Here is a 57671-nt window from a genome sequence, read left to right on the forward strand (position 1 = left end):
GTGTCGGCATTTTGAATTGCTTTGGCTGCCTTTACTGTAAGCAACTCTGGATCTCCAGGACCTACTCCTATTCCAATTAATTCAGGCATAAAAATTCTAGTTTTATCCCCAATTAAAAATCTAGATTAAATTTTAGTTGCAGAAATTATTGTAACTGGATTTCTAGCAAGCATCATTGTACCTGTTGAGGTCTTTCTACTCTTAGAAATGGTTATTTGAGTCAAATCTACCGAATTAAATTTTAATTTCTCAATAATTTGCAAGACTGAATACAATGTCTCTATTAATATTACTCCAATTACTATTCTTCCACCAGATTTTAGTTTGTCTTGACATATCTTTACGATATCTTCTGTATCTCCACCAGTTCCTCCTATGAATATTACATCAGCTTGTTCTAATTCAGAGATCTTTTCCTTTGCATTACCAAGAATTACAGAAATATTTGTTAATCCAAACTTTTCCACATTTCTTTTTGTTAATTCAATTGCATTAGGATCATAATCTATTGCAATTACTTTTCCTGATTCAACTTGAATAGCTGCTTCAATTGATATAGAACCACTCCCACATCCAATATCATATACAGTATATCCAGGGCAAAGTCTTGCTTTACTAATTTGTACAACTCTTACCTCTTCTTTTGTAATAGGTACATTTTCTGTACGCTCAAAAAACTCATCTGGAATTCCAGGTGTTTTATAATTCCACATAAACCAAGCCCAGCATTTTTTATGAAATTGGAATTATGCCTGTTGTAACACTGCCAGCGTGTACAATAGTATATGTTAGAATCCAAACAAATAGGTACAAGAAAATATAACTCCCTATTCCCTGTGTTACAATTTTCTTTCTATCAGATGATGGTAATTGCATGTTCATTGACTTTGCAATAAATATAGTTACAATAAATACGATGATCATAAATGCAATTGATGCCCATCTTCTCTCCTCTCCTTGAATATCTTCAAAGATAAAAGTTGCAATAGTACCAGCAATTACTGCACAAGCGACTCTTAACCAAAATAATCTGTTTAATTTCTTGTCTTTTTCACTTTTTTCTTCGTGATTTATGGTAGGTTCTGATGCTGAAGTATCATTTGATTCTGTCTCTGGAATCTTGCTATTTTCCTCATTAGTTGACTCTTTTTTAGAGTCTTTAGGATCAGGTGTTGGTGCAGATTTCTTTTTTTTAAATTTTGCCAAGTAAATTTCTAGGTTGACTTCATTAAGCCTTGTTTAAAATCTTTGGTCATAAAATGAGCATAAAAGAGAGTAAGAGTATAATTTCAGATACTGAATAGATTATTGTGACTCTTGCAGGAATAGAACTTCGGTATTTAGTAAATCAAATTTCAGAGGCAACACAGGACTACTATGTCAGTAACATCTATGGTGTAACAAAAGATAGTATATTGTTCAAACTTCATCATACTGAAAAATCAGATCTTTTTATGATGTTATCTACGTCCGGTGTTTGGTTAACATCTGTTAAAATTGATCAGATGGAACCAAATAGATTACTAAAACGATTGCGAAGTGATCTTTTACGATTAAAGATAAAAAAAATAGAACAAATAGCATCAGAACGAATTGCCTATTTTACATTTGCAGGATTTGATAAGGAATACGTAATTGTAGCAGAATTTTTTGGCGAAGGAAATATCTTACTATGCAACAATGAAATGAAAATACTTGCATTACAACATTCAATTGATGTAAGACATAGAAAGCTTGGTGTTGGTTTGGTGTATGCCCCGCCACCTCTAAATGGTATAGATGTAATTAAAGTAACAGAGACTAACTTTGAAGAATTAAAGACATCTGATTTAGCTGCTGCAAAATGGCTTGGACGTACATTGGGATTACCAAAAAAATACGTTGAAGGAATATTCGAAATGTCTCATGTTGATTCCAAATGTGTTGGAGCTAATTTAACATCTGAGCAAATAAAAAAATTATATGATACAACAAAAAATATTGTTACAAACGTTGTTACTGGTAAACATGAACCAGTAATTATTAGAGATGAAAAAACTGAAATCATTCCAGTTAGATTAGGAAACTTGGATAACAAATGTACTGTTGTTAACAGCTTTATTGAAGGGTTAGATACTGTTTTTACAGAAAATATTGTAGAGATTGGTAAATCAATTCAAACTGGTGGTTCTGATAAAAAAATAAAAGAACTTGAAACTCAGCTTTCTGAACAAGAAAAAGCAATTGATACAGTAAAAGAAAAATCAAGTCACATAACTAATACTGCTAATTCGCTTTTTGAAATGATTTCAAAAGGTATTACATCAATTGAAGATATACAAGCTCAGGAAATTTTATCATCTCACAACTCAAAATTGATTAAAGAAAAAGGTATAACTCTTATCTTAATTGATGATGAAAAAATAAAGATAAACACACAGTCTTCATTGCAATCAATTGCATCTATATTATTTAATGAAGCAAAACGTAAATCTGCTGCAATAAAATCAATTGAACAGATTAAAATCAATACACAAAAGAAATTATCAAAGTTACAAAATAAAGCTGAAACTGAAAAAGATTCAGTTTCGTTTACAGAGATTAGAAAGAAAAACTGGTATGAAAGATACAGATGGTTCTTTACGTCTGATGGAATTCTTGCCATAGGTGGTAGAGATGCACCTTCAAACTCTGCTGTAGTAAGAAAACATTTAGAAAAAAATGATAAAATATTTCATGGTGACATCTTTGGTTCGCCTTTTTTCATTCTAAAGAATGCTGATAATCCACCTACAGCTAGCTTAAATGAAGTTGCTCATGCAACTGTTTGTTTTAGCAGAGCATGGAGAGAAGGTATGTATGGTGTTAGTGCATTTTGGGTAAATCCAGAACAAGTAAAAAATCAGCACCTAGTGGACAATTTCTGCCAAAAGGATCTTTTACAATAGAAGGACAACGAAATTTTGTAAAGATATCTACTCTCAAATTAGCTGTTGGAATAATTCCACAAGGAGATGATTATATTCTAACTAGCGGACCACCTGATACAATTAAAAAAAATTCTATTTGTTATGTAATAATTGAACCACATGGATTGGAAATGGTAGACGCTGCAAAAAAAATTAGATTAGAGTTTTTAAAATTAGAAGAAGAGATTACAAAGAAAATAAACATTGATGATTTTGTTCGTGTACTTCCAGCAGGAGCAAGTCAGATTACAGAAATAGGATTAGGAGATGCTGCTTAACACAGAAAATAATCCTTTGTTTTTTGTAGATGCAATGTTGGGAAATATTGCTAGAAAATTAAGACTATTAGGCTATGACTCTAAATATTTTCCAGATATTAACGATACAAAATTAATTGATACAGCAATTAAAGAAAAAAGAATAATCATTTCAAAAGATAATGAACTAATTTTACGAGCACAAAAATATAATCTACAAGTAATTCATATCACTAAACAAAAACAGATTGAGCAATTTTTTGAAATAATAAATAAAGTACATTTGAAAAATTTTAAAATAAATGGAAATGTAGCACGATGTACAAACTGTAATTCACTAACAGAACCAATTGATAAGAATAATTACAAAGAAAAAATACTTCTAGGAGTTTTTAATTTAAATGAAAACTATTGTAGATGTAAAAGTTGTGAGAAGATCTATTGGGAAGGTACACATATTAAAAATTTGCAAATGTTTGTAGGTAAGATCAATGAAAGATTACAATAACCTATCAAAAGAAGATGGTAAACTCCTTGTCAGTACAGCAAGAAAAATTGTTACTGAATATATTAAAAATAATACGAAACTAAAACTTGAAAATGAATTTAAAAATAATTTTTCATTTAAATCTGGGGTATTTGTAACTTTAAATGATAAACAAGGATTACGTGGTTGCATAGGTTATCCATTACCAAATAAATTATTGTATGATGCATTATATGATGCAGCAATTTCTGCTGCAACAAAAGATCCGAGGTTTCCTCCTGTTGAAGATAAAGATCTAAATTCAATAATATTTGAAGTAACTGTATTAACTTCACCAAAAAAATTATTGTAAATAATCCTGAAGAATATTTATCAAAGATCAAAGTAGGAAGAGACGGTTTAATTGTCAGGAATGGATATCATTCTGGATTACTTTTGCCACAAGTTCCAGTTGATTACAATTGGAATGCAAAAGAATTTCTTGAACACACTTGCGAAAAAGCTGGACTATCAAAAGATTCATGGAAAGATCCAACAACTATCATTGAATCATTTGAAGGAATTATTTTCAAAGAATATCATGATTAATTACACAATAATAAAAAATATTTAACTTATTTAATTACGTTTTAAAATTTAACTAACGTTATTTTAAATAATAATTTTTAAATTATGATAACCTTAAAAATTAAACACATAAAATTTATTCTTAAATAATTTTATCATGAATTATTTTAAAAAATTAAGATCTTAAATTTCATATGAATTATTTTATGTTTTATTTCTGATAAAACTTGGATAAAATACATGATCCAAAAAGGAACTAGAAATTAACCCAATTTCCATACTGGAATCGTTTCTAGTATCACACTTCCAGCCTCTTTATTGTTTTTCCTAAAGTAATTTTGTTTGGTGTAGAAGAAGATGAGGTGGATACATTAGACTATCCTATAGATAGTACTATTGATTTTTTCAATCCCCTAGACAACAGTCTACACCAAATTTTTGCAAATCAATTTCTACACCAAGATATTTTTGCAACTTTTTGTGTTGGGGGATTTTTTAATTGAAGTCAATTTTATCTCTCTTCATAATTGCATTTTTGATCACTTCAAGCATTCCATTTGGATTTGCCGATCATCATATTGACATCACAGTTCCACAGAATTTAGAATCTTCATCAACACAATCTAAAATTATTTCAGTTTCTTTGGATGAGAACATTGGTCTTGAATCTAACAAACCAGCTGATGATAAACCAATTGAATCTGTAAATGTTGTTGATGGACAAGATTCTTTTACAAAATTTGTATTTTTTTCTGAAAGCTTGGATATTAAATCATCTTTAGTAGAAAATCAAATTTATTTGAAACCATTTGTAGTACAACCACAAACAAGCATTGATAGAATTTCTCAAATTGACAAACTAAAGGATAGAAAAAAGAATTCAATGTTGGAATTATTTTTAGATGATGACTTTAATTCACAACCATTTGACATACAATTGCACTTATTTAATTTAGAAAATCTTTTTAATATATTTAATTTTGAGTCATTTTTAGAATTACATGATCAAAATAACTTACTTGATAAATTTTCTACATTAAATAACCCTCTATCTGTTGAATATGAAAATAATTTTTCTTTTAACTTTGAAAATCTTTTTAACTTAACATTTTCTGAAACTGAATCTCAATTTGTTTTAATTCTTTTTGTTCCTTTTGTTATATTTTTATTTTTATATTTTGAAGATTTTGAATTTAAAATTAGAAAACTTCGTCAACCACTATCTTTTGTTTTTGCATTACTTATCTTATCAACACTTGTAATTACTCCGTATACAATTTCATCATCTTATTGGCCAATGGCTTATGCAGAGATTGATGATAATACAACTGCCTCAGCAGACACTTCATCTTCTTCTACACCAGCTGAAGATAATGTTGCTGAGGCTACAACTTCTGATAACACAATTTCTGATAATACAACTGCCTCAGCAGACACTTCATCTTCTTCTACACCAGCTGAAGATAATGTTGCTGAGGCTACAACTTCTGATAACACAATTTCTGATAATACAACTGCCTCAGCAGACACTTCATCTTCTTCTACACCAGCTGAAGATAATGTTGCTGAGGCTACAACCTCATCTAACGTTACAAATTACGCTAATACAACTGCCTCAGCAGACACTTCATCTTCTTCTACACCAGCTGAAGATAATGTTGCTGAGGCTACAACTTCTGATACTAATTCTACATCAAACAATAGTTTAATCACAAACAGCACAGGCATACTCAACAGCACAGGCATACTCAACAGCACAGGCATACTCAACAGCACAGGCATACTCAACAGCACAGGCATACTCAACAGCACAGGCATACTCAACAGCACAGGCATACTCAACAGCACAGGCATACTCAACAGCACAGGCATACTCAACAGCACAGGCATACTCAACAGCACAGGCATACTCAACAGCACAGGCATACTCAACAGCACAGGCATACTCAACAGCACAGGCATACTCAACAGCACAGGCATACTCAACAGCACAGGCATACTCAACAGCACAGGCATACTCAACAGCACAGGCATACTCAACAGCACAGGCATACTCAACAGCACAGGCATACTCAACAGCACAGGCATACTCAACAGCACAGTTCCAGTAGTTATTCCTAACGCCACTGAATCCTGGAAATTTGACAAAGTCATAAATGGCTCCAGATTCATAGGTGATGTCCACATTCAGGAAGCCTCTTCTAGCCTCATTTTAGATGGGGAAGGCTACCTCTCAAATAGCGGAAATTCTACAAATAACATCCAAAACCTCTCTATTACTGCCTGGGTAAACCCTGACTATGTAGGCGGATCTGCCGAATTTACGGTAATTTCCAAAGAAAAGTCATTTGCCTTGACCATTAACAACAATTTGGCACCTACACATATAGCCAAATTTGCAGTATTTGATGGTATAAAATGGCACTCAGTAGAATCTACCTCCCAAATTGGCGATGACTGGTCTCATATTGCTGCCACCTTTAATGGAACAACCCTTTCAATTTACACAAACGGTACGCTGTCTAATGTTTCAACTGTACAAACCATCTCAATGAATCTAAAAGGCCAACTAGAAATAAAAACAATTGAGACTGCAAACTCTACTTCTGATGTAATTGTTGGTGCATCACTTGAGAATCACAGATCAGTAGATGAAGTAACAAAACAATTCCATGGACAGATAAAAGAAATCAACATCTTTGGTGTATATCTTAGTGCAGCACAAATTGCAGAAATTTATTTGCAGACATTGCCAATGATACAATCATTACATAATAATACAATAGTAGAAATAATTGAGGAAGATGTAACTGCAATTGATGTACTTGCACCAAAAATAATTACAAACTCTACGAACATTAACATTGATACAACAAATATTAACATTAATGCAACAAACATCGATATCAATGCAACAAGTGTAGACAATACTAATGCAACTTCAATGTTTACATTCAATACTACAGAAAGTTATATTCCAATAGTAGAAGAAAAACTAAACCAAGATCTTAACAGACTAACAATCTCTACATGGATTAATCCAGATTATTCATCTGGTTCTGCAGAATTTGCAGTTGTATCAAAGGAAAGTTCATTTGTTCTTGGAATAAACAATGTTTATTTACCACAAAAAGTTGCAACATTTGCAGTATTTGATGGTGTTGAATGGACAAAGATTACTGGAACAACACAAATTACTGATTGGACTAATCTTGTTGCAGTGATTAATGCAACAAACATTTCACTTTATGTAAATGGTAATCTAGATGCACAATCAACACTTGAGGATTCATTTTCAATCTCTGAAGGTGATGTCATTCCAATCCCAGCTGAAATTGCAGTAAATGAATCTGACTTGATAATTGGTGCATATCTTAATACACTTAGAAGCAGAATCACTTTGTCAAATCATTTCTCAGGTGTTATTGACGATGTCTTAATCTACAAAAAGGCCTTATCTCAGGTACAAATTAACGATATTTACACAGGATATCTTACACCTTCAACTAATAATGAAATCCCATTCAAGTCTGATTTATTGTCATTTACAGATGAAGTTGCAGTATTCTTAAACAATTCAACTGAATCAATCTATATCCTTCCACTTGATATTGATTCTACTGTTCCATTAGATGTTCAATCTATTTCATTTGCAGATTATGTAACATACAAAGTAAATGGTCCAGCAGGCGATTCAAACAATTCAACAATTGAAATCATGACGTTTTCAGATGTTGTCATTGCTATAATAATTCCAGCAAATTCAATTATTAATAACAATTCAACAGTTGAAATTTCTGATTTATTATCACTTACCGATATAATCTCAACAACACTAAATGGTGATAATATAATTGAACTTTCAGAAATTTTACCAATTAATGCTATAATTGTAAATCAAGACAATAAAACTGAAATAAATTTGGAAATTATTCCAAAACTAACATCTGTCAAGGAAAGCTATCTGATTACAGAAGAAGTTGAATTTGAATTTGAGTTCTATAATTCTGATGTAATGCTTGTAGATGAAAAACAAAAAATAGAAAACGCTACAGATCTAATTTCAAATGAACTTGAGCAAAGTCTTAAAGACATTGAAAATGAAATTGATGTAACAACCCCTGAAACCAATAATAACTCAACAATAACTGACATTATTTCACACATTGAAAATCTGTTTTCAATACAAACAGCTGAAGCTGCAAAATTAGGCGATGATGATATTACTAAATTAGATATTAATGAAGTAAAAATACAAGTTAAAGAATTAAAAAATAAAGTAAAAGAACTATCTGACAACGATGATCTTAATAAAGAACAACTCAAAGAAATTAAAGAACAATTAAAGATTGTAACAAAACAAATCAAATCAGTAGTAAAGAATCTTGAAAAGAACAATCTAGATGACAGTGCTCAAAGATTAGATGAAATCATAGATACAATAGAAGAAACTGCCGGAATTGAACCTATTCAGACAGGTGAATGGAAGGACTCTAGAAATACAATTGTTACGGAAATTTACGATCCTCAAGGTAACCTAGTCAATACTGTAACAAAATACGAGAAAGTAATGGAAGGAAAATTCAACCTCAAGCTCTCAATTGATAGCAACAACAAACCAGGAATATACAAGATCAAAACTATCTTCACTGTAGATGGTCAGAGACATGAGACAGAAAACGAATTTGCATGGGGTCTGGTTTCACTTAACACCAAAAAGAGCATCTACAAACCTGGTGATACTGCAGACTTTGTAATTGTTGTATTGGATTCTGAAGGTCATCCTGTTTGTAACGCAAATCTCTCAATGAATGTAACATCACCATCTGGAATAATTGATTACTTGGATAGTAATGGTATAGTACCAAATGCAGAATGTGGTCTTTATGATGCTCAGTATATTACATCTGTAAATGGCACATACAAAGTAGATATTCATGCAACTACATCTGGAATCAATACTAACTTTAGTACAACATTTGTAGCTCAAGAATACTATGAATTTGATATTATTCGAACAGCGCAAAGCAAGATAGATCCAACAATCAATCCTAACTCATTTGATGTCAGAATCGATATTGAATCATTTACTGATGCTGATACATTAGAACTCAAAGAGAAAATACCTACAGTATTTGATGTTATTACTGATGCTGATATACAAACAATAGGAGATACAAAGATCCTGACATGGACAAGAAATCTGATAGAAAACAAGACATATGTGGAATATTCCTATTCCATTCCGTTAGTATTTCCACAACTTTACTCACTTGGACCACTTGAGATTAATTCAGGTGAGTTTGTTGAAGCAAGACCATGGTTTGTAGCTGCAGATCCATATATCCCACAAAATGTAGGTGGCTTACTTGTTTATGCTGATGGAACAGCAGGAACTCCAAAGTATAGAACATTTGATGGAAATACTAACGTATTTGGTACTGAGGCAAGTGCAAGTTCTGTTGGTTCAGTAGCAATAGAATGGATACGTGTTGCTGCAAGTCCTACAAGAGATCAATGGATTATAGTTACTAGAGATGCAGATGATGATATAGATGCTCAAGTATGTACAGGAAACAATACTGGAATATCTTGTGGCACTCCAACATCCATTACTACAACAGCTGGATCAACAACAAATCCTATGCAAAACTTTGACATAGCATATGAAGCAATTTCTGGCCAAGCAGTTTTGGTATATGGTACAGCCACATCTGATGAATTACGATCTATAGAATTTAACGGAACACATTGGATTAATGATTCAGCTATAACAACTACAAACACAGCTGGAGCAATTGAATGGGTTGAGATGGAGTCTGATATAGATAGTGATAAGATTGGTCTTGCATGGAGTGATAGTGCTGATGATATTGATGCAAAAATTTGGAGTGGTTCTGCATGGGGTAATGCTCCAGTAGTTGCATTAACTACAAGCGCAGGAACCGGAGATATAAGAAAGTTTGATGTATCATGGGAAGGAAGTGCAGAAGTAGGATCTGGCGGGGCTTTCATTGTAACATGGGGTGGTAGTACTACAACAAGCTACAAAGAATATACACCATCTAATACCACATGGCAAACTACTGATACTATTACTCAATCTGAAGCAACACAATTTCAAGATCTAGCATCACCAGTTGCAGGGCAAGATAGAATTGCAAGGGGTGGAACTGAAGTACTTACAAACAATAACAGCAACGACGTTGAAGGTGGCTCATGGTCAGGCTCTGTTGGAACAGATGGATTTACTGCTGATACAACTGCTGAAGAATGGGCTGCAAGTAAATACATGGCAGGAGTTTCATATGTAAGTCCTACAGTGCAAGGGCTTTTTGTTTATCCAGATCCAGGTGTAGATGACATCAACTGGCAAACTATGAACAGTGCAGGTACTTGGACTGCACAATCTGATCAATCTAGAACTAGAAATGCTGTTTCCTATGAAATTATTATGTTGTATGATTATCCATCTGTTAACAAAGTACTTGTTTTGCAGGAAGATGAATCAAATGACCTCTGGGCAGATACTTATGATGGTTCTTCATGGACAAATATCTCAAGTGGTGGTGCACTAGAAAACAATCTTGTTTCTCAAACAACGCAGGTATTTGACTTTGCGTTTAGACTATTTATAAATACCAATTCACAAACAGAATCATTATCATTACAAGACAACATCACTGTTTCTAACAGCAAGAACGTCTCTCTAAATGAATCTCTATCACTTAATGATGGAACAATTTTTTCTGACAAATCCAAAACAAATCTAATCTTCCTCAGTGGAGCAAGTGGAGATGTTGACAACACTTCTGATGTAGAAATCATTTGGAGCACACAAAATAAAACTGGTTCATTTGAACATACAGTTGGAACTAAAGATATCATCGTTCCAGCTGACGGTGTTTACAGAGTATCTTATGGTCTTTCAATAACTACGACAGGTACCAACAGATATGAACCAATTTCACACGTAAACGTTAATGATAGTAATTCGGGTTCATGTTATGATTCTGGATATGCTAGAGGTGTAGATAGCTCATTTGATGTAGTACTCAAAGCAGAATGTCTACTGGATCTTTCTGAGGGTGATACTGTAAGCATTGCTGCAAGAAGAGAATCTACAGTAACTGGTATGAATCCACAACTAAATGCAGCATCAAGCTGGTTCCAAATACAGCAAATAACAAATCCAAACGTAATAATCTTACACGAAGCAACAGGTGGAGATACGCTTTCTACTGACGGTGGAACACTTGACCTTACATGGGACACTGAGGACAGAAAAGATACGCCATTTGAACACCAGTCTGGCTCATCAGATGTCAAAGTTCTCTTTGATGGACTGTACAGAGTTTCATACAGTGTAAAGCATAGCGCTTCTGGTAGTATTAGAACAGGCACTGGCGGTGCAATCCAAATACAGCCAGAAGGTGGTTCATTTACAAACGCTACTAGCGGATGGAGTTCTGCATATCTTCGAATGAATGGCGGAATAAATGAAGCAGCACTTGCAGCATCCACTATCTTGAATCTAAATTCACAAGATACCATCAAACTTGTCTTAATTGACACTGATCAATCTATTGGATCTACTAGAACTGCTGATGGCGGTGCTATGCACTTTGACATAGAATTTTTGGGCACTAGTGATGTTAAAGCATTAATTGTACATGACGCAGAAGGCGGAGATGATCTTGATGTTGGTGCTGAATTTTCCAATGTCAATCAATTCTGGGATACTGCTGATCTAGTAGATAGCGACTTTGCATTTACGCCAGTAAGTGATACCATCACTATCAACACTGATGGTCTTTATCACGTTGCATATACCACATTTGTAGAAAGGGCAGCAGTTGCCAATAGATTTGAATTTACATCCGAAATTCTAGTCAATGATATTCCAAAAACAGTCTGTATTGGTTCTGGCTTTGCAAGAGGTGCTCAAGGTGGAGATGACGTCCTAGAAAGCGCTGCAGAATCCAGCTGTTATGTTGATCTCAAGTCAGGTGATACTTTAAAGCTCAGAATTACAAAGACCACTGATACAAATAACAATGTTGCATTAACAATTAGCAACAGAACATCATTTGTTGCACAAAATATGGACTTTAGAACAGACAAAGCAGCATACAAAGTTACACTAAAAGAGACTTTGCCAATTAACGATGTAACAGTAGCTGCAAGTAGAGTCACATTTGCATTACTAGCAGAATCACTGTCATTTAACGATATGATTAGTATATCGGTTATCGGAGCTGCTGGTGAATTTGTTGTATTTTTGGATGAACCACTTTCACTTAGCGATGATATTTTTGCAAAGAATTTAGTTAGTAAAGCATTCCTAGAAGAATCATTATCAATTGATGATGGAACAATTAGTTATGATAAGTATGCTACAAAGCTTGTTTTCCTTAGCGGTGCAGATACAGCTGAGGTAGGTGTGGACATTGACAGCACTTCTGATGTTGATATTTTATGGAACATACAAAACAGGACCAACGGATTTGAACATACAGTTGGAACTAAAGATATCATCGTTCCAGCTGACGGTGTTTACAGAGTATCTTATGGTCTTTCAATAACTACGACAGGTACAGACAGATACACTGCAATTTCACACGTAAACATTAATGATAGTAATTCAGGTTCATGTTATGATTCTGGCTTTAATCGAGGTGCATCAAGCTCCTTTGATTCAACAGTAAAAGCAGAATGTCTACTGGATCTTTCTCAAGGTGATACTGTAAGTATTGCTGCAAGAAGAACATCAACAGAAGCTGGCACGAATCCACAACTAAATGCAGCATCAAGCTGGTTCCAAATACAGCAAATAACAAATCCAAACGTAATAATCTTACACGAAGCAACAGGTGGAGATACGCTTTCTACTGACGGTGGAACACTTGACCTTACATGGGACACTGAGGACAGAAAAGATACGCCATTTGAACACCAGTCTGGCTCATCAGATGTCAAAGTTCTCTTTGATGGACTGTACAGAGTTTCATACAGTGTAGAGCATACCACCAGTACTAATCAAAGAACAGGCACTGGCGGTGCAATCCAAATACAGCCAGAAGGTGGTTCATTTACAAACGCTACTAGCGGATGGAGTTCTGCATATCTTAGAACCAACACAGGTGGTAATTTTGCAGCAGTTGCAGCATCAACTATCTTAAATCTAAATGCACAAGATACAGTCAAACTTGTCTTAATCGATACTGATCAAAATCCAACATCTGACAGAACTATTAATGGTGGTGCTATGCACTTTGACATAGAATTTTTGGGCACTAGTGATGTTCAAGCATTAATTATACATGACGCAGAAGGCGGAGATGATCTTGATGTTGGTGCTGAATTTTCCAATGTCAATCAATTCTGGGATACTGCTGATCTAGTAGATAGCGACTTTGCATTTACGCCAGTAAGTGATACCATCACTATCAACACTGATGGTCTTTATCACGTTGCATATACCACGTTTGTAGAAAGGGCAGCAGTTGATAATAGATTTGAATTTACATCCGAAATTCTAGTCAATGATATTCCAAAAACAGTCTGTATTGGAGGCGGATATGCAAGAGGTGCTCAAGGTGGAAATGACGTCCTAGAAAGCGCTGCAGAATCCAGCTGTTATGTTGATCTCAAGTCAGGTGATACTTTAAAGCTCAGAATTACAAAGACCAGTGACACTGCTAATGATGTTGCATTAACAATTAGTAACAGAACATCATTTGTCGCACAAAACATGGACTTTAGAACAGACAAAGCAGCATACAAAGTTACACTAAAAGAACCATTAGCACTTGATGACGGAACAGCATTTACTAATGTATTTGCAGGAATCTCTTTAAGTGAATCTCTATCTCTTGTTGATTCCGTAAATGCTTTGCCTAGTGTGATCTCTTTAAGTGAATCTTTATCATTTGATGATGGAACAGTAGATGCAGGTTTTGCTTCTCAATATATTACTGCATATGCATTTCCTTCATCAACTACTGGTAGTACATGCGGAAATCCTACTAGTGTAACAGCTGATGATGGATCAAATGCTGATTGTACAAATAATGAAATACTTGTACTAAAGAATTTTGGATTTACAACTGGTACTGGTGGTGGTTTACAAATTCCATCTGATGCTTTCATTGAAGGAATTGAATTTAAAATTGAAGGATTCTTGAATGAAGGTGCTCCCGAAGGTAGCATTATAGATGTAACAATGTACAATAATCTTGGAAACTTACATTCCAGTGGAAATTCTACCACTCATGTAACTTTTGTTGGTACATCACCAACTGCTTATGTCTTTGGTGGTCCAACGTCGCTTCATGGTTTTGATGGGTTAACAGTATCAACTGTCACTGATTCTGACTTTGGTGCTCGACTTACATTTGCATGTACAGGTTGTTCTGGTAATGATGATGTCGCAGTAGACTATGTACAGATGAGAATTCATTTTAGAGTGCCTATACTATTTTTCTCATCACTCACAGAAAACCTTTCACTACAAGACAACATTAATAGAAAAACTACAGTATCTCTAGCAGAATCACTATCACTTGATGATACAGTAAACACTATCCAAGATGCTACAGTATCACTCACAGAAAATCTGTCTATTGATGACACAGTAACCAAGACAGCTACAGTATCTCTAGCAGAGTCACTATCTCTCTCTGATAATACACAGTTCTTCCCAATGACATCTGGCACATTATTTGGTGAGAACTTTATCTGTGGAACCTGGGAGTTTACTGGACATCAAACATTTGAGTTTAACACTGAACAGACAACATGTGATAATACAGCCAAGACAGTACTATCTCCAACTGATTCAAATGCATACCCACTAGTTACATTCTATTTGCAAAACACTGGATTTACAAATGACATACTAGTGACTGGTAAATCTCTTGGAAATGATATCAATGCAACATTTACAGGATTTACTGGAAATCTCAACTTTACACTAGTAGAAGTAACCCCAACAACAGGTGTAGAAATATCTGAGATTGACACAGTTTCATTTAATGGAATCCAAAATCTTGTAGGTAACGTTGATCTATCTGATCTAAGTGGTACAATTCCATCAGGTAGCTCATTTGGTATCAAAGTATCAATGAAATCATCTAATGTAGGCGGTGACACATTTGAAATAATTTGGGGCAAAGATGGTCATGCAAATCAAAGATTTATGGTTGATTTGATTATCAACAACAAAATTCAGGTAGAACTATTGGAAAATCTTAATCTTGCTGATAAGATAAACAAAAACACTCCAGTCACACTAACAGAGAATCTATCCATTGATGATGGACTAGTTGATTATGCTAGATTTGTTGCTCTATTTCTCACAGAATCATTAACCATCAATGACACCATTACAAAGACAGCTTCAGTCTCCCTTGCAGAATCACTATCACTACAAGACACCATTACAAAGACAGCTTCAGTCTCACTAGCAGAATCATTAACCATCAATGACACCATTACAAAGACAGCTTCAGTCTCCCTTGCAGAATCATTAACCATCAATGACACCATTACAAAGACAGCTTCAGTCTCACTTGCAGAATCATTAACCATCAATGACACCATTACAAAGACAGCTTCAGTCTCACTTGCAGAATCATTAACCATCAATGACACCATTACAAAGACAGCTTCAGTCTCCCTTGCAGAATCATTAACCATCAATGACACCATTACAAAGACAGCTTCAGTCTCCCTTGCAGAATCACTATCCCTTGATGACACAGTAAACACAACCCGATCTGTATCAGTCTCCCTAGCAGAATCATTAACCATCAATGACACCATTACAAAGACAGCTTCAGTCTCACTAGCAGAATCACTATCCCTTGATGACACAGTAAACACAACCCGATCTGTATCAGTATCCCTCAACGAGTCACTATCACTACAAGACACCATTACAAAGACAGCTTCAGTCTCCCTTGCAGAATCATTAACCATCAATGACACCATTACAAAGACAGCTTCAGTCTCCCTAGCAGAATCACTATCCCTTGATGACACAGTAAACACAACCCGATCTGTATCAGTATCCCTCAACGAGTCACTATCACTACAAGACACCATTACAAAGACAGCTTCAGTCTCACTAGCAGAATCATTAACCATCAATGACACCATTACAAAGACAGCTTCAGTCTCCCTTGCAGAATCACTATCCCTTGATGACACAGTAAACACAACCCGATCTGTATCAGTCTCCCTAGCAGAATCATTAACCATCAATGACACCATTACAAAGACAGCTTCTGTCTCCCTAGCAGAATCATTAACCATCAATGACACCATTACAAAGACAGCTTCAGTCTCCCTAGCAGAATCATTAACCATCAATGACACCATTACAAAGACAGCTTCAGTCTCCCTAGCAGAATCATTAACCATCAATGACACCATTACAAAGACAGCTTCTGTCTCACTAGCAGAATCACTATCCCTTGATGACACAGTAAACACAACCCGATCTGTATCAGTATCCCTCAACGAGTCACTATCACTACAAGACACCATTACAAAGACAGCTTCAGTCTCCCTAGCAGAATCATTAACCATCAATGACACCATTACAAAGACAGCTTCAGTCTCCCTTGCAGAATCACTATCCCTTGATGACACAGTAAACACAACCCGATCTGTATCAGTCTCCCTAGCAGAATCATTAACCATCAATGACACCATTACAAAGACAGCTTCTGTCTCCCTAGCAGAATCATTAACCATCAATGACACCATTACAAAGACAGCTTCTGTCTCACTAGCAGAATCACTATCCCTTGATGACACAGTAAACACAACCCGATCTGTATCAGTATCCCTCAACGAGTCACTATCACTACAAGACACCATTACAAAGACAGCTTCTGTCTCCCTAGCAGAATCATTAACCATCAATGACACCATTACAAAGACAGCTTCAGTATCCCTTGCAGAATCACTATCCCTTGATGACACAGTAAACACAACCCGATCTGTATCAGTCTCCCTAGCAGAATCATTAACCATCAATGACACCATTACAAAGACAGCTTCAGTCTCCCTAGCAGAATCATTAACCATCAATGACACCATTACAAAGACAGCTTCAGTCTCACTAGCAGAATCATTAACCATCAATGACACCATTACAAAGACAGCTTCAGTCTCCCTAGCAGAATCATTAACCATCAATGACACCATTACAAAGACAGCTTCAGTCTCCCTTGCAGAATCACTATCCCTTGATGACACAGTAAACACAACCCGATCTGTATCAGTCTCCCTAGCAGAATCATTAACCATCAATGACACCATTACAAAGACAGCTTCAGTCTCACTAGCAGAATCATTAACCATCAATGACACCATTACAAAGACAGCTTCAGTCTCCCTTGCAGAATCACTATCCCTTGATGACACAGTAAACACAACCCGATCTGTATCAGTATCCCTCAACGAGTCACTATCACTACAAGACACCATTACAAAGACAGCTTCAGTCTCCCTTGCAGAATCATTAACCATCAATGACACCATTACAAAGACAGCTTCAGTCTCCCTAGCAGAATCACTATCCCTTGATGACACAGTAAACACAACCCGATCTGTATCAGTCTCCCTAGCAGAATCATTAACCATCAATGACACCATTACAAAGACAGCTTCAGTCTCCCTAGCAGAATCATTAACCATCAATGACACCATTACAAAGACAGCTTCAGTCTCACTAGCAGAATCATTAACCATCAATGACACCATTACAAAGACAGCTTCAGTCTCCCTAGCAGAATCATTAACCATCAATGACACCATTACAAAGACAGCTTCTGTCTCACTAGCAGAATCACTATCCCTTGATGACACAGTAAACACAACCCGATCTGTATCAGTATCCCTCAACGAGTCACTATCACTACAAGACACCATTACAAAGACAGCTTCAGTCTCACTAGCAGAATCATTAACCATCAATGACACCATTACAAAGACAGCTTCAGTCTCCCTTGCAGAATCACTATCCCTTGATGACACAGTAAACACAACCCGATCTGTATCAGTCTCCCTAGCAGAATCATTAACCATCAATGACACCATTACAAAGACAGCTTCAGTCTCCCTAGCAGAATCATTAACCATCAATGACACCATTACAAAGACAGCTTCAGTCTCCCTAGCAGAATCATTAACCATCAATGACACCATTACAAAGACAGCTTCAGTCTCACTAGCAGAATCACTATCCCTTGATGACACAGTAAACACAACCCGATCTGTATCAGTATCCCTCAACGAGTCACTATCACTACAAGACACCATTACAAAGACAGCTTCAGTCTCACTAGCAGAATCATTAACCATCAATGACACCATTACAAAGACAGCTTCAGTCTCCCTTGCAGAATCACTATCCCTTGATGACACAGTAAACACAACCCGATCTGTATCAGTCTCCCTAGCAGAATCATTAACCATCAATGACACCATTACAAAGACAGCTTCTGTCTCCCTAGCAGAATCATTAACCATCAATGACACCATTACAAAGACAGCTTCTGTCTCCCTAGCAGAATCATTAACCATCAATGACACCATTACAAAGACAGCTTCAGTATCCCTTGCAGAATCACTATCCCTTGATGACACAGTAAACACAACCCGATCTGTATCAGTATCCCTCAACGAGTCACTATCACTACAAGACACCATTACAAAGACAGCTTCAGTCTCCCTAGCAGAATCATTAACCATCAATGACACCATTACAAAGACAGCTTCAGTCTCCCTTGCAGAATCATTAACCATCAATGACACCATTACAAAGACAGCTTCAGTCTCCCTAGCAGAATCACTATCCCTTGATGACACAGTAAACACAACCCGATCTGTATCAGTATCCCTCAACGAGTCACTATCACTACAAGACACCATTACAAAGACAGCTTCAGTCTCACTAGCAGAATCATTAACCATCAATGACACCATTACAAAGACAGCTTCAGTATCCCTTGCAGAATCACTATCCCTTGATGACACAGTAAACACAACCCGATCTGTATCAGTCTCCCTAGCAGAATCATTAACCATCAATGACACCATTACAAAGACAGCTTCAGTCTCACTAGCAGAATCATTAACCATCAATGACACCATTACAAAGACAGCTTCAGTCTCACTAGCAGAATCATTAACCATCAATGACACCATTACAAAGACAGCTTCAGTATCCCTTGCAGAATCACTATCCCTTGATGACACAGTAAACACAACCCGATCTGTATCAGTATCCCTCAACGAGTCACTATCACTACAAGACACCATTACAAAGACAGCTTCAGTCTCCCTAGCAGAATCATTAACCATCAATGACACCATTACAAAGACAGCTTCAGTCTCCCTTGCAGAATCACTATCCCTTGATGACACAGTAAACACAACCCGATCTGTATCAGTCTCCCTAGCAGAATCATTAACCATCAATGACACCATTACAAAGACAGCTTCTGTCTCCCTAGCAGAATCATTAACCATCAATGACACCATTACAAAGACAGCTTCTGTCTCCCTAGCAGAATCATTAACCATCAATGACACCATTACAAAGACAGCTTCAGTATCCCTTGCAGAATCACTATCCCTTGATGACACAGTAAACACAACCCGATCTGTATCAGTATCCCTCAACGAGTCACTATCACTACAAGACACCATTACAAAGACAGCTTCAGTCTCACTAGCAGAATCATTAACCATCAATGACACCATTACAAAGACAGCTTCAGTATCCCTTGCAGAATCACTATCCCTTGATGACACAGTAAACACAACCCGATCTGTATCAGTCTCCCTAGCAGAATCATTAACCATCAATGACACCATTACAAAGACAGCTTCTGTCTCCCTAGCAGAATCATTAACCATCAATGACACCATTACAAAGACAGCTTCTGTCTCCCTAGCAGAATCATTAACCATCAATGACACCATTACAAAGACAGCTTCAGTATCCCTTGCAGAATCACTATCCCTTGATGACACAGTAAACACAACCCGATCTGTATCAGTATCCCTCAACGAGTCACTATCACTACAAGACACCATTACAAAGACAGCTTCAGTCTCACTAGCAGAATCATTAACCATCAATGACACCATTACAAAGACAGCTTCAGTATCCCTTGCAGAATCACTATCCCTTGATGACACAGTAAACACAACCCGATCTGTATCAGTCTCCCTAGCAGAATCATTAACCATCAATGACACCATTACAAAGACAGCTTCTGTCTCCCTAGCAGAATCATTAACCATCAATGACACCATTACAAAGACAGCTTCAGTCTCACTAGCAGAATCATTAACCATCAATGACACCATTACAAAGACAGCTTCAGTATCCCTTGCAGAATCACTATCCCTTGATGACACAGTAAACACAACCCGATCTGTATCAGTCTCCCTAGCAGAATCATTAACCATCAATGACACCATTACAAAGACAGCTTCAGTCTCACTAGCAGAATCATTAACCATCAATGACACCATTACAAAGACAGCTTCAGTATCCCTTGCAGAATCACTATCCCTTGATGACACAGTAAACACAACCCGATCTGTATCAGTCTCCCTAGCAGAATCATTAACCATCAATGACACCATTACAAAGACAGCTTCAGTCTCACTAGCAGAATCATTAACCATCAATGACACCATTACAAAGACAGCTTCAGTCTCACTAGCAGAATCATTAACCATCAATGACACCATTACAAAGACAGCTTCAGTATCCCTTGCAGAATCACTATCCCTTGATGACACAGTAAACACAACCCGATCTGTATCAGTCTCCCTAGCAGAATCATTAACCATCAATGACACCATTACAAAGACAGCTTCAGTCTCCCTAGCAGAATCATTAACCATCAATGACACCATTACAAAGACAGCTTCTGTCTCCCTAGCAGAATCATTAACCATCAATGACACCATTACAAAGACAGCTTCAGTCTCACTAGCAGAATCACTATCCCTTGATGACACAGTAAACACAACCCGATCTGTATCAGTATCCCTCAACGAGTCACTATCACTACAAGACACCATTACAAAGACAGCTTCAGTCTCACTAGCAGAATCATTAACCATCAATGACACCATTACAAAGACAGCTTCAGTATCCCTTGCAGAATCACTATCCCTTGATGACACAGTAAACACAACCCGATCTGTATCAGTCTCCCTAGCAGAATCATTAACCATCAATGACACCATTACAAAGACAGCTTCTGTCTCCCTAGCAGAATCATTAACCATCAATGACACCATTACAAAGACAGCTTCTGTCTCCCTAGCAGAATCATTAACCATCAATGACACCATTACAAAGACAGCTTCAGTATCCCTTGCAGAATCACTATCCCTTGATGACACAGTAAACACAACCCGATCTGTATCAGTCTCCCTAGCAGAATCATTAACCATCAATGACACCATTACAAAGACAGCTTCAGTCTCACTAGCAGAATCACTATCACTACAAGATACAGTAGATGACGAACAAGCCATATCTGTATCCTTATCTGAATCACTGTTACTACAAGATAAAATTAACAAAAAAATTCCACGTTCATTCACTGAATCATTAAAGTTATCTAGCAGTGGAACTTCGTTGAAAAACAAACAACCTAATCAAATTCTAATTGAACAACAGCAGCCTACTATTACTCTTAACACCAGCAATTCTGAGCTAGTCATATTATCTACTGATGCTATGCTACACTCTGTTTCTATAGAAAGAAATGTTGAAAATACAAAAATGAATTACACTGCAATTAAAACAGGAAATACCGTTCTTGTGTCTAACAGCTGGACAGCTCAGATTGATCTAGATGATGGTGTATCTGGATCTGATGTGCAAGTAACACTTGCCAACTCTACTACAATTACAGGACCTGCTGGATGGAATGGCTTGTTCTCATTGCCAACGATCACTACAATCACAATACCTGATACCAGTACTGATACATTTGATGATATCACTTCATTTGAAATTGGATTGCCTTCTGATAGTGTTACATTTGATGAACCTGTTAGAATGAAGTTTTCAAATTCTGGTGGTCAGGGATTTGTAACTTACTTTAAGAAACCTGGTGACAGCAGTGTTACATTTATCAATACTGTTTGCAACTCTGATAATCTTGCTTCAGTAAAGGCACAACTTGGTGGAGCAGGAGAATGTGCTATTGATAATGGAACTGATATTATAGTCTGGACGACTCATTTTACATCATTTGGTGATGCTCATAAATCAGCAAAATCTAGTTCCTCTGGTGATACTGGCAGTACTGGCGGAACATCCAGCGGTTCCTCTGGTGGTGGTAGAAGCAGTGGTACAAGTGGAGCTGCATCTGGATTTGGTGGAATACTTGGTACTTCATTGACGATCAATGAGGTAACTTATGATAAATGCGGTCAACACATTGCAAGAATACTTGTATCGAGCGATGCTGATACTGCACCATCTGTGAGAGTACAAACTGCAAAATCAGGATCCATTGATGCAAAATTATCTGATAATCAACCATATGCAGAATCAAACAAGATAACAAAAGTAGACAAGTACCTCTACGAAATCACAATTGATTCAGATGAATCATTTTTGATGATAGTAGTCACCGAACAAAAAGGAGAACTCAAAAACACTGTTCAGACAGTAGTACGTTTGCTATCATGTGAAGGATCTATTGTGATTGCAAAGGTACCACAAGATGAGATTGAAGAGACATCCTCTATTGCACCTAGAATATTTGATACCAAATTCCAAATTGATGACGGAAAGCAATATCGTGCAGATACTGAATCAGAATTCTACTATCTTGATAACCAAGATTTGACTGTAACTGCAATCATAGATAGTAAGATTTCATTACAGAGAGCTGAACTTAGGATAATTCCAATGACTCAATCTGATAATGAATACGTTGCAGTTAAAATGAATATCAAGTCTATACCTGTATCAAACTCTACATATCTTGTTAGTGCAACAATTCCATCCCAATTCATAGCAGAACCAGCAATGAAATACTGGATACATGTATTAGATGAAGATCAAAACACAAATGAATCAAAACAATACAGCATTGGTGTTAAACCAACAACCATTCCTGATGTGGTAGTTGAGATGGATACGCCAACAATTAGACCAACAGGATCTGTTGCAAAACCAGAAATATACATTAAAAATGAAAATTCTCCAGCATTTGGCATTGTTTCTCTAGTGGTAGACGGCAAGATAGTCTCAAAGAAATCCCAACTAATTGAAACAGGACAAACTAAAGTCTCATTTGACTGGACTGTACCATCATCTGAAGGTTATTCAAGTAATGAATTACAAGGAAGAGTTGATTTGTATGATAAGACAATTATCACAAGTCAAGCACTAATTCACAGCTATCCAAAGACAATTACAATGTCCGTATATGATATGAAGCCATTAGAAATATTGGTAAAAGATGACAAAGTTTTGGCAGATCCTGCATTGATTTATGCCTCAGATTCAGATGAAAATCTTAGATTTAGAGTAATAGATCCTCAAGGACAATGTATTATTGGTGGAACTGATGAATGTCTTGTTAAAGAAAACACCAAACAGAATCGTGGTGGATTACAAAGTATTCCATATGGAGATCAAATACTTAGAGTAAAGTATAGTGGATCTGATAATGCACTTGAGAGATTCTCAATTACATCAATTGATCCAATTACTGATCAATGGACTATAACATTGGAAACTGATGATGAATTTGTACCGCAAGTTCATGCATTACAAGATACATCAATTAAGATAAAATATAGATATCACTCTGAAACAATAACTGTAAAATCAAATTAAGTTATTAATTTGATCCTATTATTTTTAATTTAATATTAAATAATTTAATGTATTTTAAAAATTAAGGATATGCAATTGATTCTGCAATTATTGATTGCAAGTCTGAAATTTTTATTCTACTTTGTTCCATGGAATCTCTTTTACGTATGGTGACAGTTTGATCTTCTAGAGTTTGATAATCTACAGTTATAGCAAATGGAGAACCAATTTCATCTAATCTTCTATATCTTCTTCCGATTGCTCCTGAATGATCCAAAAATGCATCATATTTTCTTTTAATTTGTAGATAAATCTCATCAGTCTTTTCTTTTAGTCCATCTTTTTTTATCAAGGACAAAACTCCAACATGAATAGGTGACAAATATGGTTTTAGAGCTAAAACTATTCTCTCATTTTCTTTATCATCTTTCAAACTATGCTCTAAAATTGTGTAAAGACTTCTGTCAATTCCCATTGAAATCTCAAAGATATGTGGTAATACTTTTTCATCATTGTCCATGACCTCAAATTTCTCATTGCTTTTCTTTGCGTGGCTTGAAAGATCATAATCTGATCTATAATTACATGCAACTAATTCAAGCCATCCTATTGTTGTTTCAACTTCAAAGTCAAATGCAACCTCAGCATAGAATGCTTTTTCTTTATCTCCAAGTTTTCTAAATCTACTTTTTGTTACATCAATGCCAGTTTTCTCATAAAATTCAGTCAATATCCCAAGATAATATGCCACAAACTTGTTAGGTATTACTTTAGATTCTACAGCTTCTCTGCATGTCATTGATACTGGTTCAGCATCTGTTTGAATTCTAATTATTGTATTTTGAATCTCAGAAAATTTATCCATCTCATCTAATTTTGTTGGATTACAAAATACTTCGATTTCTGCCTGATAGAATTCTCTTAAACGAAGTAGACTTTGTCTTGGTGCTATTTCATTTCTAAAACTTTTTCCTACCTGAGCTATTCCTAATGGCAATTTTCCCCTCATTGTCTTAAAGAGTCTTGGAAAATCAACAAAGATTGATTGACATGTTTCTGGTCTAAGATACGCTTCCTCTTCTTCAGGTCCAATTCCTACTTTAAACATCATATTGAATTTTCTTGTTTTTTCAAAATCCCCCTTACATTTTGGACATTTGATGTTGTTTTGTGAAACTGCATTATCAAATTCTATCAAATCCGCACTTTCAGGAATTTCGATCTTTGATATTTCAGAAATAGTTCTGTCTGCTCTAAAAGTTGATTTACATTTTATGCATTTTATTATCGGATCTGCAAAGTTTCCCAAATGACCTGACGCCTCAAAAACAGATTTTGACATTATCTGTGAGCCATCAATTTCCATCATTCCATCTCTTCTTATCAATTCTCTTCGCCATAATTCAAGAAATTTGTTTTTCAGACTTACGCCAGAAGGACCATATTCCCAAAACCCTGCCTGTGCATCTGCATAAATCTCACAACTTGGAAAGTAAAATCCACGCTCAAGTGCTAATTTCATGACATCTTCGTAATTCATTGTATCATATCACCAATAACTGAATAAATTTCTACGCCAACTCCTTGACCTTTCTTATATTTTCAAAATCATCTCTTATATCATCAATAGGAGTTTCCAAAATTATTGGAATTTTTTTCTTGTTGGCAGTTTTTATTACTTCGGCTAATCCTTTCTCTCCAATATTTCCCAATCCTATGTGATAATGTCTATCGAGGTTACAGCCAATCTCACCCTTGGCGTCATTAAGGTGTAGAATCTTCAAATTCTCAAATCCTACTATGTCATCAAATTTCTTTAACGTTTCTTTGACTGATTTTTCTGTTCTTAGATCATATCCTGAAACAAATGCATGACATGTATCCAAACAAACACCAAACTTTTTTGATGGCTTTAATTGATTAAATATCTCTGCTAATTGTTCAAAGTTTGCACCAACAGAATTTTTTTGCCCTGCGGTGTTCTCAAGTAAAATCATCACATCGTTTTTTGTTTGTCCTGCCTTGTTTAGACCCTTAACAAGTTGCTTTATTCCAGCTTCTTCTCCTGTTCCTAGATGACTACCTAGATGTGTAACTAAATATGGAATGCCAAGTTTTCCACATCTCTCAATTTCATTAACTAGTGTATTTACAGATTTTTCAAAACCGTCTACTTTTGGCGTAGATAAATTTGGTAAATATGGCATATGAGCACATGTTGCAAGTCTATCTATCTTACTTGATTTTAATTTCTCTTTGAAATTAGTAATGTCATCATTTGAAAGATCTTTTGCATGCCATCCTCTAGGATTTCTAGTAAATATCTGAAAAGCGGAACATTCTCTCTCTACTGCATTATCTACTGCTTTGTCAATTGATCCAGATATTGAAACATGACATCCGATCTGCATAATTGACATTTTTCTTAAAACATAATTTAAACCACCGTTCAAATTCAAAAATCAGATTTTTAAGTAAACTCGGTAAATTACTTTTATGCTTGAACTTGGGGCTGATGAATATGCAAAGTATCCCTTTATGGCCGATGCCGGTCAATATCTAAAGGACAAAGGTTTTCCTCTAGTTAAATTTGGAACAGATCCTGATCTAAAACCATCTGTTGAAAAAGCATTTCATAGGCTTAAAGTTTCTACTGAAGGTGGAATTTACAAATCTGAACTTATTGATGGTCAAGCATCAAAATCATATGTTCTTGAGATTGAAGTTTTTTCATTTCTTTTAGCAATAGTTTTGATTAAATTAACTGGTATGCATACTCTAACCAAAAGATTTGCATTAGCAGAAGCCAGGCGAGCAGAACAACATCTTGAAAGAGATCTAGGAAAAGCCTCTGAAAAATCTAAAATTGATTTAGCAATAAAAATAATTCATGATTTATTTGGTATTGAAGTAATAAAACGAGATGATTTCTTTGAAATACCAGTAGCTGATTATCTAAAACACTCTATAAGTTTCCATGAGCGAGAATGGAAATTAATCAATAGATATGTCAAGGATGGCAAAGTGTTACTTACTCCAGAAAAAACAGTTAGATTAATTCGAAAAGAACTAGGAACCTATATTGGCTCTAAAATTAACAATGCTCCAACACCTCCCATGATTCCTGGATTTGAAAATATGGTAAATGAATTAATTTCAATTTGTAAAAAACTTACTCCTTCTTACACTACAACTACTGGAGAATATCCACCATGCATAAAACATGCAATTGAAGTTCTTGAAAAAGGAGAAAATTTACCTCACTCTGGTAGATTTATGCTTGCTACGTTTCTCTTATCAAAAGGACAATCAGTTGAAGAAATTGCACCATTATTCAAAAATGCACCGGATTATAATCAAAGAGTAACTCTTTATCAATTAAATCATCTTGCTGGAACTTCAGGAAGTGGAACTCATTATTCTTGTCCTTCATGTGAAAAACTTAAAACACAAAATTTATGCTTTGCAATACCAGAATGTGATAATATCATAAACCCAATCCAATTTGGAAAAAAGAGAATCTAATGCAAGAAAATGACATAAAATTTCTAGAGGATACTTTTAAAAAATATTATTTTGATCATTTTGATCTTATTCGTGTTCCAAACAGAACCTCAGAGAGGGAATTTGGATTCCAAAAATTTAATTCTGGTATGACTAGACATATCTCAATCAAAGATGATAAAGAATTACATCTACTGTTGATGAAAAACACTCCGTCTGATGTATATTGTTCTAATGCATGTTATTCATTTCCAAATTTACCTATGAATGAAAAAGACTGGAAAGAAGCCGATCTAATTTTTGATATTGATGCTAAAGATCTTAATCTAGAATGCAGAAAAAATCATACAATTTCTAAATGTAATGAGTGCAATGAAATATCTACTAATATGAATAGTTGTAGTAAATGTAATTCTATAAAACTAGAGAAAAAATCTCTTCCTTGTAAAAATTGTATAAATGCTTCAAAAAATGAAGTATCAAAACTATCAAGTATTCTTATTGAAGATTTTAGTATTCCTCAAAATAATATTCATGTGTATTTTTCTGGTAATGAAGGATTTCATGTGTATGTATATAATTCACAATTTCAACAATTAGGTTCTAAAGAAAGATCAGAATTAACAGATTACATAATGTTTCATGGGGCAATTCCAGAAACATTTGGAATGAAAAAAATTAAGCCAAATCGTTCAACATTTCCAGATTTTGATGAAAAGGGATGGAGAGGAAGATTTTCTAAAGAAGTGTATGGTACAAAATCAAAGCGTTCAAAAATAATCACCGAATTAATTGTAAATGGATATTCTTCTTTTCAAAAAACTTTGGATGATCTTTCTGATAAAATTGGTGCAAAAATAGATCCTAATGTTACAATGGATATTCATAGAATTTTCAGACTTCCTGGTTCATTAAATAGTAAAAGTGGTCTAACCAAAGTTTTCTGTACTGATCTTACAAAGTTTGATCCATATCTTGAAGCCTCGTTTCTCAATGAAAAATTAGTTGAAGTAATAGCTAACTGTCCGATTAGATTTAATCTAAAAAACACAAAGTTTGGTCCATATTTTAATGAAAAAGTATCTGTTCCGACATTTGCTGCAGTATATATGATTTGCAAAAAACTAGCAACAATCTCTTAACTTAAACCTCTTAACCGAGAAATTCCTGATTAAATTCTGAAATTTACTGGTAAGACATTAATTTACCAAGCCGCAAGTAACGTTGATTTTGTATAGCGCCTCCACTGATAAGCAAGTTCCGCCTCCTGATGCAGGTAAACTTGTCCGATTAATTATAGTTGCAATAATTGCAATTGTAATAATTGCAGTTGCTGGAAATCAGGCAGTAATTTTGTCAATGAATTTTACTGAATTTGGGGATCAGTTTTCCAAACCATTGTATTATTCCCTTGTCTCAACCATTATTCTTTCAGCTATTGCTCTGGTACGAGTAAACATCATTGGTAGATCATCTATCTTTTGGTATGGGCTTCACACAGCAATTGGCTTTATAGGAAGAGGCACTCAGCAACCACTCTCAAATAATATTACAAGCTTTAAAGCCTACAAGCTTAGCCCATTACAATTTATAATTTGGCAGATTACCAAGATTTTGCTTTTCGGAGCATTTTTTGTCAATATTATGTTTGGATTTGCAGCTATATCTTTTATTGATGGGAATAATCTTGGTATTGAAAATATAACTAATATCTTCTCTTTACCATTCGTTACACCAACTGACGGTAGTTATTCAGTTGAGCAAGTTGTTCCAATGATTCCATCTCTTGTACTTCTTTTACCTCCAATTCTTGCAGCAATTGGTCTTCGATTGGTTTTGTATGTTGGTGTTCATAAAATTATTAATGTCATTACATCGTATCTTCAAGATTCACAAAGCGGAAAACCAAGATATCTCAATTATGTTTCAACAGTAGAAACTATAATTGGCGTGGGAATAGTTTGGTTAGGATTCAATCTCTTTTTCACTGATCAAATTGATTACAATACTAGATATGTGATTGGTGGAACACTTGTAATTGGTTTTGCTCTTTTAGCATTTGCACTTGTAGATAGAATTCGGGCTCGTGTTCTTACTCATATGTTTAAGAGAGATGTTTATATTAGAATTTTAACAATTCTTGCAATTGCAGTAATTGTTGGGGGACTAGTCTCTGTTAACAATAGTATTGCTGATGCAAAAAAAATTGAATATTTGGGACCATACACTGCTCAACAAATTAGTCTCAATAGACACATTGGCCAACTAGATGACATCAAAGAAAACACTCACGATGTAAAATTACAATCTGTATCACCAAATAATATCAAAAATTATGTTAATCAAAATAAAGATGTGCTTAATGTTGTTAGAGTATGGGACTGGGAAGCAGCTTTTGCTAAACTAAAACCAGAAATTGGATTAATCCCTTACGTGGATTTTGAGGATAATGATATTCTTCGCTTTAATGGTACATTATACTGGACTGCTTCTATGAAACCAGTCTTGCCATCTTCAGTAAGTCTTGCAAACACATGGTATAACGAGCATCTTGTATACACTCACGTTCCAAATGGATTCCTAACGCTTGAGGCTACAACTGGTCAAATTATAGACAGTAGTAAATTTTTCAAACAACGAGAAATCTATTACGGCGAAGGTGGTCTCTTTTCTACAACATGGTCTGCATATCCAAACTCTAGAACTACTAGTGCAGAACTTGGAGGTGTATCTTATAATGGTGCAGGAGGATTAGATGTATCTCCACCACTTAGCTGGACTTTTGAGCCAAACTTTTTGCTTTCATTTCCTGCCGAATCTGTACATGTAATGCGATACAAAGATGTTCATGATAGAATGAAAACTTTGTATCCGTATTTTCTGTATGATCTTTTTGGTAAAGAACTAGATTCTATTCCAGTAACTGATGGCACAAATTCCTATTGGCTGATTCCTTTGATAGTTGGATTTGATACTCACGATGTGCCATGGTCTGTTGGAAATCCATATTTGAGATTAGTAGGATTTGCTCTAGTAGACACTTACGACGGTGATATTCAATTAATGAAAACAGGCGATGATTTCTTTACCGATATGTTTGTTAGTCAATACTCTGACAAGTTCACACCAATACCTGCTTGGCTTGAGGAACAAATACGATATCCAGTTGAACTCTTTAATTGGAAAGCAGAGATGTATAACATTTATCATGTAAATGATGTTGAAACATTTATTCAAGCAAATGAATTTTATGAAATTCCTCAAGGACTAGAGGCATATTATGTTGAAGCAAAACCTCCAGGTTTTGATACAACAGAATTCGTTGGTTTACTTTCATTAGAACTTAGAGGTTCTCAAGGAAGAAATCTTGCAGGATACATGATAGTTGAAAACGATCTTAATCATTTAGGAGATTTACAATTCTATGAAGTTCCATTAAATTCTACTACTAAATTGATTGGTCCTACTGCAGTTAGAGAAGCATTAGATAAAGATCCTACATTTGCAGAACTAAAGACTCTTTTAAGAAATCCTAGAATTGGAGATAATATCCTGTATAGAGTTGGTCAACATGATGTTTACTTTATACCTGTATACACTGCAGGTTCTGGTGGAGTTGTTGCACAACTTGGTACTATTGCAGCAGTAGGTGCAGCCTTTACTGGTGAATATTATGTTGGTTTGGGAGATACTCAAGAACAAGCCTTTGAAGCATATTTGAAAAAGGTATCTGGCGTAGCTGGTTCTTCAACTTCAGTTAATGTAGATTACATTGAATTAGGAAAAACAGATAGAATCAATATTATAAAATCGTCATTTACAGATAATAAAATTGAGATTTCTGAACCAACATCAATTCAGATTCCATTATCGTTTAAAGAGGGAGAAATATTCTTCTTTACTGAAAATGATCGTCTTGATACACAAGATTTCTTGAAAAAATTCATAGATAATTTTGTAAAACCAAGAACCGATAGAGTATTCATGTGGCAAGAAAACAGTAATCTCAATATTGGAACAATAATAGTAAAAGACAATATTCCTGAAATGCATTACATTTCAATTGAAATTGGAAATTAACTTCTAAATTATGCTTAAAATATTTTAGAACGTTAAATTACCTGCATCTTTTCTATCAACTAATGCTACTAATAATTGATAATGGGTCTGTTTACACAAAAACTTTGATTGATTTTTTAACTGAAAAAAATATTTTATTTAAAATTGAAACACCTGAAATGTTAGATTTAAAATCTTTAGATAATTATAATTCATTTATTCTATCTGGAAGAAGAAAAAATGAAAAAATAACAAACCAAATTAATTCTAAAATTATTAATTATGCAATTCAAAATGATAAAAAATTATTAGGAATCTGTTATGGTGCAGAAATGTTAGCTTTGACTTTGGGTGGAACAATTAGAAAACTCGCAATATCTCAAAAAGGTAAGGAAAAAATTAGTATTAGCAAAGAAAATCCACTAGTTACAAATGATTTAGAAGCATTTGAAAGCCATGGGTTTGAAATTTCTAAACTACCTCAGATTTTACATGTTATAGGTTCATCTAAAAACTGTAAATTTGAAATTATTCAATATGAAAATAAACCTATTTTTGGAACTCAATTTCATCCTGAAATGAGTAATGATGGTCAAAATTTGATTCAAAAATTCTGTTCTCTTTGATTGCTTTTAATAACTCAAATCTTTTTTGATTGTATGGACACTAATGACCATCAACTTTTACTTCCTTTAGTAGATGAAGAAAATATTTGCTTGCCTTTGCCAATAAATGTAGTTTCAAAATATTGGAATATTACACTTCCAATGTCAGAAGCTATTGAATCTGCTAAACAATATCCGAATTATAATGGAAGTATCTTAATTGAAGGAATTGAATCTGCAGAAAGACATGGACTAAAGTGTAAAATTATTAATTCATCTTTATCTGAATTAAAGACAATTATTGCATCAGGAATACCACCAATAGTTATTCTGCCAGGAATTCCAGAAATTACACAACATGCATCAGTAATATCTGGATACGATGATGATGAAAAAACCATCCTTCATTACGTTCAAAAAGGAAATTATGAAGGTGAACAACAAGTGGGAGCTATTCCACAAGAACTTTTTGATAAAGAGTGGTCTGAAGATGGACGATTGTTAATTATTTTAGCACCATCCGATGTCTTTTCTTCTATAAAACTAAATGATACCAACGAAATCTCAAATCGATTATGTCTTATTTCTGAAAGATTAATCATACAAAAAAATACATCTGAAGCTTTGGTATCTTTAAAAAAAGCAATTGAATTAGATGAAAATAACTTAACTGCATCATATTTGATAGCTAGTTTACTTAATGAACAAAATTCTAATGATTGTGTAAAGTATTATGAGAAATGTATTGCTCTCAACAAGCGGTTTTATCTTGCATATGTAGGACTCGGCAACTATTATCTTAAAAACAATCAATTTGAAAAAGCTGAAATTCAGTATAGTAAAGCAATTGAAATCAATCCTAAAAGATCAGCAAAAATTTACAAAAACAGAGCTTATCTCAAAGAAAAACAAAAAAAGAATTCTGATGCAAAAAATGATCTAAAAAATTATTTGAAACTTTTTCCAAAGGCTAAAGATCGTGGGATTATCGAGCAAGCTATAAGAGAATTATGATATGCGGAGTGCGGGATTTGAACCCGCGACCTTCAGCTTGGGAAGCTGACGTCATACCGAGCTAGACTAACTCCGCTTACTAAAATTAATTAATTATGATTAAATATCTTGATTGTAAAACAATATCATGGATGCACGTTGCCCAGAATGTGAGAAAGTAGCAATTTTAAATGATGAAATTACTATAGTAAAATGCCCACATTGTAATTTTGAAGCAGATTATGATACGTATCTTGAGATAATGAAAGATCAAGCAATTAACATGTCATATGATTACATACCAAAAAGACCTGGGCTTTAACTACCAAAAATTTCCTTTATCTGAACAATCCAAATGTGCTCCACACTTTGGACAAAACATATGGCATGCTTGCAAATCTACCATCTTGTTATCACATCTAGGACACCTAATTTCTTCATCCATGCGTATGCTAAGTAATCTTGATTTAAAAATAATGTCCAAAGGTTAATTAGTCGTTCAACTTTTTTTTGGAATAATTGACAAACTTCAAGCTTACAGTATCTGATGTAAAAGGAAAATCCATTACTAAAGAGTTGAAAGACAGTGATGCAAACAAATTACTTGGTTTGCAACTAGGTAATGAAACAGATGCATCCATTGTAGGATTGCAAGGGAAACTAAAACTTACTGGAGGCAGTGATAAATCTGGAGTACCAATGAGAAATGATATTCATGGTTCCGCAAGAAAATACATTTTACTTTCAAAGGGAGTTGGATTACAAGCAGCAGAAATAGGTCAAAGAGTAAGAAAACTTATGCGTGGTAATACTGTTTCAGAAGAGATATATCAAATAAATTGTAAATTTGATGGAGAACTACCAGTAGAAACTCCTGCTGAAGTAGCAACAGAACCCCAAGAAAATAAATAAAAAGAATAGCTTAACATATGCCGGATCTACATTTTCATTGATGCACTGGCGAGAAACACTTCCTGATTGGTACATAAAAAAATATGGTCATCAACCATGTGTAAATATTGGAACTGCAGGTCACGTTGATCATGGAAAAACTACACTTATTCAAGCATTAACAGGTTCATGGACAAGTGTTCACAGTCAAGAACTAAAAAGGGGAATTACTATACGTGTAGGTTACTCGGATGCAGCATTTTACAAATGTAAAAGTTGTGAAGAACCATTAGGATACTCTACAACTCCAAAATGTAAAAACTGTGGAAAAGAAAGTGAATTATCCCGAGTTGTTAGTTTTGTAGATAGTCCAGGACACGAAAGTCTTATGGCAAACATGCTTTCAGGTTCAGCTTTAATGGATGGCGCATTATTGCTAGTGGCTTCTAATGAACCAGTACCTAAACCACAAACCAAAGAACATCTTTTGGCACTTCAAACACTTGGAATACAACAAATTGTAATTGTGCAAAATAAAGTAGATTTAATTTCATATGAAGAAGCCATTGCTAATCAACAAGATATTACAAAATTTGTTAAAGGAACAAATGCTGCAAAAGCACCAATCATTCCAATATCTGCTCAATCAGGACTTAACATAGATGCGTTAATTGGTGCAATTGAATCAACCATTAAAACTCCAGAAAGAGATGAATCTAAAGAACCGATAATGCATGTATTGAGATCTTTTGATGTCAACAAACCTGGAATTAAATTAAAAAATATCAAAGGTGGTGTTATTGGTGGTAGTTTAACACAGGGAACTTTGAATGTAGGTGATGAAATTGAAATTAAGCCAGGGATAATGGATGAAAAAAAGAAATCATATGAGCCACTACTTACAGAGATTACTTCATTAGGTACAGCAGCTGGCATAGTAGATTCTGTAAAACCAGGAGGTTTGGTCGCAATTGGTACAAAACTAGATCCTGCAATGACTAGAAGTGATTCTTTTATAGGTTCAGTAATTGGAAAACCTGGAACCCTACCAGAAAATTCAACTCAAATAAAACTTGAAGTAAATTTATTTGATTCTGCAGTTGGAGCAGCTGAAGATACTAAAGTACTTCCAATTCAAGTTGGAGAGTTATTACGATTAAACATAGGCACTGCTCCAATTCTCGGTAAAGTTTCTAAAATCAAATCAAATAGTATAGAAGTTGAACTTCGAAGACCAGCTTGCATATTTGAAGGTGGTAATGTAGCCATTAGTAGAAGAATTACTGACCGATGGAGATTAATTGGTGCAGGAATACTTGGTTGAAGTTATTTGTGATACCAATTTCTTAATTCATATAGCAACTAGAAGAATCAAAAATATTGATAATCTTGATGTTGAAATAGGACAAATTATTTTTGTTGTCCCACAAGTTGTTCAAAATGAACTTTCTGGATTAATTAAAAATCCTAAAAAACAACAAGATATTAGTCAAACACTAAATTTCATAAAAAATTTCAAAGTACTTCCTTTAAATGGAAATTTTGCAGATAAAGAACTAATTGATTATGTAAAAAAAAATGGTTCCATTATTGGCACCATGGACAAAGAATTGAAAAAACAAATCAAAAAACATGGCGGAACTATAATGTCTTTATCAAATGATAAAATTATTCTAGAATCATAGCAAAATTTAACTTGAAGAATTTATTTATCATTGATGTGACTAGTTTAATTTTGGAAAGTACTGCTTTTAAAAATGGAGAACAAATTCCAAAAAAATATGGCTATAAAAATACCAACATAAATCCACCATTAACAATCAAGGGAATCCCAAAAGATACCAAGTCGCTAGTTCTAATAATGGATGATCCTGACGCAATGGGCGCAGTAGGAAAAATTTGGGTACATTGGGTAGTGTGGAATATTGCACCTACTGTAGAAATAAAAGAAAATTCAATTCCTGTTGGTGCAATTGAAGGTAAAACTGATTTTGGAGAAATAGGTTACGGTGGACCAGCTCCACCTGACAAAGAACACACCTATATTTTCAAATTATATGCGTTAGATACAAACTTGAATCTCAAGGAAGGTACATCAAAAAAAGATGTAGAAAACTCAATGAGAGATCATATTCTTGCAGAAGCTAAACTGACAGGTAGATACTCTCCTTAAACCCTCTTCTTGATTTTATATATCTGATCTCAAATCCATGAATAATTTTAATTACTTTTTATACAAAGAGTAATAAGCAAAGTTTAGAGAGAAAAGCTAATTGATTTCAAACGTAACTTTGGTTTCATTAGGAAAATTTGATCTGAAATTACATCATCTCTTGATTATAGGAATTCTATCGTTGTCTTTTTCTATTTCTTTTTTAGTTAGATCACAAGCAGCTGATTATGGTTGGGAATTAAATGAATTTGATCCTTTTTTCAATTATAGAGCTACACAATATATTGTTGATAATGGAATAAATGCATATTTTGAATGGAACGATGAACTTAGTTGGTATCCTCACGGAAGAGATGTTTCACAAACTTCCCAAGTAGTCCTTCACGTTACTGCTGCTGTCACGTATTGGATTTTTGGTGGAGGTATGGATCTTTATGATTTTACAATTCTTTTTCCTGTTGTTTTTGGATCTCTTAGTACTATTGTAATTTTTGCGCTAGTCAGAGTGATTGGTGGAACAACTGCTGGATTGCTTTCTGCATTATTATTTTCCATATCGTTACCTCTGATAGTAAGAGGTACAATTGGTTGGTTCAAATCTGAACCTCTTGGCTTATTTTTAGGCATTTTGGCACTTTATTTTTTGCTTAGCGGTCTTAATTCTAAAAATACAAAGATAGCAATTGTAAAATTAATAGCTGCAGGAATTATTGTACCATTATCTATCTCTGCATGGGGTGGTAGCCAGTTTTTTATAATTCCTATAGGCGTTTTCTTTCTTACGTTACCTTTTGTAAGATCTGATCATAAATTTATCATGTGGGCAATTCCTCTTTTCACTACAACTGTATTTTTAGTTTCTCTAAGTTTTGAAAGATTGAGTTCGAGTTTTACTTTTGGATTGGGAGGAGCTTCATTATTAATTCCAACAATCTTCATTGTTGCTTGTATTTTTATTCAAAGTAAAAGCAATGAAAACAAAAAAACTAGAAATGGCTTATTGTTTTTAGCTGCTATTCTGATAATTGGTGCAAGTTTTTTAATCATTAATGCAGAATCAGAATTTTTATCTCTTCCAAGTTATAGATATCTAAACGCAATTAATCCTTTTTTGACCACTTCAATTCCCCTAGTAGATTCAGTTGCAGAGCATGCTAGTACAACAATTTCACAGTCATTTTTCTTTCATTCAATTCTAATGATATTTGCAGGATTAGGAATATGGTTTATAATAAAAAATCAAAAAGAAAAAAATTCTAATTTTATTAAAAATGATGCAATTTTATTTTCATTAATCTTTGGATTAATTGGGATTTACGTTAGTTCTGCATTTGTAAGATTGGAAGTATTTGCGTCTATGTCTTTGATAATATTATCTTCAGTGGGATTGTCAATACTTGTAAGAAATGTTTTAAACAACACAGAGAGGAAAAAATCTAAGAATCTAATTATAAAATCTTCATTTCTTGTAGGAATTATAATTCTCCTAGTTATCCCAATTTCTTTTCCTGAGAATGGTAGTTGGGTTACGGCAGCAAAATCCCCACCTACGATTCTTAATGGTGGTACTGCTTATCCAGTCAGCACAAATGATTGGACAGAATCTATGGAGTGGATAAAAAACAACACTCCTAAAGATGCTGTAATTGCATCTTGGTGGGATTATGGATACTGGATATCTACACTGGGTGAACGAGCCTCAATAGCTGACAATTCTACATTAAATTCCCAAATTATAGAAAATCTTGCAAAAATGTTAATGAGTTCTCCAGATCAAGCATGGAAAATGTTAACAGAGATGCAAGCTGATTATGTGGTAGTTTTTGTTTCAGGTCAGAGATTAGCAGTTGACAATGATGATCAGGCTCTTTATGTATTACAAGGTGGTGGAGATGAATCAAAAAAGCAATGGTTCATACGAATTGCTGAGGAGCCTCTACCAAAATATTTAGAATCTGATGGCATGAGTGGCACTAATTATTTTTGGAATGAAACTTTATTGGGCAAAATGTTTCCATTTACCCCACTAGCTTATGTCAACTTCCAAACAAATCAACAATCTGCAACATACCAACCAGGATTTACACCAGTGTATGTAAAAGACATCAAATATCCTTCTGACAGTGACGGTCCATTGAGACTAGTTCATACATCCCCAAGCTTTGATGCAGAAAAAGGTCAACATATGATTGGTGTGTTCATTTATCAAGTAAACAAAGATTATGTCCCAACTAACTAATTTTTTAATTGTATCTTTCAGCTAGTCTATATCTCATGTATTTGTCATCTGGTGAAAATTTAGCTGGATGTGCTGAGATAGTTTCTTCATTACATAAGGGACATTTTTCCTTAAGTGAATAATGATTACATTTTAAACATTTTCTTAATTGAAATCTCATTTTAGTTCTCTCTTGTTTTTTTCGATTCTTCTCTAGTGAATTTGAATGAGCCTTTCTTTTTTTCTATACTGTCCTGAATCTCTACAAGTATAGGTTTTAGTGTTTTTTCAGCGGATTTAAAATCTTCGGCAGTAATAGATAATCTATATTTTGGTGCACCCAAATATGTAATATCTATTGTAGGATCTTTTTTTGTTGCATCCAAAAGCGCTTTTTTAATGATTTCAACTCCATCTGATTTATTATTAGTAATTTCCATAATTCCCCTAATCTCGACTGAGGGTAGTTTAATTTTGGAGCATATTTCTTCAATTACTGCAGCTGTTTTTTTAGGAAGCTTTAACTCTTTTATTGATTCTATTCCATTTCTTGCAATTTCAATAAATGCATCGTAAACAGAATCAAATTTTGAATAAATAATATCTTCTAATTTCTCAATATCTTTATCTGAGAGATCTCCTTTTTCCTTAACATTTTGTAATAATGTTTTTCCCTTTTCAAATTTCTTAACTTCTTTTAACTTCTGTTTTTTTTGATCCTTTGATACTTGCTTTAATGACAAGTCTATGTCACCTCTGTCTGAATTTACTTTTTTTACTAGTAGTACTTTTTTCTCACCATCTTTTACAAACTTACTAACTGATCTAATCCAACCAGGTGCAATTTCCGAGATATGTAAAAACCCTTGAATTTCATTATATTCATCTAATGTAACATATGCCCCATGATCCATAACTTTGGTTATTGTAGCAAGAACAATTTCTCCCTGTTCTGGCATCTCTTGAACTTCAGTAGACATTTCTTCTAAATTTCTCTGCTGTATAATTTAATGTTGCTAGTTAGAAATCAATTCCTTTCTTTGCTTTTATTCCATGTTGAAATGGATGTTTTATCTCCCTCATTTCTGTGACTAGGTCAGCTAATTTGATAATTTCATCTTTGGCATAATTTCCAGTTAACACAAGATCTAGATTCTTTGGTTTTGTTTTAATCAAATTAATTACATCTTCAAGTTTTACTAAACCTAAATTTATGGCGTAGTTTACCTCGTCTAAAATTACAATATCATACTTTCCTGACTGGATTTTTTCAGTACTGATTTTAATTGCCTCATTTGCAATTCTTTTATGATCTTCTTTGGGGCTCTTATCGTCTATAATCCCAACAAATCCTTTTCCGATAGCTACCATTTCAAATTCTGGTTCGAGTCTTTTTGATGAATACATTTCACCATAATGCCATGATCCTTTGATAAATTGTATCATACATGTTCTTTTTGCATAACCTGTAGCTCTTAATACAATTCCCAAAGCGGCAGTGGTTTTTCCTTTGCCCTTTCCAGTGTATACTATTATTAACCCGCTTTCATTCATGATTATTTCATAAATTATCCAACTAAAAACATTAAGTATTGTTTGATGTCAATGTATCAATTTAAATAAAAACTGATTCTAATGATACGAATTGAAAATTCCAAGAATTACTTTAGCTGGAGTTACCAGTGGTGTTGGAAAAACATCAATAACATGTGCCATTATCTATGCTTTACAAAAAAAAGGATTTTCTGTACAACCATTTAAAGTAGGTCCTGATTACATTGATCCAAGTTATCTATCAAGTATATCTAAACACGAAGTCTTCAATCTAGACGTTTGGTTGATGGGAAAAAATCATCTTCTTGAAAGCTTTGTATCAAATTCCAAATCTGATATTTCTATAATCGAGGGGGTGATGGGATATTATGATGGATTTGGTGGAGATTCAAATTATGCTAGCACTCATCATGTTGCCACCATAACAAAATCTCCTGTCATATTGATATTGGATGCAAGTAAAACTTCTAGATCAATTGCAGCAACAGCGCTTGGATTTCAGAAATTTCACAAAAATTCTAGAATCTCCGGTCTTATTCTAAATAAAATTGGTAGTAAAAAACATGAAATTTTATGTAGGCAAGCACTTGAAAAGACAAACATTCCAATCTTGGGAGTAATTTATAAAAATTCAGAATTAAATTTTGAATCAAGACATCTGGGGTTGATTCCTGCTAAAGAAAAAAATTTAAAATCAAAAATTGAAAAAACATCTAAAATAATTTCAGATTCACTTGAAATTGATAAAATTATTCAAATCATAAAAAACTCTATACCACTTCACAATAAATCAAAAATCATATTTAAAAAACCAAAAACTACAATTTCTATTGCACTTGATAGTTCTTTTAACTTCTATTATCGTGATAATTTAGAGGCGCTAAGACGTGAAGGTGCAGCTCTAAAATTTTTTAGTCCTATACATGATAAAAAACTTCCAAAATCTGATGGCATCTACATAGGAGGTGGATTTCCTGAAATTCTTGGTAATTCACTTGAAAAAAATCATTCTATGAAAAAAATAATAAAAAAATCATCCGAAGAAAATATTCCAATTTATGCTGAATGTGGAGGATTGATGTATCTTACAAAATCCATTGATTATGGAAATAAAAAATATAAAATGATTGGATTGTTTGATGCAGAAACAAAAATGACTAAAAAAATGAAATTAAATTATACTAAAGGTAAAATTGTTTCAAAAAATATAATCTCAGATAAGCTACACGGTTTACAAGGACATGAATTTCATTACTCTGAATTAAATTCTATATCCTCTGATTCAAAATTTGCGTATGAATTAGATATTGGAGAAGGAATTAAAAATCATAAGGATGGAATGATTCAATATAATACATTAGCATCATATGGACATCTGTATTTTGATAGTTCCAATTATGCCAAAATTTTTGTTAAGAATTGCATTGATAATTCAAGAAGATGATTCTGCCCTCACATGCTTGTATAATGCATTAATTATTGCAGATGCTGAAGAACTTCCCCCTTTTCTTCCCTTGTTAGTAATAAATGGTGTATCTTCTAATTTGCTTAATTCTTCTTTTGATTCTGCAGCGCAAATGAATCCCACTGGAATTCCAATTATCAGTGCTGGTTTTACAATACCTTCCTTTACCATATTAATTACCTCCATAAGAGCAGTTGGCGCATTACCAATTGCAACTATGCCACCTTCAATATCTGATAGTGCTTCTCTCATTGATATTTGAGATCTAGTTTTATTTTCTTTTTTTGCAATCTCCATTATTTCTGGATTTGAAATATTACAAATTATCTTATTTTGAAAGTCCTTTGGATTTTGCTTATTCAAACCACCAATAACACCATTTACATCAACTACTATGCTACATCCGTTCTTTAATGCTGTCATGCCGCTTTGAATAGCGTCTTTATGAAATATTACTTTATTTTCTCTAGCAAAATCAAAGTCAGCAGTTGAATGAATTATTCTTCTGACTATAGGCCATTCCTTATCATTATATTGATGAGTGCCAATTTCATTATCGATCATCTGCATACTTGCATCTTCTATTGCTTGACCTTTTTTAGTTTGCATTCTCTACCTCTTTTGCTCTTTCTAATATCAAATCTATCATTTTTTCATCAGTTCCTAAATGTTTTGTAATGTATGTGTTTTTGATACTGGAGTTGTTTAGTGCCGGTAAAAGATCATTATTGATATCAGTTTTGACATGAGCACCTTCATGTAAGAAATAAAATACAATTATGAGAATCTCTGGATTATTTTTTTCACAATTCTTAATACCTTTTACAATATCTGGCTGTTCTATCTCTAACCAACATCTGCTTACATTTCTATAATTTCCTTTTAACCCTTCTACAACATAGTCCATTGACATTTGTGCATTAGGATCTTTACTACCATGTCCAATAATTAATACATCAACATTCTTTTTTGGAATTGTAATATTATTTTCTTGTATGGTTGAAGATATTCTATTTTCAACCAAATCAATCAAAATTTTATGCATGCTCATTGGTTTTGTGACCACAAATTTTACTTTAGTATCTTTTTGAAATTTCATCACATCTGTAACTGCATTTTTTACTTTCTTACCAGGGTATAGAAAATATGGAACTATTGTTAAATGATCAATATCCTGTTTTAGACATTTTGCAATACCGTCTTCAATATACGGTGGTTCTACTTCAAGAAAACAGTACTCTGTTAAGACATAATTTCCTTTTGCTTTAACGGCATTACAAATTACTTCTAATTCTTCAGATGCCTCTCTTTCTCTACTGCCCCTATCAATTAGTAAAAATCCACGTTTCAATCTGCTATCCTCGCTATGGCTATAGTCAAATCTGGTGGAAATTTCTGTTTTTCAACAATTAATTTACCTCCAGAAACTTTGATTGCTGCAGCCTCTGATACACTAGCTGTCCCTTCAAACGCTTTGACTGTATCTGAAGGATTAGGTGTAGATACCTCTGCCAAATCTTCTCTATTCACATATTCCACAATAATTCCCATTTCTTTTCCAATATCAACTAGTCCCTTAACATCTTCAGGTTTTTTAATTGAGACTAATTTTGAAATAGATTTTTCACTCAGTTTGAATTTTTGTAAACAAAAGTCCAAACTCTCCTTGATGTTTTCCTTAGACGTATCCCAATGCAATCCAATTCCTACCACAAGACTTGGAGGTCTGTAAACTACAGAATTTTTGAGAAAATCTCCTTCTAAGACTTTATCAGAAATTATAAGATATCCTTTAGAGTCAGATTTTTCCATTTCTTCTAAACTCTGATAAATTTTTACATTTTTTGGAAATTCTTTCATCCAATTTCTTTTGCCTGCATCTTGAAAAATTCCAATCTTTTCTTCATTTACCATAAACGCACTAATTTTTGTTACTGTGGAATCATCTTCTATCTTCCAGCCAAATTCTCTTCCCACCAGATCAACTGCAATTGTTTTATTGACATCGGCTGCAGTAGTGATTACTGGTATAGCATTAAGCTTTTGAGCAATTATCTGAGTTAATTCATTTGCTCCTCCCAAATGTCCTGATAATACGCTAATTACAAAACTTGTTTTATCATCAATTACAATTACAGCTGGATCTGTTTTTTTATCTTTCAAATATGGCGCAATTAATCTAATTACTGCACCTAAAGAAAATAAACAAATGATTGCATTATTATGTTTAAATAACTCGACAATTTTTTCTGTTGTCAAATCTGAATACCAAATTACTTCTTTATTACTATCCGAAAATTTAGATGGTGCAAAAATTTCCCAATTTGGAAAATGTTTTTTTAACTCTATCCCTGTTTTTATCCCGTTTTTGGTAATGGCAAGAACTGAAACTTTATCCACAGTTAAAACCTCTCAAATTAAATAAAATACCTTGCTACTAGAACTTTCTAGCCAAAATATTTCCATCAAAATCAAATAATATCACATCTAATGGGACCTTTTCTTCAGAGTGCTTTCTCATATGTTGAAATGTCTCATTACATATTTCATCAAAAAAACCTTTTACATTATTTTCTATGACAATTTCAGATACATGCCTGGCTGTATTTGCCTTCTTAATCTCCTCAATAATCTTTTCGTTAGCATTACATTTTCTCGCTAATTCTGCCAAGAAATTCATATCAACTTTGGACCCTTTAACATGTGTCTGTTTTACACCTGCCGCCATTTTAGCTAATTTTCCAATAAATCCTACAATGTATGCCTTTTTGATATTTTTTCTAGCACATTGTTGTATTGTGTATCCAGAAAAATCTCCCATTTGTATAAAACAATGTTCTGGTAAATCAACAATTTTTTTTGCAAAATCCTCACTTCTTCCACCTGTAGTAAGAACAACTATGTCATTACCCATCGCAATTGATACATCTAGATTTTGTCTAATTGAAGCTGCATACGATGCAGTTGAAAATGGTATTACAATTCCACTTGTTCCTAAAATTGAAATTCCATTTAAAATACCAATTCTTGGATTATCTGTTTTAGGACCTAATTCTCGTCCTTTTGGTACAGAAATTATTACTTTGACTCCTGTTTTCAAGTGATGTTTGTCTAAAATTTCTTTCAGATTCTCTTTAATCATTTTTTTTGGTACTGGATTAATTGCAGCCTTGTTTAATTCAAGACCTAATCCTGGTTTAGTTACAATTCCAACTCCCTCTCCACCATCAATCTCTATATCGTTGAACTTTTCTGTCAATGATAACTCCACTATTATTTCTGCACCGTGAGTAACATCAGGATCATCTCCTCCATCCTTAATCACAGAACATGTAGACTTATTTTTATCAAATTGGCATTGATGAATACAAATTTTGATAAAACTACCTTTAGGTAATTTGACATCAACACTTTCAATTTTTGATTGATTAATTATGGATAATAATCCTGCTTTAGCTGCTGCTGTTGCAGATGTACCAGTAGTATATCCAGTTCGAAGATTTTCTTTTTTTATCTCTTCCACGCTAATCATGCCTAATTTGATGTATTAACTCTTCTTTGATTTGTTTTGAATCTTACTTTTTGAGACTAGAACTTATACTGAAATTTTTTGTGTTTCTAGTAACATTTCTTAGATTATATTTAAAATAAAAGATACAGGGGTTATGGAAAAAGATATGCGAGTTGTTGTAACTGGTGCTAGTGGATTTATAGCAAAAAATCTCAGAAAACATCTATCTGATAACGATGTAAAATTAATCTCAATTTCAAGACATGATTTTAAAAAAGTTAAAAATGAAACAAAATTTATTACAAAAAACTATGATGAAAAAGTTATTTTTTCAAAATTAAAAAATTCAGATGCATTAATTCATTTAGTTGGAATTGGAAAACAAACAATTGATAACGATTACAATCAAATTCATATCGAACTCACAAAAAAAATAATTAATTTATGTAAAAAATCAAAAATCAAAAAAATAATTTATTTCAGCGGCTTGGGCGTTTCCAAAAATGCTTCATTAGGGTATTTTATTTCAAAATATAAGGCTGAGAAATTGATCATTGATTCTAAGTTAAATTATACGATATTTCGACCATCTTATATTGTTGGTAAAGATGATTATTTTACAAAATATCTTAAAAAACAAATTAAAACAGGTCAAATTCAAATTCCTGGCTCAGGTAATTATTCACTTCAACCTATCTACATAGACGATGTTACTAAAATTATTTTCAATGCTTTAACCCAAAATAATTTTAGTAAAATGATTCTAGATCTTGTAGGTTCTGAATCGTTCACTTTTCAAAAATACGTTAAAGAATTTTCACGTGGAATCAATACTCAAATTAAAAAAATAAATCTTGAAACTGTTTACCATGAAGCCATTACTAATCCTAATAGTGAATTTGGAATAGATGATCTAAATTTACTAATTGGTGATTTTAATGGAGACTATAAAAAACTAAAAAATATCTCTAAAATTGAATTTTCTTCTATATCAAAACTTCTAAAGACCCGCAGCCTTCTTTAAAACGTCTGCCTTGTCTGTTTTTTCCCAAGTAAATTCAGGCTCATTTCTTCCAAAATGTCCATACGCTGCTGTCTTTCTGTAAATTGGCCTTTTCAAATCTAATTGTGAAATAATTCCAAATGGTTTCATATCAAAATTCTTCCTAACTAATTCTTCAATTTCTTTTTCTGGAATTTTACTGGAACCAAATGTATTAACATATAGTGAAACTGGCTCGGCAACTCCTATGGCATAAGCTAATTGAACTTCACATCTTTCAGCCAAATCTGCAGCTACAATATTTTTGGCAATATATCTACACATGTAACATGCTGACCTATCTACCTTTGAAGGATCTTTCCCAGAAAAAGCTCCACCACCATGTCTTCCAAATCCACCATAACTATCTACAATTATTTTTCGTCCTGTAAGTCCAGAATCTCCATGCGGACCTCCAATTACAAATTTTCCTGTAGGATTAATATGAATTTTAATTTGATCATTCCAAAGATTTCCTAAAACTGGCTTGATTACTTTATCTATAATTTCTTTTGATATCTGTTCTTGTGTTATTTCAGGTGCATGTTGAGTTGAAATAACTATTGTTTCAATTTTTGTTGGTTTGTTATTTTCATATCTAACAGAAACTTGTGATTTACCGTCAGGTCTTACCCAAGGTAAAACTTTGTTTTTTCTAACTTCGGCAAGTTTTTGTGTTAATTTATGTGCAAGTAATATTGGCATTGGCATTAGTTCTTTTGTTTCATTTGTAGCATAGCCAAACATCAATCCTTGATCACCTGCTCCTTGCTCTTTTTCTTTAGTTGCAGTTACACCCTGACTAATATCTGGACTTTGAGAATGAAGTCTTAATGTAACTTGACAAGATTCAGTATCAAACATCAAATCTTTATTATCATATCCTATTTCTCTAATTACTTTTCTAACTAAGGCCTCTTGAGATCTCTTATCAAAATTAGCATTTGAGGTTACTTCTCCTGCAACAGCAACAAAATCTGTGGTGACCATTGTTTCAATTGCTACTCTAGATTCAGGGTCTTGTTTGAGAAATTCATCTAAAAATGCATCTGAAATTTGATCACATATCTTATCAGGATGACCTTCAGTAACTGATTCTGATGTAAATAGAAAATTATTAGTCATAACCCCTAGAGTTCGTTTTCTAGTTTGATAAACAGTACATTATTGCCTCTTACAATTACTCGACCGTAATTTGCAATTACTTTACCGTCGTGGAATTCTTCTGCATCAGTCATGATTAAATTCATGTATGAATCAACATTATCCATTTTTCCTTTGTATTCAACTTCATTTTTCAGTCTTACAGTAACTTTCTTCTTAGTACTTTTTTGAAGAGTTGTTAATGGCCTTTTTGCACTACTAGTTTGTGACACTAATTATTCACTTGTTTTGCTTACGTTGTTTTCTAGAATAAAAGCCTTGCCTCTTTTGTGAATTATGAAATTCTTTAAATTTTTTCATCATTTTTAGATGATTAACCAAATGATCTCTACAGGATTACAAAAATTAGACGATTTTTTATCTGGTGGAATACCTAAGGGTGTAATTACTGACATTTATGGGGGAAGTGGAACTGGTAAAACTCAACTATTATTTCAAATCTGCATTAATGCAATAAAAAATGGAGGTAATGTTCTTTATCAAGATACAACAGGTAGTTTCAGACCTGAACGAATCCTTGAAATTCAGAAACAACAAAATTTGACATTTGATATTCTTGAAAAAATAACAGTTTCAAGAATTACTAATACCTCTGAACAGCTCAAATCCATTGAAGTCATGAATAACTCAAACTTTTCTCTAATTGTAATTGATAATATCACTGATTTGTTTTCATATGAATATCCAAAAGATGATACAATCTTTGAAAAAAATTCTATATTTTTCAAATACATCCATAATCTATCGCTTGTTGCAATCAATAAGAAAATTCCTGTTGTTATTACTAATATGATTAGAAACATAGAAGGTATAGAAATGGAAAATATGAGAACTGCTATTGATCCGCTTACACATATTAAAATAAAACTCACAAAAACATCAAAATTTTATGGAGAGATTAGATGGCTTCTTCATCAGACTCAATTTTCTTATAAGATTCTTCCTGCAGGTCTATCTGATTATCCTGAAGATATTTAACTATCAATCATAAAGTTTAGCAATGGCAGGAATATTTGATTCAATTCCAATAATCACTGTGATATTATTTGTACTTGGTTTAGCTGGCGTAATAGTTTATGAAAGATCCCGATCAAATACAACAAAAGAATCAGCTTCCTGATTCTACAATTGATTCACTGTTTAATTATTTTGGATTTACTACTCTTTCTGAAATTCAGAAAAAAGCATCTCCTATAATTTTACAAAAAAGAGATTGTTTGGTAATTGCACCAACTGGCTCAGGTAAAACAGAATGTTCAGTAATTCCCATTTTTTCTCTAGTAAAAAAATCAAAAAAACTTGGAAAAATTAAAGTTCTTTACATTACTCCACTACGAGCACTTAATCGAGATGTTTTTAGAAGGATAATAAAATACGCTCAGCATTCTAACCTTTCAATTGAAATCCGACATGGTGATACAACTCAAACTGCAAGACGAAAAATCACTGAAAATCCTCCTGATATTCTGATAACAACTCCTGAAACTTTGGTTATTCTTCTTACACAATTAAAGATGCTAGATGCATTATCTGAACTTGAATGGATCATTATTGATGAAGTACATGAACTCCTTGCTAGTGAACGAGGATCTCAACTATCATTAAGTATAGAACGTTTACAACTTAATTCAAAACACTGTCTTACAAAAATTGGATTATCTGCAACAGTTGGTAATTTTGAAGAGGCTGGTAAATTTGTAGTAGGAACTAAACGAAAATGTCAGATTATCAGAGATACCTCTGTTAGAAAATATGATGTTGAAGTGAAATTTGTTAATGGAACAATTTCAGATGTTGCAGATAAAATAATTGAGCATGTTTCAGAACTAAATTTAGATTCTCCTATACTTCTTTTTACTAACACCAGAGGCGAAGCTGAATTTTTAGCTTCCATATTAAAAGAAAAATCATCTATCAACATAGAACTACACCATGGATCATTATCAAAGGAAGTAAGAGAAGATACAGAGATTTCATTAAGAGAAGGAAAACATGGAATTGTGGTTTGTACATCTTCACTTGAATTAGGATTAGATATAGGTTCAATTGAACTAGTCATTCATTACGGTTCTCCTAGACAAGTATCAAAATTAGTCCAAAGAATTGGTCGTAGCAGACATAATAGAGATGCTTCTGCTAAGGGACTAATAATTACAAATAATTCTGATGATGAATTTGAAGCAAGAGCAATACTTGATCGTATCAAAGAAGGTTCTATCGAAGAACAAAAAATTCATGATGGCTCTCTTGATGTGCTTGCACATCATCTTGTTGGAATGACTATGCAATTAGGAGAGATTCCTGTAAATCAAGCATTAAAAATCGTAAACAATGCGTACCCATTTAGAAATTTACAATTAGAAGACTTGTTAGGAGTTTTAGATTTACTTGATTCTAATTATTTGATATTCTTTGATAGAACAAAAATGACATTTTGGAAAAAAGGACGTTCTTTTAAATATTATTTTGAAAATCTATCCACAATTCCTGATATACTTAAATTCAAAGTGTTTGATAGTGTTGGAAAAAAAATCATTGGTACCTTAGATCAAAGATTTGTAGGTGATTTTGGGGATTCTGGAAATATTTTTGTTTTAAAGGGTTTACAATGGAGAATACTTAATGTGGATGAAAAATCATTTTCGGTAAATGTCGAACCCTTTAGAGGAGGAGGTATAACTATTCCATATTGGGAAGGAGAAAACATTCCCATTGATTATAACACTGCAAAAAAAGTTGGGGCATTTCGTAGCAAGGTAAAAAATGGCACATTAAAATTAATCAATAAAACCATTGAGGAGTTAAATTTCAATGAAATTCCAGATGAAAAAAACATTATCATAGAATCTAGTCGTTCACAAGGTTCTATAGTGTTACATTCATGTTTTGGTACTAAAGTCAATTCAACTTTATCTACTTTGCTTTCTTCTATGATATCTTCTATGTCGGGTTCCGTAGTTGATTCACGTTCAGATGGATATAGAATAGTCTTATCTTCTAGATCACGAATTTCTGAAAAACTTTTCACTGAAATCATAAAAGATGATTATGATCTTTATTCGATTATAACTGCATCATTAGCAGGAACTCATAATGTAAACTGGAAGACATGGTGTGTTGCAAAAAAATTTGGAGTAGTTGGAAGAGGGGCAATATATGAAAAAAAATCAGCCCGATTTTTATATGAAAGATACGCAAAGACCTCTCTCGTAAAAGAAGCATTGCGTGAATTATTTCATGACAAATATGATCTTAAAAATACTGATAAAATATTAAAAAAAATCAGAGATAATGAAATTATAATTACATGGTTAGAAATAGATAAATTTTCAAAATTGGCTGAGCCCATTTTAGATCATACATCAAAATATTATTCAGCACCTGCTAATCTTGACAAGGGGATTATCGATCTTGTAAAAGCTAGATTAGCAAAGACAAAGCACCGTCTTATCTGTGCACGATGTGGAAAATGGGAAAGAGTAATGGAAACAAATGAGGTAAAAAATACCTTGATCTGTCCTTATTGTAAAGCTCGACAAATAACTGCAACTTTTTATTCAGATTATGAACTTCCGAAAATAATACAAAAAAAATTTGAAGGAAAAAAACTAACTTTAGATGAAAAACATCGATTTGATCGAGCCTGGAAGGTATCTTCTTTAATAGAAAATTTTGGAAAAATTGCAGTAACTGTAATGTCTGGATATGGAGTAGGGGCTGATACTGCTGCTAGAATATTACGAAATATGATAGATGATGAACACATCTTTAAGCAAATTTATGAGGCAGAAAGACAATATGTTGTAACTCGCGGATTCTGGGATTCTTAATTTTTCTTTGTAATTTTAGAAAATGCAGTAAGAGTTAATTCAATCCGTCCTTCCAAACCCGCTTTAGCATTGACTCCTGTTATTGAAATTATTTCCCCCAGTTCACATTTTTCTATTAGTCTAGCTTGATTTCTCCATCCCTTAACCCAAATTTGACCTGTATCGTCTTCAACAAACATCTCTGATAATAAAACTGATTCTCCAGACTTGGTTTGAATTTCTCTTCTTTCAGGAATTTTTAATACAATTGCTTCAATACAGAAATTTCCGTCTACTTTAACTTCATTAATTTTTGTCCTTAACTGTGACAATGACGGTAGTGACACATCGTTTTCCAATTTTCTTACAAATGAATTATTATCTAATGTAACAGAATTTCCATAAACTTTTGTTGGCATACATTCAATCACATCTCCTTCATTGCAAATACTTGTAGAATTTGAATTATCTATGATGTTGTAAATATTTTTTTTATTATCTACACCCAAAATCATATTCTTTCCATTTTCTGTAGTTACAATTGAAAGAATTCTTATTATTACCGGCTCTGCTTCTTTACCACCTTCAATTTCAATTAAAGTTGAATCATTTCCATGAATCTCTAATCCTTGATTTCCATTTTTCATGTTAATTCCAAGTAATCGTACTTTAGCGCCATGAGAAATCATATTTGGAATATCAGATTCATCTTTTCCCCATAAAACTACTCTAAGTGCAGTTCCATCCTTACCTTTTAGCCTCAATCTCAGCGCTTTTCCAGGCTGACCTCGAGAATTTGTAAATTCCATACTACTTACGATGCCATCAATAGTTCCTGAAATAACAAGATCTTTTTGGCCTTCATGTAACTCACTAATGTCTTTTGTAATTTTATCTATAGTTGGAATGTCACTTTTGTTATCTGTTATTTCAATATTGGATCCTGAACCTATATTGATAGTTGGAGAACCACTAAGATCCGATTTTACATATGCCTTTATAATTTTGATCAAATCACCTGGTTTGATATTTTCAATTCCAGGCAGATTTGCTTTATCATCCCATAATTTCACACTAGCTGTTGAATTCGTATCATACACCGTCATGGTTCTGAGATAAAATGGTGAACCATCTTTGCGAGAAAATTGTTTGGCAGGAGATACGTTAAGAACTCTGGTTTCTAAGGAAATTTCTTTAGCACCTGCATATAGATCCTTTAAACCCATTTCCACTTTTAATGGTCCTGATAATGATATTCCAAAATCAGACGCAATTAAAAATAGAGCACCTTGATCTGTTAGATAGCCTGCACCGATCTTCTCTTTTTTATGTTTAATTTGTTCTTCAATATCTGATCTAGTTAATTCTGGTTTTTGTTCTAGTAATTTATCTATAAGACTATCAAATTCTGACAATTCATTGTTTGTAAATCAGTTGTATTAATAAAAATTTCATTATTGTAAAGTATCATGTATATCAATTCTTGATCGCAAATTCATAAATTGTTTGTTAATTTTAATAATTCATATCTAGATTTTAGTCGTTCCTTCATTAACTAAATTAGTGGGAAGATCGCATTATTTTCATGTCATGTATTGTTGTAGAGCATTTGTCGAAATCATATGGAACGCTAACAGCAGTCGATGATATTGTTTTAGCAGTAAAATCTGGTAAAGTTTTTGGATTTTTGGGTCCAAATGGTGCAGGTAAATCAACTACTATCAAACTTTTAACTACGTTAATTCCGCCGTCAAATGGTTCTCTGACAATTTTAGGAATAAATGCAATTCAAAATCCTTTACAGGTTCGTCATAAAATTGGAGTAGTTTTGCAACAACCTAGCTACGAACCGACATTAACGGTTGAAAAATCTCTTGATAAATATGGTATGATGTGGAATGTTCCAAAAAATGAACGTAAAAAAAGAAGAGAAGAACTCCTAAAAGATTTTGATCTTATTGATATCCGTAAGAAAAGAAACGAGGATCTCTCTATTGGTCAAAGAAGACGAGTTCAGGTAGCTCGTGAATTTATGCACGATATGGAACTTTTATTCCTTGATGAACCAACTGTAGGATTAGATCCTAGTGCTAGAAGAAAATTATTAGATTTTTTAAAAAACAAAGCTAAAACAGGTCTTACAATATTTTATACCACACATATTCTAAGTGAAGCTGAATATCTTTGTGATGAAATAGCTATCATTGATAAAGGAAAAATTCTTACAGTGGATACACCTGAGGCACTAAAAAATAGATTTGGAAATAAAAAAACAATAAAAATTCATTTACTTGAAAAACAAAATAAAATAATAACCTTTCTTGAAGGAGTAGTTGATTGCAAAATTGATTTTGATAATGGAACTAACATAATAATACATTCAGAACAATCTGAATTAGTTTTATTACAAGTTCTACGAATTCTAAATGAAAACAAAATTGAGATAGAAGATCTTTCAGCTGTTCCTACAAATCTAGAAGAGATATTTTTAAAAATGGTGAGTGATAATGCATCCAATAATTAGGCTTGTTAATAGAAACTTAACAATATCAATTAATCCTGGATTTTTGATCTGGCAAGTAATTTTTCCTTTAATTTACATTTTTGTTGCTGGTTATGCTTACACATCATTAATTGATCAAGTTCCTTTTGGTGACAAAAATATCAGCTATCCTACATTTTTGGCAACTGGTATGATTGGATTCAATATTATGAATAGTACTCTTATTTCAGGAATAATAATTTGGAATGATAGAAGACATGGTATGTTTGAGCAAATAATGTCTGGCCCATTTACACGATCTGATTATATTTTAAGTAATATTTGCACTATTGGAATTGTAGGGTTGGTAAGTGCATCATTGATTGCACTTGTTGGGTATCCTGTATTTTTTGAATCAATTGAATTTACTCCAATTACCATTCCGATAATTATCTTTGCTGCAATTGTAGGTTCTGTCTTGTTTGGCTCAATAGCCTCAATAATTTCTACCCGATTACGTTCTAGTGAAGGATTTAATGTTATAATCAATACTGTTTTTCTGTTCTTTGCTTTTGTTAGTACTGCGTTTTATCCTTCTTCTGGTTCACCAGAACCTCTAAGAACCATTTTTTATCTAAATCCTCTTACCTATCTGGTAGATGTTATACGTGGTGGAATTTTTGGTAATATTACAGAATTTGTAATTATTGAAATGGGTGTTTTAGTTGTTTTAGCAACAGTGCTTTTTATTATTGCAACAAAATTACTTACAAAACTAGATTTTTAGATAATATAATTTTAATATGGTAGCCCTGCCCAGACTCGAACTGGGGTTAAGGGCTTCAAAGGCCCCTGTGCTTGACCGCTACACTACAGGACTATCAAAAAAGAGCAACCTGATTCCCCTAATGAACTTTTTATTTACTTGAATTTCTACCTAGAACTAATTCATTATCCCTCTTTGATAATTCGAATTAGTTTTTGAATAGGATCTTCCATACTGTTAGTAATTTTTCTTGCTTTTTCTTTATGATTATTTGGTGAAATTTCAAGAAATTTTTTCATAATTTTGGTAATTTTTTTAGGATTTGTTTCTCTCTTCACAAGATGATTTTTAACTAAATATTTTTCAACAATATTAGGTACTGCATTATATGAAATTGTTGGAACTCCAAGTAAAGCTGATTCTGCAGTCATAGTCCCACCAGAACCTACAAAAATGTTTGTATTATCTAACAAATATTTTCCATCAAATGCCATTTTCAGTATCTTTGCATTTTTACCAAATAATTCTCTTAAACTATTAATTTGTTCAGAATATCTTCCTAGAATAATAATATTCTCACCATCAAATTCTTTTACAATTTCTTTTATTATTGGAATAATTTTCTTTGATTTTGATGAATATGCTGCTTGCTCTTCTTCAACTCTAATCAAAATATTTTTCTTGAGTTTATTTTTAAACAGTGAACGTCTTTTATGATTTATTTTTCTTTTAATTGTTACTGATGCATCAATTGCTTTGTATGGAATAATGTATTTGGAATCTATCCCGTATCTTGAAAATTCTTTTTTAGGAATTATCCAAGGGATCAACAATTTTTGAATTAATGGTAATGTCAACTTCATCACTGCATTAGCATGTGGTGAATCGCAAAATGCAATATGGTTAATTCCCATGCCAAAAGAAACTCTTGCTGCTTCAGGAGAACAAAAACTAATTACCAATTCTGGAGAAAATTTATTTATTAATAAAGTGAGTTTCTTTATTCGGTCAATACTAGCCTCAAGTTTGTCAAATTTTTCGCCTCCACCATGCTTTCCCACATAAATCAGGTCAATTTTTCGAATTTTTGCTAGTTTTGAGACTTCATTATATGATCTAGATGTACACAAAACATTATGCTTTTTCCTCAGTCTTTCAATCATTGGTTCTGAAAACAATAATTGTTTGGGAGTTAGAACATCTATCCAAATTTTCAAGTATATCTCATTATTATGGTTAGTTCAATAAGTTTTTCTTAGTCTAATACTAGCCTTATGTGTAATGGGGGGAGCAAAAGTTGTTGTATATGGACTTAGTACCGAAGGATATGCCATTGCATGTCAAATGGCAATCAAGGGAGCTGATGTATACATTATTGATGAATCAACACCTTCAGCAATTTCATTAAAAGCAGAAATAGCTAAAACTTATCCAAATGTATCTTCTCTAAAAGAAGATGAGCCATTATTAGCTATGGAACCAATCGATATAGCTATTTCAAAAGCTCAATATCTTTTCTTTACCCCTAGAATTAGAAAAACAGGACAAGACATCAAAACTGAAATTCATTCAAAATTTAAAGACGCTACAACATCTTTAAAAAAAATAGTTCTGTAATCTACACACTTCCTGCTGGCTTTGGTGGTAATAATGAAAATATTTCACTACTTGAACATGTAACCGGACTTGAAGTTGGAAAACAAATTTCCTACTTTTATTATCCGTTAGAAGATCTTAATCAACAACCAAAGTTTATTGGTTCTTTCAACGGAAAAGAGGACTCTGTATTGGCAGATCTTTTAACAACTGGAAAAAAAGAAAAAAAGTTTGTAGCTATTTCTTCTTCTGAGCATTTTCATGCAATTAATGTATTATCTAGATTTGCTAGCCTAAGTAGTATCTTAGAGGTTTGTCGATACGTCCAAGATGACATCACAAAAAATGATCTATCTTCAGATGATTTCCAAGAAATCTTCTTAGACAATATGATTAGTGGATTGTTTGATCTCAAATCATTAGGTTCTTCATTTGAGAGTGCCAATACGCTCATGTATCTTATTAATGGAAGCGTAAAGGGCATTGATGGCTATATTAAGAAATTAATCGATGAAATTCGAGCTACACTGAAGAAAAATGATCTAAAAGCTAGTAGAACCAAAATTGCATTATCTTGGACCCTGGATCAACATGAAATGCGGGGAGATAAAATTGAAATGTTACAGAATCTAACTTCTAGATTACGTGATTACATTGGTGACGTTGAAGCATATGAACATCCAAATTCTGATTTATTTCATAGTGACAAAACTACCATTATTGTAGCATGCTCAAAAATAGATTTTGAAAATATAGAAAAAAATAAACAAGATACCAATATTATTGTAATTAAAGCTAATCCCTTATGTGAAATTATTCAATAAGAGTATAAATTAGCTAATAGATCATTATGGTTGAAATGTCAGATGAAAACAATCTTGATGAAGTCCCAGTTAATGTAATTTCTAAGAATAAAATCAATAATTTATCTGAAGATTTAACAGAAACAATTAGTGACAACATTACTGTAGATGAATTACAAAATCTTTTGGAAATTGAAAAACAAAAAGTGAAAGATTATGAGGATAAAATTAAACATGTTTTGGCAGATTATCAAAATCTAAATAAAAAAACACAATCTGATATTGAAAAGGGAGTAAATACAAAAATTGAAGAATTTATGTTGGATTTTTTGAAAATTTATGATGATTTTATAAGAGCAAAGCAAGTATTTTCAGAAAGTAAGATCAATACTAATGGATTAGACTCTATTTTGAAAAATATGGATTCGTTACTCTCAAAATATAATATAACTCCAATTGACGCATTAGGTGAGATATTTGATCCAAATCTTCATGAAGCAATTTCTATAATTGAAGATTCTGAGCTAGATAACAACACAATTGTCAAAGAACTGAGGAAAGGATATATTTCTCATAAGAGAGTTATTAGACCAACACTGGTAGAAATATCAAAAAATAATGGTGAAATTAAATGACTAAAATAATAGGAATAGATTTAGGAACAAGTAATTCGGCTGCTGCCGTAGTAATGGGTGGAAAACCTACTATTATTCCTGCAGCTGAAGGTGCTACTGTAGGTGGTAAGGCATTTCCTTCAATAGTCGCATTTACCAAAACAGGCGAACTTTTGGTAGGTGAACCAGCAAGGAGACAGGCTGTAACAAATCCTGATAGTACAATTGCGGCTGCAAAAAGAAAAATGGGTTCAGATTATATTTTTAAAATTCAAGAT

40 protein-coding genes, 2 tRNA genes and 2 pseudogenes (2 of these 44 cut by a window edge) are annotated in these 57671 nt (G+C 33.3%); 25 read left to right on the forward strand and 19 right to left on the reverse strand.

The annotated features are described in order from the left end of the window. The 3 genes in view from cobI to DSQ20_RS00365 are tightly spaced (at most 36 nt apart) and all read right to left on the reverse strand, a layout consistent with a single transcriptional unit that may run on beyond the window. On the reverse strand, positions 1 to 89 hold the 5' portion of the coding sequence (gene cobI / locus DSQ20_RS00355; protein ID WP_007551764.1) for a precorrin-2 C(20)-methyltransferase. It extends 634 nt beyond the left edge of the window; 89 of the gene's 723 nt are visible here — the first part of the coding sequence; its start codon is at positions 87 to 89; the stop codon falls past the left edge of the window. Positions 90 to 125: 36 nt separating this feature from the next. Then, on the reverse strand, positions 126 to 713 hold the full coding sequence (cbiT, locus tag DSQ20_RS00360) for a precorrin-6Y C5,15-methyltransferase (decarboxylating) subunit CbiT (RefSeq protein WP_179365606.1): 588 nt from the start codon (positions 711 to 713) through the stop codon (positions 126 to 128). A gap of 19 nt (positions 714 to 732) precedes the next feature. Beyond that, positions 733 to 1206: a hypothetical protein gene (locus DSQ20_RS00365; RefSeq protein WP_179365607.1), complete on the reverse strand. Its 474-nt coding sequence runs from the start codon at positions 1204 to 1206 to the stop codon at positions 733 to 735. Positions 1207 to 1310: 104 nt separating this feature from the next. Between DSQ20_RS00365 and rqcH the strand changes: the two are divergent. The 4 genes and pseudogenes from rqcH (at position 1311) to DSQ20_RS00385 (ending at position 24165) form a co-directional block, all read left to right on the forward strand. Continuing rightward, positions 1311 to 3226, forward strand: a pseudogene (gene rqcH, locus DSQ20_RS00370) (ribosome rescue protein RqcH). Next, positions 3216 to 3713: a Mut7-C RNAse domain-containing protein gene (locus tag DSQ20_RS00375; RefSeq protein WP_255458272.1), complete on the forward strand. Its 498-nt coding sequence runs from the start codon at positions 3216 to 3218 to the stop codon at positions 3711 to 3713. The pseudogene rqcH and the gene DSQ20_RS00375 overlap by 11 nt, the downstream one beginning before the upstream one ends. Next, positions 3697 to 4280: pseudogene (locus DSQ20_RS00380) on the forward strand (TIGR00296 family protein). Before DSQ20_RS00375 ends, DSQ20_RS00380 begins: the two are co-directional and overlap by 17 nt. A gap of 478 nt (positions 4281 to 4758) precedes the next feature. Further along, complete coding sequence (locus tag DSQ20_RS00385) at positions 4759 to 24165, forward strand: LamG-like jellyroll fold domain-containing protein (protein ID WP_179365608.1); 19407 nt, start codon at positions 4759 to 4761, stop codon at positions 24163 to 24165. A gap of 61 nt (positions 24166 to 24226) precedes the next feature. Here the strand turns inward: DSQ20_RS00385 and glyS are convergent, their stop codons facing one another. Together glyS and DSQ20_RS00395 are read right to left on the reverse strand one after the other, a co-directional pair. Continuing rightward, positions 24227 to 25684 carry a glycine--tRNA ligase gene (gene glyS / locus DSQ20_RS00390; RefSeq protein WP_179365609.1) on the reverse strand — a complete coding sequence of 486 codons (1458 nt, stop codon included), beginning with the start codon at positions 25682 to 25684 and terminating at the stop codon, positions 24227 to 24229. Positions 25685 to 25715: 31 nt separating this feature from the next. Then, positions 25716 to 26555, reverse strand: a complete 840-nt coding sequence (locus DSQ20_RS00395) for a deoxyribonuclease IV (RefSeq protein ID WP_179366277.1) — start codon at positions 26553 to 26555, stop codon at positions 25716 to 25718. Between the two features lie 85 nt (positions 26556 to 26640). Here DSQ20_RS00395 and DSQ20_RS00400 point away from each other — a divergent pair, with 85 nt between their 5' ends. From DSQ20_RS00400 to DSQ20_RS00420, 5 genes are all read left to right on the forward strand, one after another. Beyond that, the gene (locus tag DSQ20_RS00400; RefSeq protein WP_179365610.1) at positions 26641 to 27669 is read left to right on the forward strand and encodes a DNA primase; all 1029 of its coding nucleotides are present in this window, start codon (positions 26641 to 26643) and stop codon (positions 27667 to 27669) included. Further along, entirely contained in the window at positions 27669 to 28790 is a 1122-nt protein-coding gene (locus DSQ20_RS00405) for a DNA primase small subunit domain-containing protein (RefSeq protein ID WP_179365611.1), read from the forward strand. Before DSQ20_RS00400 ends, DSQ20_RS00405 begins: the two co-directional genes overlap by 1 nt. An 88-nt stretch (positions 28791 to 28878) precedes the next feature. Beyond that, entirely contained in the window at positions 28879 to 31728 is a 2850-nt protein-coding gene (locus DSQ20_RS00410) for a UPF0182 family protein (RefSeq protein WP_179365612.1), read from the forward strand. A 62-nt stretch (positions 31729 to 31790) separates the two neighbouring features. Continuing rightward, on the forward strand, positions 31791 to 32333 hold the full coding sequence (locus tag DSQ20_RS00415) for a type 1 glutamine amidotransferase (RefSeq protein WP_179365613.1): 543 nt from the start codon (positions 31791 to 31793) through the stop codon (positions 32331 to 32333). A gap of 33 nt (positions 32334 to 32366) precedes the next feature. Beyond that, a complete protein-coding gene (locus tag DSQ20_RS00420) occupies positions 32367 to 33326 on the forward strand; it encodes a tetratricopeptide repeat protein (RefSeq protein WP_179365614.1) in 960 nt (319 codons plus the stop codon). Positions 33327 to 33328: 2 nt separating this feature from the next. On the opposite strand, the gene DSQ20_RS00425 is transcribed toward DSQ20_RS00420, so the two are convergent. Further along, positions 33329 to 33402: transfer RNA gene (locus DSQ20_RS00425), tRNA-Gly, on the reverse strand. Positions 33403 to 33453: 51 nt separating this feature from the next. Between DSQ20_RS00425 and DSQ20_RS00430 the strand changes: the two genes are divergently transcribed. Continuing rightward, complete coding sequence (locus DSQ20_RS00430; RefSeq protein WP_179365615.1) at positions 33454 to 33627, forward strand: zinc-domain-containing protein; 174 nt, start codon at positions 33454 to 33456, stop codon at positions 33625 to 33627. Here DSQ20_RS00430 and DSQ20_RS10475 read toward each other — a convergent pair whose 3' ends face one another. After that, positions 33628 to 33750, reverse strand: coding sequence for a hypothetical protein (locus DSQ20_RS10475; protein ID WP_255458273.1), 123 nt, complete (start codon positions 33748 to 33750; stop codon positions 33628 to 33630). A 74-nt stretch (positions 33751 to 33824) separates the two neighbouring features. Here DSQ20_RS10475 and DSQ20_RS00435 point away from each other — a divergent pair, with 74 nt between their 5' ends. The 5 genes from DSQ20_RS00435 to DSQ20_RS00455 all read left to right on the forward strand — a co-directional run bounded on the left by DSQ20_RS00435 (position 33825) and on the right by DSQ20_RS00455 (position 38608). After that, a complete protein-coding gene (locus tag DSQ20_RS00435; protein ID WP_179365616.1) occupies positions 33825 to 34217 on the forward strand; it encodes a S6e family ribosomal protein in 393 nt (130 codons plus the stop codon). Between the two features lie 40 nt (positions 34218 to 34257). After that, a complete protein-coding gene (locus DSQ20_RS00440; protein WP_179365617.1) occupies positions 34258 to 35520 on the forward strand; it encodes a translation initiation factor IF-2 subunit gamma in 1263 nt (420 codons plus the stop codon). Continuing rightward, positions 35513 to 35881 carry a PIN domain-containing protein gene (locus tag DSQ20_RS00445; protein WP_179365618.1) on the forward strand — a complete coding sequence of 123 codons (369 nt, stop codon included), beginning with the start codon at positions 35513 to 35515 and terminating at the stop codon, positions 35879 to 35881. Before DSQ20_RS00440 ends, DSQ20_RS00445 begins: the two co-directional genes overlap by 8 nt. A gap of 35 nt (positions 35882 to 35916) precedes the next feature. Beyond that, positions 35917 to 36369, forward strand: a complete 453-nt coding sequence (locus tag DSQ20_RS00450) for a YbhB/YbcL family Raf kinase inhibitor-like protein (RefSeq protein WP_179365619.1) — start codon at positions 35917 to 35919, stop codon at positions 36367 to 36369. Positions 36370 to 36469: 100 nt separating this feature from the next. Then, entirely contained in the window at positions 36470 to 38608 is a 2139-nt protein-coding gene (locus DSQ20_RS00455) for an STT3 domain-containing protein (protein WP_179365620.1), read from the forward strand. Between the two features lie 4 nt (positions 38609 to 38612). Here the strand turns inward: DSQ20_RS00455 and DSQ20_RS00460 are convergent, their stop codons facing one another. From DSQ20_RS00460 to cobO, 3 genes are read right to left on the reverse strand one after another with little or no spacing between them, the layout of a single operon-like run. Beyond that, a complete protein-coding gene (locus tag DSQ20_RS00460; RefSeq protein ID WP_007549367.1) occupies positions 38613 to 38768 on the reverse strand; it encodes an RNA-protein complex protein Nop10 in 156 nt (51 codons plus the stop codon). A gap of 1 nt (position 38769) precedes the next feature. After that, positions 38770 to 39567, reverse strand: a complete 798-nt coding sequence (locus DSQ20_RS00465) for a translation initiation factor IF-2 subunit alpha (RefSeq protein WP_179365621.1) — start codon at positions 39565 to 39567, stop codon at positions 38770 to 38772. Between the two features lie 40 nt (positions 39568 to 39607). After that, positions 39608 to 40141 carry a cob(I)yrinic acid a,c-diamide adenosyltransferase gene (cobO, locus tag DSQ20_RS00470; protein ID WP_179365622.1) on the reverse strand — a complete coding sequence of 178 codons (534 nt, stop codon included), beginning with the start codon at positions 40139 to 40141 and terminating at the stop codon, positions 39608 to 39610. 91 nt (positions 40142 to 40232) lie between these two features. Between cobO and DSQ20_RS00475 the strand changes: the two genes are divergently transcribed. Continuing rightward, complete coding sequence (locus DSQ20_RS00475) at positions 40233 to 41585, forward strand: cobyrinate a,c-diamide synthase (RefSeq protein WP_179365623.1); 1353 nt, start codon at positions 40233 to 40235, stop codon at positions 41583 to 41585. On the opposite strand, the gene DSQ20_RS00480 is transcribed toward DSQ20_RS00475, so the two are convergent. The 4 genes from DSQ20_RS00480 to DSQ20_RS00495 are packed head-to-tail and all read right to left on the reverse strand — an operon-like array spanning position 41574 to position 45138. Beyond that, a complete protein-coding gene (locus tag DSQ20_RS00480) occupies positions 41574 to 42215 on the reverse strand; it encodes a precorrin-8X methylmutase (RefSeq protein ID WP_179365624.1) in 642 nt (213 codons plus the stop codon). The genes DSQ20_RS00475 and DSQ20_RS00480 overlap by 12 nt on opposite strands. Beyond that, complete coding sequence (locus tag DSQ20_RS00485; RefSeq protein WP_179365625.1) at positions 42205 to 42957, reverse strand: sirohydrochlorin chelatase; 753 nt, start codon at positions 42955 to 42957, stop codon at positions 42205 to 42207. The genes DSQ20_RS00480 and DSQ20_RS00485 overlap by 11 nt, the downstream gene beginning before the upstream one ends. Next, a complete protein-coding gene (locus DSQ20_RS00490; RefSeq protein WP_179365626.1) occupies positions 42954 to 44006 on the reverse strand; it encodes a cobalt-precorrin 5A hydrolase in 1053 nt (350 codons plus the stop codon). Before DSQ20_RS00490 ends, DSQ20_RS00485 begins: the two co-directional genes overlap by 4 nt. 37 nt (positions 44007 to 44043) lie before the next feature. Then, positions 44044 to 45138 (reverse strand): cobalt-precorrin-5B (C(1))-methyltransferase, encoded by a 1095-nt coding sequence (locus DSQ20_RS00495; RefSeq protein WP_179365627.1) that lies wholly within the window; start codon positions 45136 to 45138, stop codon positions 44044 to 44046. Between the two features lie 133 nt (positions 45139 to 45271). On the opposite strand from DSQ20_RS00495, the gene DSQ20_RS00500 reads away from it, so the two are divergent. Further along, positions 45272 to 46141 (forward strand): NAD-dependent epimerase/dehydratase family protein, encoded by an 870-nt coding sequence (locus DSQ20_RS00500; RefSeq protein ID WP_179365628.1) that lies wholly within the window; start codon positions 45272 to 45274, stop codon positions 46139 to 46141. Here the strand turns inward: DSQ20_RS00500 and metK are convergent. Both metK and DSQ20_RS00510 read right to left on the reverse strand, forming a co-directional pair. Further along, positions 46118 to 47284 carry a methionine adenosyltransferase gene (gene metK / locus DSQ20_RS00505; RefSeq protein WP_179365629.1) on the reverse strand — a complete coding sequence of 389 codons (1167 nt, stop codon included), beginning with the start codon at positions 47282 to 47284 and terminating at the stop codon, positions 46118 to 46120. The genes DSQ20_RS00500 and metK overlap by 24 nt on opposite strands. 5 nt (positions 47285 to 47289) lie before the next feature. Next, positions 47290 to 47535 (reverse strand): U6 snRNA-associated Sm-like protein LSm6, encoded by a 246-nt coding sequence (locus DSQ20_RS00510; RefSeq protein WP_007549380.1) that lies wholly within the window; start codon positions 47533 to 47535, stop codon positions 47290 to 47292. Positions 47536 to 47644: 109 nt separating this feature from the next. Here DSQ20_RS00510 and DSQ20_RS00515 point away from each other — a divergent pair, with 109 nt between their 5' ends. Both DSQ20_RS00515 and DSQ20_RS00520 read left to right on the forward strand, forming a co-directional pair. Next, a complete protein-coding gene (locus DSQ20_RS00515; protein WP_179365630.1) occupies positions 47645 to 48301 on the forward strand; it encodes an ATPase domain-containing protein in 657 nt (218 codons plus the stop codon). A gap of 98 nt (positions 48302 to 48399) precedes the next feature. Then, complete coding sequence (locus tag DSQ20_RS00520; RefSeq protein ID WP_179365631.1) at positions 48400 to 51153, forward strand: DEAD/DEAH box helicase; 2754 nt, start codon at positions 48400 to 48402, stop codon at positions 51151 to 51153. Here the strand turns inward: DSQ20_RS00520 and DSQ20_RS00525 are convergent. Next, positions 51150 to 52547, reverse strand: a complete 1398-nt coding sequence (locus DSQ20_RS00525; RefSeq protein WP_179365632.1) for a single-stranded DNA-binding protein — start codon at positions 52545 to 52547, stop codon at positions 51150 to 51152. The two genes, DSQ20_RS00520 and DSQ20_RS00525, sit on opposite strands and share 4 nt — an antisense overlap. 170 nt (positions 52548 to 52717) lie before the next feature. Between DSQ20_RS00525 and DSQ20_RS00530 the strand changes: the two genes are divergently transcribed. Beyond that, the gene (locus DSQ20_RS00530) at positions 52718 to 53656 is read left to right on the forward strand and encodes an ABC transporter ATP-binding protein (protein ID WP_179365633.1); all 939 of its coding nucleotides are present in this window, start codon (positions 52718 to 52720) and stop codon (positions 53654 to 53656) included. Beyond that, positions 53640 to 54401, forward strand: a complete 762-nt coding sequence (locus DSQ20_RS00535; RefSeq protein WP_179365634.1) for an ABC transporter permease — start codon at positions 53640 to 53642, stop codon at positions 54399 to 54401. Before DSQ20_RS00530 ends, DSQ20_RS00535 begins: the two co-directional genes overlap by 17 nt. 17 nt (positions 54402 to 54418) lie before the next feature. On the opposite strand, the gene DSQ20_RS00540 is transcribed toward DSQ20_RS00535, so the two are convergent. Both DSQ20_RS00540 and DSQ20_RS00545 read right to left on the reverse strand, forming a co-directional pair. Continuing rightward, positions 54419 to 54494: transfer RNA gene (locus tag DSQ20_RS00540), tRNA-Gln, on the reverse strand. Between the two features lie 71 nt (positions 54495 to 54565). Beyond that, positions 54566 to 55597, reverse strand: coding sequence for a DUF354 domain-containing protein (locus DSQ20_RS00545; protein WP_179365635.1), 1032 nt, complete (start codon positions 55595 to 55597; stop codon positions 54566 to 54568). A gap of 64 nt (positions 55598 to 55661) precedes the next feature. Here DSQ20_RS00545 and DSQ20_RS10480 point away from each other — a divergent pair, with 64 nt between their 5' ends. The 4 genes from DSQ20_RS10480 to dnaK all read left to right on the forward strand — a co-directional run. Then, positions 55662 to 55997 (forward strand): hypothetical protein, encoded by a 336-nt coding sequence (locus tag DSQ20_RS10480; RefSeq protein ID WP_255458274.1) that lies wholly within the window; start codon positions 55662 to 55664, stop codon positions 55995 to 55997. 170 nt (positions 55998 to 56167) lie between these two features. Then, positions 56168 to 56800: a hypothetical protein gene (locus DSQ20_RS10485; protein ID WP_255458275.1), complete on the forward strand. Its 633-nt coding sequence runs from the start codon at positions 56168 to 56170 to the stop codon at positions 56798 to 56800. A gap of 26 nt (positions 56801 to 56826) precedes the next feature. Then, positions 56827 to 57414, forward strand: a complete 588-nt coding sequence (locus DSQ20_RS00555) for a nucleotide exchange factor GrpE (protein WP_370464189.1) — start codon at positions 56827 to 56829, stop codon at positions 57412 to 57414. Next, positions 57411 to 57671, forward strand: partial view of a molecular chaperone DnaK gene (gene dnaK, locus DSQ20_RS00560; RefSeq protein WP_179365637.1) — the 5' portion only. Its footprint extends 1596 nt past the window's final position; 261 of the gene's 1857 nt are visible here — the first part of the coding sequence; its start codon is at positions 57411 to 57413; its stop codon lies beyond the right edge, outside the window. Before DSQ20_RS00555 ends, dnaK begins: the two co-directional genes overlap by 4 nt.

The sequence above is a fragment of the Nitrosarchaeum sp. AC2 genome (assembly GCF_013407385.1).
In the GTDB taxonomy this organism is placed as follows: Archaea; Thermoproteota; Nitrososphaeria; order Nitrososphaerales; family Nitrosopumilaceae; genus Nitrosarchaeum; species Nitrosarchaeum koreense.

Coding starts and splice junctions, on each gene's coding strand:
- cbiT (WP_179365606.1), bottom strand. CDS start 713: ATGTGGAATTATAAAACACCTGGAATTCCAGATGAGTTTTTTGAGCGT.
- DSQ20_RS00375 (WP_255458272.1), top strand. CDS start 3,216: ATGCTGCTTAACACAGAAAATAATCCTTTGTTTTTTGTAGATGCAATG.
- glyS (WP_179365609.1), bottom strand. CDS start 25,684: ATGAATTACGAAGATGTCATGAAATTAGCACTTGAGCGTGGATTTTAC.
- DSQ20_RS00395 (WP_179366277.1), bottom strand. CDS start 26,555: ATGCAGATCGGATGTCATGTTTCAATATCTGGATCAATTGACAAAGCA.
- DSQ20_RS00400 (WP_179365610.1), top strand. CDS start 26,641: ATGCTTGAACTTGGGGCTGATGAATATGCAAAGTATCCCTTTATGGCC.
- DSQ20_RS00405 (WP_179365611.1), top strand. CDS start 27,669: ATGCAAGAAAATGACATAAAATTTCTAGAGGATACTTTTAAAAAATAT.
- DSQ20_RS00415 (WP_179365613.1), top strand. CDS start 31,791: ATGCTACTAATAATTGATAATGGGTCTGTTTACACAAAAACTTTGATT.
- DSQ20_RS00420 (WP_179365614.1), top strand. CDS start 32,367: ATGGACACTAATGACCATCAACTTTTACTTCCTTTAGTAGATGAAGAA.
- DSQ20_RS00430 (WP_179365615.1), top strand. CDS start 33,454: ATGGATGCACGTTGCCCAGAATGTGAGAAAGTAGCAATTTTAAATGAT.
- DSQ20_RS10475 (WP_255458273.1), bottom strand. CDS start 33,750: ATGGATGAAGAAATTAGGTGTCCTAGATGTGATAACAAGATGGTAGAT.
- DSQ20_RS00440 (WP_179365617.1), top strand. CDS start 34,258: ATGCACTGGCGAGAAACACTTCCTGATTGGTACATAAAAAAATATGGT.
- DSQ20_RS00460 (WP_007549367.1), bottom strand. CDS start 38,768: ATGAGATTTCAATTAAGAAAATGTTTAAAATGTAATCATTATTCACTT.
- DSQ20_RS00465 (WP_179365621.1), bottom strand. CDS start 39,567: ATGTCTACTGAAGTTCAAGAGATGCCAGAACAGGGAGAAATTGTTCTT.
- cobO (WP_179365622.1), bottom strand. CDS start 40,141: ATGAATGAAAGCGGGTTAATAATAGTATACACTGGAAAGGGCAAAGGA.
- DSQ20_RS00480 (WP_179365624.1), bottom strand. CDS start 42,215: ATGCAAACTAAAAAAGGTCAAGCAATAGAAGATGCAAGTATGCAGATG.
- DSQ20_RS00495 (WP_179365627.1), bottom strand. CDS start 45,138: ATGATTAGCGTGGAAGAGATAAAAAAAGAAAATCTTCGAACTGGATAT.
- DSQ20_RS00500 (WP_179365628.1), top strand. CDS start 45,272: ATGGAAAAAGATATGCGAGTTGTTGTAACTGGTGCTAGTGGATTTATA.
- metK (WP_179365629.1), bottom strand. CDS start 47,284: ATGACTAATAATTTTCTATTTACATCAGAATCAGTTACTGAAGGTCAT.
- DSQ20_RS00515 (WP_179365630.1), top strand. CDS start 47,645: ATGATCTCTACAGGATTACAAAAATTAGACGATTTTTTATCTGGTGGA.
- DSQ20_RS00520 (WP_179365631.1), top strand. CDS start 48,400: ATGAAAGATCCCGATCAAATACAACAAAAGAATCAGCTTCCTGATTCT.
- DSQ20_RS00530 (WP_179365633.1), top strand. CDS start 52,718: ATGTCATGTATTGTTGTAGAGCATTTGTCGAAATCATATGGAACGCTA.
- DSQ20_RS00535 (WP_179365634.1), top strand. CDS start 53,640: ATGCATCCAATAATTAGGCTTGTTAATAGAAACTTAACAATATCAATT.
- DSQ20_RS10480 (WP_255458274.1), top strand. CDS start 55,662: ATGGGGGGAGCAAAAGTTGTTGTATATGGACTTAGTACCGAAGGATAT.
- DSQ20_RS00555 (WP_370464189.1), top strand. CDS start 56,827: ATGGTTGAAATGTCAGATGAAAACAATCTTGATGAAGTCCCAGTTAAT.